This is a genomic window from Bacillus sp. SRB_8, from assembly GCF_003264205.1.
GTDB classification, from domain to species: domain Bacteria; phylum Bacillota; class Bacilli; order Bacillales; family Bacillaceae_G; genus Bacillus_A; species Bacillus_A mycoides.
The window spans coordinates 142,101-199,771 of record NZ_NADT01000004.1 but is presented as its reverse complement, the minus strand read 5'-3'; the positions used below and the strand labels follow the sequence as shown (position 1 = coordinate 199,771).

Below are 57,671 nucleotides of genomic sequence, written 5' to 3'. Positions count from 1 at the left end.
TCACATGTATATACGCGGTCAGATAGCTTTAAATCCACTTTCTTTTGACCGCAACATGAACATAACTTTGACGATGAATAGAACCTGTCTACCTGACGTAGTTCAATTCCATATTCCTCACATTTAGTCAATAGCCATATTTTAAATGTATAAAAACATTGCCCAGCAACTGCTTTAGATAGATGTTTATTCTTCATCATGCCTTTTACATTCAAATCTTCTACTGTAATAAACGTCGGCTTGGTTTTCACCACATCATTTACAATAGACTTTACATACTCTAGTCGAATATTTGCTAATCGAGCATGTAGTTTTTGCACCCTAAGAATGTTTTTATCTATATTCGCTCTTTTGTTAGTAACAGATTGTTCACCTCGCTTTTTTGTATTTTCAAATTTACGCGATAAAGAGCGTTGTACACGTTTTAACCGTTTTTCTATCTTTTTTACTTTTATTGTTTTGTTGATGTTTTCATGAACGATACGATCGCTACGTATAGCGAAATCCTTCACCCCTAAATCAATACCTAGACCTGTTTGATTAAGTGTTGGCTTTGTTGCTCTTTCTTCCAATTCACAAAGCACAGATACAAAATATCTCCCTGCTCGGGTAAATATAGTTCCACTTTTTACAATCCCTTTTTTGGGGATATAACCATATTCTTTTACTCTCATCCAACCAATCGTTGGAATCTTTACTCTATGTCTTTCTATTGTCCAATCTGTTTTGTTGTTTTTAGGAAAATAGCACTTCACATCTTGATTCTTCTTTTTCTTGTAACGAGGAAATCCAGATAAGCCCTTAAAAAATCTCTTAAAAGCCTTATCTCCATTCATAATTGCCTGTTTTACCGCTTTACTAGATACCTCTTTAATCCATTGATCACATTCTTTTGTATAGACATTGTTTAACCATTTAGAAAAGTCATATCCACTTAGAAAATTTCCCTCAGATTCATACATCTCTTTGTTTTTAGAGAGATACAGATTGTAAACATACCTACACACTCCAATCATTTGATTGATCTTGGTTATTTGTTCATTTGTCGGTTTCATCTCTATCAAATAGGCTCTTCTCATACCTCTTTATCCTCCGACATTTGCTTTTTGTATTTTCTCAATCCATATATCCTACAACTACATACATGAATGATAGATAGCAAATCTTGAACAAGTTCTTCTTGTGAAGATAATTTTTCATTATGAACAACAAGGATTTCCATTCCCATTTTATTAAGAAACTGTTCAAACCAATCTTATTCAAAATGAACAAATCTATCTTTGTGTACGATGATAATAGTCGAAATTTTTCCTTCTATTAGTATAGCACGTCCCTACTGCAATTCATCTTTTGTAATATAGCGATAAAAATGTGCTGTCGTAGTACCTACATATGGACTAAGCCAAAGAAACCCTATTCCAAGAGTAAAAATCGCTAAAATAGCCCATCCTATGAAGCTAAGCCATAGAAGAAATAAGTCTAATTTATGTCCCTTCATAAGGTTTTTACTTTCCTTCATCACCTGTGAAACTCTATAATCTGGATTTTCAATCATAACATAATACGTCATCGCATAAGAAAAATACATCACAATCATTACAACAATCGAAATAGCTAATAGTACAAAGAAAGCAATCGTTAATGATACATTCCCTTCCTCACCAAAAAACGCGAATACACCTAGTAACAACATCGGAATCCACGTACCTGTATATAACAAAATCGCAAGCATAGCCCACATTGTTTTCATCATTCTTTTAAAGCCACGAAATCCTTCAAATAAATAATCTACTCTAGCATCTTCTCGTTTACTAATTTGTAGCAACACATTCGTATAACCGTATGATGTAATACCATAAGATGCATTACTCAAAATGATCATTATGCAATAAAAAATTCCAAATGTAATACCTGCCCCGACTGATATTGCTTCCTCTTCAATTGAACCCGCTAAACCAACAACTAAGAAAAATATAATAATTCCTGGAATTAAAAGTATAAGCATTGCAGCCATTGAAACAACATAACTTAAAATAATATGTAAAATCGTTGATCCAACACCTAGTCCCCATTTTCCCTTTAAAGAGTACAATGCTTCTCGTTTCATTTCACCGATCATTTGTTCATCTCCTTTATGAAATATAAATTGTTATATATTCTCTACTTATACAAACAACAATATAATTATACCAATTTTGTTAGTCTATTCCATCTATTAAATTGAGTTTCAGTTTCGACATTTAAATAAAACACAGCTATGCATGGCTAGATGCTCTCTACTATCTAAAAAGAGGCGTTTTTTTCCCCATCTAAATTTATAGCTATATAACAGAGAGATAACCTGCAGTTCTTTTTATTTCTCGATTTTCACTTGGCATGGGGCAGAAAAAGGCTCTGACCGCTTCTATGCATGGCTGGATGCTCTCTCCTACCTAAAAAAGAGGCGTTTTTTTTCCTCTTTTAATTTATATCCATAACAAAAAATCCGTAAGGGTCAGAGCCCTTACGGATTTTTTTACTTCATATCAGAAACGTTTAAACGGTTCACAGCACGCTGCAAGGCCATTTCTGCACGTCTAAAGTCAACATGTGCTTGTTTATCTTGCATACGTTGCTCAGCGCGACGTTTCGATTCATTTGCACGATGGATATCGATATGGTTTGCTTCTTCAGCAGATGATGATAATACAGTTACTTTATCTGGACGAACTTCGATAAAGCCACCGCTTACTGCTACATAATCAGTGTGCCCACCATTTTTCAGACGAACTGCACTAATTTTTAACGGTGCAACAGTTGGAATGTGACCTGGTAAGATCCCCATTTCCCCACTCTCTGCTTTTACGCTTACCATTTCTACTTCTTTTTCGTAAACCGGTCCATCAGGAGTTACAATACTGACTGGAAATGTCTTCATAATTCGTCCCTCCTAAGGCCTTACGCCATCATTTTCTTCGCGTTTTCAATAACTTCTTCAATGCTACCAACAAGACGGAATGCATCTTCTGGAAGGTCATCATATTTTCCTTCTAGAATTTCTTTGAAGCCACTAACTGTATTTTTCACAGGTACGTAAGAACCTTTTTGACCTGTGAACTGCTCAGCTACGTGGAAGTTTTGAGATAAGAAGAATTGAATACGACGAGCACGATGCACAACTAACTTATCTTCTTCAGATAACTCATCCATACCTAAGATAGCGATGATATCTTGAAGCTCTTTATAACGCTGTAAAGTTTGCTGTACTTGACGAGCTACTTCATAATGCTCTTCTCCTACGATTTCTGGAGAAAGTGCACGAGACGTAGATGCTAATGGATCTACGGCTGGGTAAATACCCATTTGTGTTAAACGACGCTCTAAGTTTGTTGTTGCATCTAAGTGAGCGAACGTTGTAGCTGGTGCTGGGTCAGTATAGTCATCGGCTGGTACGTATACCGCTTGGATAGACGTGATAGACCCTTTATTTGTAGATGTAATACGCTCTTGTAATTGACCCATTTCTGTTGCAAGTGTTGGTTGGTAACCTACCGCAGATGGCATACGACCAAGAAGGGCAGATACTTCAGAACCTGCTTGCGTGAAACGGAAGATGTTATCGATGAACAATAGTACGTCTTGTCCTTGCTCATCACGGAAATGTTCAGCCATTGTTAAACCTGTTAATGCAACACGTTGACGTGCTCCAGGTGGCTCGTTCATTTGTCCAAATACCATCGCAGTTTTCTTAATTACGCCAGAATCGCTCATTTCGTGGTATAAGTCATTACCCTCACGAGTACGCTCACCTACACCAGCGAATACAGAGATACCACCGTGCTCTTGTGCGATGTTGTTAATTAATTCCTGAATTAATACCGTTTTACCTACACCGGCACCACCGAATAGACCGATCTTACCACCCTTAATGTAAGGAGCAAGTAAATCTACTACTTTAATACCAGTTTCAAGAATTTCTATTCTTGTAGATAGTTCTTCGAATGCAGGTGCTTGACGGTGAATTGGATCACGACGTACATCCGCAGGAACATCACCATCTAAGTCAATTGCATCACCTAATACGTTGAATACGCGACCAAGTGTTACATCACCAACTGGTACAGAGATTGCTTTACCAGTATCTTCTACTTCTGTGCCACGAACAAGTCCATCTGTGGAAGACATCGCAACTGTACGAACTGTGTCATCACCTAAATGAAGTGCAACTTCAAATGTTAAGTTGATGCTTGCTCCGTTTTCGTTGCTTTGTTTTACCGTAAGGGCGTTGTAGATTGCTGGTAGCTTTCCGCCATCAAACTTAACGTCTACAACCGGACCCATGATTTGCGTAACGCGCCCTTTATTCATCGGGTTCCCTCCTAGCTTTCTTTTAATTAGCCAGCTTTCTAAGAGAAGTCGGCTTTTAATTTTTTATTACTATTCTAACGCTGCTGCTCCACCAACGATTTCCGTAATTTCTTGCGTAATCGCTGCTTGACGCGCACGGTTGAATGAAAGTGTAAGTGAATCGATAACTTCCATTGCGTTGTCTGTAGCACTCTTCATTGCTGTCATACGCGCCGCGTGCTCACTTGCTTTACCGTCTAGTAATGCACCGTACACTAAGCTTTCTGCGTATTGTGGCAATAATACTTTTAAAATTTCTTCTTCAGAAGGTTCGAATTCATAAGCTGTCGTCGGTTTATTAGACGCCACATCCGTAAGCGGTAAAATTTTATTTTCCGTTACTTCTTGTGAAATTTTACTTACATAATGATTGTAGTAAATGTACAGCTCATCATAAGCACCGTCTGCGAACATCGCAATTGCTCGAGAAGCAAGATCTTTAATATCAGTAAATGATGGGTGGTCAGATAATCCAACTACTTCATCAATGATGTTAAAGCCGCGACGTTTTAAATAATCACGTCCTAGTCGTCCAAGCACAATAATTGAATATTGGTTTGAATCCATATTATGACGTTCACGAACTACGTTACTTACTGTACGTAATACGTTACTGTTATAACCACCTGCTAGTCCGCGATCAGATGTAATAACGATGTATCCTGTACGCTTTACAGGACGCGCATTTAGCATTGGATGATTAATTCCTTTACTTCCTTGCGCAATGCTCGCTACTACTTCTTGAATCTTTTCCATATACGGAACGAAAGATTTAGCATTTTGCTCTGCACGGTTTAACTTAGATGCAGATACCATCTCCATCGCTTTCGTAATTTGACTCGTTTTCTTTGTCGAGGTAATCTTCGCTTTTATATCGCGTAAAGATGCCACAGGTTTTCACCACCTTTTTTCCGGAAGTTGGCACGATTAGTAAGAATCCTCTTTCTAATCTACGTTGCAAGATATTCTTGCTCATGATTGAAGGAAAAGAATAGGTGCACCTACTCTTTTCCTTTACATAACCGTCAGCAATCTCAAAAGCTGAGATGCCTTTATATGATCTAGCTAAGCCACAGTCGGCTTCACTTTTTATTTATCTAGCTCCAGCGGCTTGAATGCTCGGTGGTTTCACTTCTTCCTACGAGGCAAAGACCGCCTCTTCGTCAGAAGCTCCATCCCCCTCACATTCAGAACGAGCCGCTTCCGCTTTTATTTATTATTCAGAAGCTACGAATACTTTTTTAAATCCGTTAATTGCTGCTGCAAACTTGTCGTCATCCGCAAGTTTCTTAGTTGTGCGGATTTCTTCTAATAAGTCAGTTGCATTTGAATCTAACCAAGCGTGGAATTCTTCTTCGAAACGAGTGATATCTACTACTGGGATATCATCTAGGAATCCACGTGTTAAAGCGTAAAGAATGATAACTTGTTTCTCTACACGTAACGGTTTGTGTAATCCTTGTTTTAATACCTCAACTGTACGAGCACCACGGTTTAATTTCGCTTGTGTTGCTTTATCAAGGTCAGAACCGAACTGAGCGAACGCTTCTAACTCACGGTAAGATGCAAGGTCAAGACGAAGTGTACCTGATACTTTACTCATTGCTTTAATCTGAGCAGATCCACCAACACGAGATACAGAAGTACCCGCATCGATCGCTGGACGTACGCCAGAGAAGAATAGGTCAGATTGTAAGAAGATTTGTCCATCCGTAATCGAAATTACGTTTGTTGGGATGTAAGCTGATACGTCCCCTGCTTGTGTTTCGATGAAAGGTAGTGCAGTTAAAGAACCGCCGCCTCTTGCATCACTTAATTTTGCTGCACGCTCTAATAAGCGAGAATGTAAGTAGAATACATCCCCTGGATATGCTTCACGACCTGGAGGACGACGTAATAGTAATGAAAGCTCACGGTAAGCCGCTGCTTGTTTTGATAAGTCATCATATACTACTAATACGTGTTTACCATTGTACATGAACTCTTCACCCATTGTTACACCAGCATAAGCAGCTAGGTATAATAATGGAGCTGGTTGAGAAGCTGATGCAGTTACAACGATTGTGTAATCTAATGCACCGTGCTTACGTAGTGTTTCTACTACGTTACGTACTGTTGATTCTTTTTGTCCGATAGCTACATAGATACAAATCATATCTTCATCTTTTTGGTTAATGATTGTATCAAGTGCAACTGCTGTTTTACCTGTTTGGCGGTCACCGATGATTAACTCACGTTGACCACGGCCAATTGGTACAAGAGCATCGATCGCTTTAATACCTGTTTGAAGTGGTTCATGAACAGATTTACGATCCATTACACCTGGTGCTGGACTTTCGATTGGACGAGTGTTTGTTGTATTGATTGGGCCTAAACCATCAACTGGTTGCCCTAATGGGTTTACAACACGACCGATTAGTTCTTTTCCTACTGGTACTTGCATGATGCGACCAGTACGACGAACTTCGTCACCTTCACGGATTTCTGTGTAAGGTCCTAAAATAATGATACCTACGTTGTTTTCCTCTAAGTTTTGTGCTAGTCCCATAACGCCGTTAGAGAACTCTACAAGTTCACCAGCCATAACGTTATCAAGACCATGAGCACGCGCAATACCGTCACCGACTTGGATAACTGTACCAACATCACTAACTTCGATTTCAGACTGATAGTTCTCGATTTGTTGCTTTATCAGTGCGCTAATTTCTTCAGCTCTGATGCTCATGTGCTTCACCCCTATCTATTCTTCATTAATTCACGCTGAATACGTGCTAATTTTCCTTGTAAGCTTCCGTCGTAAATGCGATTTCCAATACGTACTTTAATGCCGCCTAGTAAATCTTCATCCACAACATTTTTCACGCGAATTGCATCTTTTCCTGTTTTTTTTGCAAATGCTTCTGCAATGTTAAGTTTTTCTTCTTCCGATAGAAGACGAATAGAATATACAGTTGCATCCGCTACGTTACGTTCTTCATTAGCAAGAACAACATATTCATTTGCAATTTCAGGTAGGATATCAATACGCTTGTTATCAATTAAAATATATAACGTATTTAAAATAGATTCAGAAACAGATGCGAATACGTTTGCAAGAAACGTTTTCTTCTGCTCTTTTGAAATGTTCGGTTGCGTTAAAAAGCTATGTAGTTCTCCGTTCTTTGTAAAAACGTTTTGTACAAGGCGTAATTCCTCTTCAAACATTTCTAATACGTGTTTTTCTTTTGCAATTTTAAAAAGAGCGACAGCATAACGTTTTGCTACAATCCCATTGCTCATCGCGCTTCTCCTACTTCTTTAATATAATCGCGAATTAACTTCACTTGATCTTCTTCTTTTAATTCTTTTTCAATTACTTTAGAAGCAATATGAACAGATAAAGAAGCAACTTGTTCTTGTAAAGCAGCAATCGCTTGCTCTTTTTCGCGTTGAATTTCTTGTACAGCAGATGTTTTAATTGATTCTGCTTCTTCTTTCGCAGCAGCAACAATAACATCCTTTTGATCTACAGCTTGTTTCTTCGCTCTTTCGATTAACTCTTGTGCTTCAACACGCGATTGTTTTAACATTTCACGTTGTTCTTCTACTAATTTCTTCGCTTCAGCATTACTTCTTTCTGCAGCGTCGATTTCATTAGTAACATGCTCTTCACGTTCTTTCATAATTCCCATTAAAGGACCCCACGCGAATTTGCGTAGCATTACTAATAGAAGTAAGAAAATGAACAATGTATAAGCAATCGTTCCAAATGGAATGGAAGCCCCTAATAATAAAGTTGGCACAAGGATTCACTCCCTTCAAAATATCTAAATTGATCATATGAAAAAAAAAGACATACGTTTCGTTCATAAAGCAATGGCGAAGAAAGTTCGGAAAAACACTCTTCGCCATCTATGTAAGGGGAGTCTCCCTTATTTGTTCATTACGATGAAAGCAATAACTACACCGATAATTGGAAGTGCCTCAACTAATGCAACCCCGATGAACATAATTGTTTGAAGTGCGCCTTTTAATTCTGGTTGACGAGCAACACCTTCGATTGTACGTGATACGATAAGACCGTTACCAATACCTGCACCTAATGCTGATAAACCAATTGCAATTGCAGCTGCGATTACACCTAAACTCATTTAATTTGTCCTCCTTTGTATTATAAAAAAATAAATTTTTTCTTACTTAAATTATATTAATGGTCATGGCTTACTTTATGAGCCATATAAACCATCGTTAACATTACGAAAATAAATGACTGGATTGAACCAACGAATACGCTGAATCCCATCCATGCTAACATCGGTACAAGTGCACCTAATGCTCCTAAGAATGATGCCCCGCCTAACTTAGCAAGTAATCCTAATAAGATTTCACCTGCGTAAATGTTACCAAATAAACGAAGACCTAACGTTAATGTGTTAGCAAACTCCTCAATAACCTTTAATGGGAATAAGAATTTCATAGGTTGGAAATAACCTTTAACATATTCTTTCGTACCCTTCATCTTAATTCCATAATAATGGGTGAGGGTAACTACCATCACGGCTAATGTTAATGCAACTGCTGGATCAGACGTTGGTGATCTCCACCATGCAATATGTTCGCCAGCCTCAACTGTTGAATACATGAATGGTAAACCAAGGAAGTTCGATACGATGATAAACATGATAAGCGTAACGCCAAGCGTTAAGAAACGTCCACCTGTTTTCCAATCCATCGTACTATTGATAATCCCTTTCACGAAGTCAAACACCCATTCCATGAAATTTTGCATCCCGGTTGGGCGAAGCGCTAAGCTGCGAGTTCCGATAACAGCGATTAAGAAAACAATAACTCCTGCTACAGTAACCATCATAACTGATGACAAATCGAACGTTAAACCTAGAAATTCAACTAATTTACCGTGTTCCACTAGTAATTCACCTCTCTTCCCTGCTCGTATACTCTAAATAAAGAAAATCTATGATCATGACAAGGTATCCTGTCAGCAATCCTACACCTAAGCCCCACATCGCAATTAACTCTTGATATTTGGCTGCAAATAAAATTAGTAACCCAATCGTGGCGAATCTTGAATATGTACTTACCGCTGTCGCCTTAAACTTCACGTTTTCTCCATTTGTTACGCGATCTAATAGCTTGTCTGTTCTACGTGCAATGATGCGCAAACTAAGAAAACTGAAAATCGTTCCGATAATCAGCCCAAGAAATACATCCTTGTAAGAGGTAATTCCCCATCCTAGCACTAGAAGCGCAAGCAAGTAGTACATATATTTCTTTTGTCGTTGGACAAGTCCATGTACGTCTATCATCATTGCTCTCCCGAATAGTAATGTTGAATGAGTCGAATCATTGCGTATACCCCTGTTCCTAACCCGAGTAATAACCCTATAATAAGAAACAACGGAAACGTTCCAACCTTATTATCAATCCATTGCCCACCAAAGATTCCGATAAGAATAGAACCAACTAACTGAGCAAGTATTCCTGACATTAAAGCATACGCTTTTATATGGCTGCGATCGTTTTTTTGCAAGGATTCATCCCTCCAATATGTAACCCTCATTCACGATGTGTTAATAATAACTCATTTTTCTGCATAAATTCTATACAAAATAAAAAGTTTACATTTTCGTCACGGAATAGATGCATTTTTGTCACTGAAAGCCCTACCATCTATCCCCGTTGTTAGCATACAATAGGGTATTAACAGTGTCAACGAGAAATCGTAAAAAATCAAAAAATTTGAGTATTAGGCATTTCCTCCCAAAAATGAAAACGTTCCCCTTCTAAATACTGGTTAGAGATATGCAATTTCTAACAGTTTTCTCTTTATAATAGAAGAAAATGTTCACAAGTTTGTCACTATTATATTTTTAAGATATAGCGCTTTCCTTCCATAATATAGTGTCCCCGAGACGTAAGACTTCTATATTATATGTGATGTGTATATAACTTATGTTGTATATACCCTGTATATTTATCTCCCCCTCCCCCGTGCGCTGAGGGCGAAAAAAAACGAGAGGGGAATCCCCCTCTCGTTTGTTGTCTTACTTCGTTCCGAATAAACGGTCACCAGCATCACCAAGACCTGGAACTACATAACCATGGTCATTTAACTTCTCATCTAATGCTGCTACATAAATATCAACATCAGGATGCTCTTCCTGCACTACTTTTACTCCTTCTGGAGCAGCTACGATACACATTAATTTAATTTGCTTTGCACCGCGCTTTTTCAGAGAATTAATTGCTTCAGCCGCAGAACCACCTGTTGCTAGCATCGGATCTAGTACGATAAAATCACGCTCTTCTACATCCGTTGGAAGTTTCACATAGTATTCTACCGGTTGCAATGTTTCAGGGTCACGGTATAAACCAACGTGTCCTACTTTTGCTGCTGGAATTAATTTCAGAATTCCATCAACCATTCCTAAACCTGCACGTAAAATCGGAATTAAACCAAGTTTTTTACCAGCGATCACTTTTGTTGTCGCTTTGCTTACAGGTGTTTCAATTTCAATGTCTTCAAGTGGAAGGTCACGAGTAATCTCGAAAGCCATTAAGCTTGCTACTTCGTCCACTAATTCACGAAAATCTTTCGTACCTGTATTCTTATCGCGAATATATGTAATCTTATGTTGAATTAACGGGTGATCAAATACATACAGTTTTCCCATGTGAATCTCTCCTTTAGATGATATTCATGCGTTTACACGCTTCTTTACACTATTTACGATTGTAAAGAAAACGCTACTAATATTCAAGGGCAAATTTGGTAAAATCATGATTTTACGATGAATCTATCTAGTATCTTTACCAATTATGGGAGCTGTATCCTTCATTATATCGCCAAAATTTATTCATCATTTGTATACATACTTTAAAAACAATATATGTCCACAAAAAAAGACTACTAAAACAATTACGTTTCAGCAGTCTTTTTTAATCTATTATAGATTTGTATACATTGGGAATTTGCTCGTTAACGCTTCTACACGTTTGCGCGCTTCTTCTAGTTCAGCTTCATTCTCATGATTTTTTAATGTATGAGCAATAATTGCTGCAATCTCATCCATTTCTTCTAAACCGAAATCACGTGATGTTACCGCCGCTGTACCGATACGTACACCGCTTGTTACAAATGGGCTTGCTGTTTCAAATGGAATCGTATTTTTATTCACTGTAATACCAACTTCATCTAATACGTGCTCTGCTACTTTACCTGTAATTTCCAAGTTACGAACATCAATTAAGATTAAATGATTGTCTGTTCCACCAGAAACAAGTGTAAGTCCTTCCTTTTGAAGGCCTTCAGCTAAACGATTCGCATTATTAATGATATTTTGTGCATATGTTTTAAACTCATCTTGTAGTGTCTCACCAAATGCAACAGCTTTTGCAGCAATTACATGCATAAGTGGGCCACCTTGAATACCAGGGAAGATTGATTTATCAATTTGTTTTGCAAATTGCTCTTCACATAAAATCATACCGCCACGTGGGCCACGTAATGTTTTATGTGTTGTTGTTGTAACAAAATGTGCATGTGGTACTGGATTTGGATGTAAACCAGCTGCTACTAAACCGGCGATATGTGCCATATCAACCATTAAGTACGCACCCACTTCATCTGCAATCTCACGGAATCGTTTGAAATCGATAACACGAGGATATGCACTTGCACCTGCAACGATTAATTTTGGTTTATGTTCTTTCGCTTTTGCTAATACATCATCGTAATTAATACGGTGAGATTCAGCATCCACGCCATATTCTACGAAATTATATTGTACTCCACTGAAGTTAACAGGGCTTCCGTGTGTTAAGTGACCACCATGAGATAAATTCATGCCAAGTACTGTATCGCCTTGCTCTAAAATCGTGAAGTATACTGCCATGTTCGCTTGTGCACCAGAATGTGGTTGAACATTTACATGCTCTGCGCCAAAAATTTCTTTCGCGCGATCACGTGCGATATCTTCTACTACGTCTACGTGTTCACAACCACCATAGTAACGTTTTCCAGGATATCCTTCAGCATACTTATTCGTTAGAACAGAACCTTGCGCCTCCATTACTGCTTCACTTACGAAGTTTTCCGAAGCAATTAACTCGATCTTTGAACGCTGTCTTCCTAGTTCTGCCTCAATTGCAGCAAATACCTTTTCATCTTGACGTTTTAAATGATTCACCAAAATCCCCCTTTTCTGAACGAATTACATCAATTCCCAATAGTTTTTTCTCATTTATTCAGAAAAAACGAAAATTCAGGTTGTAATTCTTTCGAACCTTCATGTTTTCAACTACATTCTAACATGACTTTCTATATCATAAAAGAAAAAAAAAGACCAAAATTGGTCTTTTCTTTCTTCTATTATAAAGTCAGACTACATACCTTTTACCTTTCGATATACAGCTGTTATAAGACTTTATAATTTTTCATGTTTAACGGCAAGGAATAGCTTCTTCATTTGCCGCATAAACGGCACGTGCTCCACCTATTAGTTTCCCACGTGTTTTCGCCATCGTTACATGCGCACTTCCTATTTCCTTCACACTTGTACGAACCGGTACAGCTACATGCTTTAAATGCATACCTATAAATGTATCGCCGATATCCATTCCTGCATCTGCTTTAATAAACTCAATTACTACCGGATCTTTAAAATTGTGATACGCATACGTCGCTAATGCACCACCTGCTGATCTAACAGGCGTAACTGTTACAATTTCAAATTGATATTTCATCGCTACATCTCTCTCAACTACTAAAGCACGATTTAAATGCTCACAACATTGAAACGCCAATTCAATACCTGTTCTCTCTTGAAATTGTTTTAATTCAGAAAAAATCGCCTCTGCCACTTCCATCGTTCCTGATGTTCCAATTCTTTCACCTAGCACTTCGCTCGTGCTACACCCCACTACAAAAATTTGGCCTCTTTGCAGCGTGGCTTGTTCTTGGAAATCAGAAAGCAACATTTGTAGCTGTTCTCTTACCTTTACGATTTCTGTCATTACGCCTCTTCCTTTCACAGGTTGGTTCACCAAATTATATTTCATACTACTTATAGTTAGAATCTATTACTTTGTTTCGTACGTTTTAATTTTTCCTACGCGGTTTTCGTGACGGCCACCTTCATAGTCAGTTGTTAGCCAAATTTTCGCGATATCACGCGCTAGACCAGCTCCAATTACACGCTCGCCCATCGCTAACATGTTAGTGTCATTATGCTCTCTCGTCGCTTTCGCACTGAAAGTATCATGAACTAATGCACAACGAATACCATTTACTTTGTTTGCTGCGATTGACATACCAATGCCTGTCCCGCAAACTAAAATACCACGATCCACTTCACCATTCGCGACCATTTCTGCTGCTGGAAACGCAAAATCAGGGTAATCAACAGAACCAGCTTCACATTCACAACCTAAATCAATATATTCAATATTTAGCTCTTCTAATAAACTTACAAGTTCTTTACGGATATTCATACCGCCGTGATCAGATGCTACTACTACTTTCATTTTTACCCCTCCGAAGTTTCAATCAATTATCTTCATTTCACACTCGCTACCTAAATGGAACAAAGTGATCTCCAATATCGTATTATACACGAAACATCAACCTTCTGAATGTTTTTTCAGTAAAGTTTGTACAAGTTTTTCCATCTCTTCTAACGTTTCTTTATAAATAGAAAGCGATCCGCCAAATGGATCTGAAATATCCTTACTTACACCCTCAGTTAATCCATATAATGTATCCAATTTCTTTTCCACGCTCGGATAATACCCAAGTACAATTTGCTTATGGTTTTCCGTCATTGTTACTACAATGTCCGCCCAATCAACCAAAGTATCGTTTACCTGCTGCGCGGCATGATCGATTACAATTCCTTTTTCAGCTAAAGCTTCCTTTGCATGTATCGACACATCGCTTCCAGGATAGGCGAAGACACCAGCAGATTGCACTTCAAATTTACCTTCTCCATAATGACGAAGCAAAGCCTCAGCCATCGGACTACGGCATGTATTTCCTGTGCAAACAAATAACACCCGTTTCATCTAAACCCACCCCTTTTTTTCTGTTTCCTACATTTATCCCGATTGGTGAAGGCTAATAATCAGCGGGGGATGAACACCCTCCACTCATTAAAGTTTCACTTTATCATAGCGTACATTAGAATAGAACAAAAGAAATGTGAATATACGAAAGGCGCATTTCTCTTATATTTTTTCTAAGAAAAATGCGCCTTATTCACATATATGAAACCCTATTTCCAAGTGCCCAAAGTATTTTACCATACATAATGAACACACTACGAAACAAAATAAGGAATCCATTTCATATGAAACGGATTCCTTCTATCAAATAATTATTTCATTGTAACTTTCATTACTTCTGTTGAACCTTTTGTAGCTGTTACACCTACAGTTGTCTTAATAGACTCAGCTGCATCTGTGTTTGTAATAACGATTGGAGTAATTGTGCTTTTCGCTTTTTCACGAATTAATTCTAAGTCAAATGAGATTAATTTATCTCCAGCTTTTACAGCTTGTCTTTCAGAAACGTGAGCTTCGAAACCTTCACCTTCCATTTTTACAGTTTCTAATCCAACGTGGATTAAAATTTCTGTACCGTTTTTCGCTTTAATTCCAATAGCATGTTTCGTGTGGAATAATTGTACGATTTCACCATCAACTGGAGATACAACTACACCTTCAGTAGGATCGATCGCAACACCGTCACCCATCATACGACCAGCGAATACTGGATCTGGTACTTCTTCAATATTTTTCACTGCTCCAGTTAATGGAGCTACGATTGTTTCTTCATTTGTTTTTGAACCAAAACCGAATAATTTTTTAAACATAGGATAGTCCTCCTTATAATTTACCTAAAAGTTTATAGGGCAATCTCTATTCAAGATCGAAATACACGTAAGACTTCATACTTCGAATGTTATACTGTAAAAACTCTTTCGAAATAAATCATGTCATTACTACTAGACTCTTATTGTAGCGCTTCACAAAATTCCAGTCAATTCTGATTGTCTGAATAACAATGAGAAGTTAACTTCTACTTATATTTTCTCTTTTTTTCACTTACTTGTCTAGAGGTCTTTACTACATTTTATTTTTTGTTGTTAATTTGTAAAATTCCTTTCAAATTTTTGTTAAAATCCACTTGACTAAAGTAAGTAACTATTTTATCATTACTTACATAAGATAAGTTAATAACTTTTAGGAGGTTTTTTTAAAATGATGGATATCGGTCTTCTTATTATTCGTCTTATTATAGGAATTACATTCATGGGTCATGGTGCTCAAAAATTATTTGGTTGGTTCGGCGGTTACGGCTTAAAGGGAACTGGCGGCTGGATGGAGTCAATCGGCTTACGTCCTGGTGTATTTATGGCATTTATGGCTGGCGCAACTGAACTATTAGGTGGTTTCTTATTCGCAGCAGGTATTTTCACTGTAGTTGGTTCATTATTTATCGTAGGAACAATGTTAGTAGCAATTTTCACAGTTCACGGAAAAAATGGTTACTGGGTAACACAAAACGGATTCGAATATAATTTAATGTTAATCGCTGTCGCTATCGGTGTAGCTTTAATTGGACCTGGCGCTTACGTTTTACTTTAATATTTATCTCTATTTCAAGATATTTACCAAAAAAGAGATTACTTCAGTACAATCGAGGTAATCTCTTTTTTTTACATCATCAAAAAAATATTATTTTCAGCAGGAGATTCCCATTGATATCTTGTAAAGGAACAATAAGTATTCATATTTAGAAAGGGGATTACAACATGTTATCCATTAATCCAAACGAACAAACTGAAAAAGATAATTACAAATTACTAACAGGAAGTATCATTCCACGTCCTGTTGCATTCGTTACTTCTGTAACTAAAGATGGCGTATTGAACGGTGCGCCATATAGTTATTTCAATATCGTCGCTGCCAATCCACCACTTATTTCAGTTTCAGTACAACGCAAAGAAGAAAAACAGAAAGACACTTCCAGAAACGCAATAGAAAAAGGGGAATTTGTCGTACATATTTCTGATGAATCTTACGTAGAAGCGATCAATGAAACAGCAGCGAACCTACCTCCTAATGAAAGTGAAATCGAATTAGCAAAACTAACACCGATTGACAGTGATGTCATTTCAGTACCAGGGGTTAAAGAAGCAAACATTCGAATGGAGTGCATATTAGAACGCGCTATCCCACTCGGCGGAACCGAAGACTCGCCAGCTTGTGACCTACTAATCGGCCGCGTCGTTCGCTTTCACGTCGCTGAACACTTATACGAAAACGGCCGAATTCACGCCGAAGAACTAAAACCAATAAGCCGCCTAGCAGGACACAACTACGCAAAACTAGGAGAACAATTTGAATTAGTGAGGCCCATTTAAAGGCGGAAGCGGCTCGCTCAGAATGAGAGGGGGATGGAGCTCCTGACGTAGAGGCGCTTTTTGCCTCGCAGGAAGGCGCGAAGCCACCGACCATTCTAGCCGCTGAAGCTGGATACATTTAAAAGTGGAAGGGGCCCGCTTAGCTCTGACCAGCTAAGGTTCTCTCGCACAAAAGGTGCTTTATACCTTTAGTGCGGGAGGTTCTTAGACGCGAAGAGCTGGCCACTGGAACTGGATACCACCGAAAAGCTCCAGCTTCATCACTCAAACATAACCCCCCGCTGAAAGCGGGGGTTTTTTATCGTAATTCTTCGTTCTTCTCCTCTAATGCCGGGATTTTCTCTTTTTTAGATCTACCAAGCTTTATTACAAAGAAATATAAGGAAAGTAACGTAATAAGGAAAACAATTAAAAACGGGTACGGAGAATAAAAAGTACGCGCCGCCTCCGATTTTCCTGCAACAAACTTCAATGACTCAATATCTAAAAACTCAGCAAACATTTGTACACCGAGCATACTGAACCAAAAAACAAAAAAACTAATAATAATACCAAAAACTTGCTTCAATCTCGTCATTCATCTCATCCTTTCTATATTTGTAATTTTTTAGTGTGATCAATATAGTACAAACGAAACTATGCACAGAAAGGAACTATCTCACCATTCACGAATTAACTTAATCCAACCTAACATCGAAATTTGCAAAATAACACCCAATATTATAAGTCTTCTTAGCCATCGAGGAAAGAAGGTTAAAAGCTTAACATACCATTCCAATAGCTTGTTCATAATTCCCTCCTACATAAAATTATATAGGAAAAAGGAGATACAATCCAAACCCAACAAGAATAATACCACCTACTATTTCACCGTATGTGCCAAGTATATTTTTGGCATGGCTACCAAGCAATAAACCCATCCAAGCCAGTAACATACTTATTAGTCCGAACAATAATATCGTAATAATTGTCTCTGCTCCGTAAATTCCAAGACTAAGACCTACTGAAAAACTATCTATACTGACACCAAATGCAAATACAAATAAACTAATTCCAATTGGAGCAGTTCTAGTCTCTTCCCCTTCTAAAATAGACGAATATACGATATAGAACCCTAGCCCAATTAATAAAATAGCTCCTGCAAAGTTTGCGACATCCCCATACCTCTCTGATAGAAAACGCCCTAGTACCATTCCGATAAATGGCATAATAATATGAAATATCCCAATCGTCATACCTATATAAAGGATTTGTCTTAACTTTAATGTTACCATCCCCATACCGAGGCTCACTGAAAATGCATCCATCCCCAGGGCAAATGCCATAATTATTAAAGGTATTAATTGTTCAAGTGTCATTCATATCCCCCCTCGGACGTGCTACTTCACAATATGCTTATCCGAGGAGAAATATTCTGTTTGCTAAAGGTACATTATCATTCAATAATAATCTGATGCCCCGCAGCTTTTGTTAAACGATTCATAATTGCATTTCCTATGCCTTCATTCGGGAATGATTCACTAAAAATAACATCTACTTCACTTGCATCAAACGTTCTAAGTACATCATATAACTTAGTCGCAACGCTGGCTAAATCACTTCGCACACCACAAGACAATACAACATCTGCACTATACACATGCTGATACTCTTCTGTCGTTAATACACCTACTTTAAATCCTTCTTTCTTTTTCTCATCCACAATACGTTGAATAAACTCACGGGACCCTTCAACAATACTAAGTGGCGCTTTCGGTGCATAATGTGTATATTTCATTCCAGGTGATTTCGGTTTTTCTTTCTCATCCTTTAAAGCTGGATCTAAAGAAACATTTCCTATCACGGCCTCTAATTGCTCCTTCGTAATCCCACCTGGACGTAAAATCGTCGGAACTTCGCTCGTACAATCAATTACAGTTGATTCAACGCCTACTCCTGTTGCCCCGCCATCAACAATACCAGCAATTTTCCCATTTAAATCTTCATACACATGAGAAGCTAACGTTGGACTTGGGCGTCCTGAACGATTCGCACTCGGTGCCGCAACAGGCACGTTTGCCTCTTCAATAAGGGCGAGCGCTACTGGATGATCCGGCATCCTCACTCCGACTGTATTAAGTCCTGCCGTAACTCTCTCTGAAATCCCTTTTTTTCTCGGTAAAATGATTGTTAATGGTCCTGGCCAAAAATGCTCCATTAACTTTTCTGCAACCGGCGGAATTTCTCTTACGATACCATCTAACTGAGATTTTGTTCCTATGTGAACAATCAGTGGATTATCGCTCGGTCTCCCTTTCGCTTCAAAAATTTTCGCTATCGCTTCATCATCCATTGCGTTTGCTCCTAACCCATATACCGTTTCCGTTGGGAAGGCTACCGCTTCATTTTCTCTTAATAATCTTGCTGCTTCTTTTAATTGTGGATAATATTTTTTTCTTTCCACAACATTATCCACAACCCACATATTTGTATGCATTTTTTCCCACGTCCTTTTCTACCATGAAATACTTGTCTATTTTTAGTTTACTATGAGATTTATCCAAAAGACAAACAAGGTTTATCCACAAAATGTGGATAAACCTTGTTAATCCGTGGATAACTTTGTGAATAGCTGACAATTTAGTATTATTGCATTTAGCTCTTTTATATTTTTACAAAAGTGCTCTAACTGTCGAATTTCCTCTGGCACTTCCTCTTTCTCTATAATGACAAAGTTAAAAAACTGAAAGATGGTCACAGATTGTGGATGATTTGTGAGTAAGTACAATTGTCGAATATCTTTTTCTTTCATATACTGCAAAAACATCTCGAAAAAATATAAGAAAGTCTGTTTATCCACATTAGGTGTGAATAAACAAGAACGGATAAGTGCATTTTCTCCACTTTGTTCATATCCAATTACCGCTCGTATTTCTCCCGCCTCTTCCAAGATCATAAATTGTGCGTACAACTCATTTATTTTATCATCTTTTTTATTAGCTTGTCCGAAAAAAGAATGTAATCTTTCTACATCTGCTTTCGTAGCAAAATACACGTTCTTCATAGTAAATCCCTCCTCATTGATATATATGAGGAAGGATTTATTAATAGCACTATTTAGAGAATAAAGATGTAAAAGCTTCGACGATAAATAATTTAACCTCTGGTTTCTCTTCCTCTTCTACTGTTACATATTCATTTTGCTTTTCTTGTTTTTGCTCCACAGGTTTCTCCACTTTCTCCACAGTTTTTGTTTCTACTTTTTTTACAGGCTGTTCTTCTACTTGTGTTTCGTGTTTTACTACTTTCTTTTCTTTCACCTTATCCTCTTTCTTCTCCGGTACATCCACCACTTCTTCATCTGATTGTCTCACCTGCTCCTCTTCAGGAGATTCAGCTTTCACAACATGTTCTTCTTTCCTTACAGCTGTACCACTTGAAAAATCTAAGAAACACATCGGTGGAAATAATACACACCACCAGTTTGCACCTTCACCTTTTCCAATTGTAATAAGTACCGCTTCATATTCTCCTGCCGGATAAATAAAATTCCCATATACCTTTGTAGGAAACTTCACATTCTTACCGAATTTCACTTGAAACGCCTCTTTACTTCCTTCTCTTTTCAGCGTATTCGCCACTGTCTTTTCAATTTCAGGAATATGATTTTGAATTACTTTTCGAGCTTCTTCAAATGACGTTAACTCCGCTACCCATCCATCAATTTGCGCTTTCACTTCATCACGTACTTTACGTTTTAATGCCTGATCTTTATCGGAATCACTATTAGCTAAAATACGTAATCGAACGGCCTCTTTCGGAATAACAGTAGGCCCTTTTGCATCAGCTTTCATATATCCAAACTGCACAAGTAACTGTGCACCAATTAATAATAAAAGAAAGTAAGCAATAACTTGTTTTTTCATTTCCTCCACCGTCCCCTCTAGAAACAGTGTGGACAGACTTTCATCTTTCTAAACTATTAAATTCGAAATCTATATAAAAAACCGATAGAAAAGCATTTTTTTAATTGGCGATAGGGACTGGCTATGTATAGGAGCGGTCAGGGCCTTTTCCTGCCACGCGCAAAGTTTTAAAACAAAGACAGGCAACAAGGTGTATGTCCATTTTTATCTTTATGACAGCAATCTATAGGTAATAAGGTGCTTATTTTCACTGAAATAATACCCCTTACCAAAATTCTAAATAAAATGTATGGCTGAGTAGTTACGAATTTTTCATACAAAAAATAGAGTAAGGCTTATGCCTTACTCCATCTCTGCAAATACCATGCGATCTTTTCCATTAATATCAAATACAACTTCAACTTGAGCGCGCGGGAAAGTTTGCTGTAATAATGCTTTCACATCTTCACCTTGCCCTACACCAATTTCAAACGCAACAATCGCCTTGTTATGTAATACATTCGGCAATTCCTCCATAAAACGACGATAGAAATCTAGTCCATCTTCCCCACCAACAAGCGCACGCTTCGGCTCATGCTCCTTCACAACAGTAGAAAGACCACGCCAATCTTCCTCTGGTATGTACGGAGGATTGGAAACAACAACATCTAACTTCTGACCTGTTTCATAAAACGGAGACAGTAAATCGCCGTGATAGAAAGTTACATCCGCCCCTAAAGTTTTTGCATTTTCTTTTGCAACTTCAATCGACTCCTGTGCGATATCTACTGTATACACATGAAGGTTTTTATTTTCTAAAGCGAGCGTAATAGAAATCGCTCCACTACCTGTTCCAATATCCGCTATGTGAAGCTCCTCATTACCGAAATGGCGCTCAATTCTCTCTAGCACTCCAACTATAAGTTCCTCTGTTTCCGGTCTTGGTATCAATACCTCTTCATTTACAAAGAATGATCGGCCATAAAACATTTCATAACCGAGCATATATTGGATCGGAATACCTTCTACATGCTTGTGGATAAATTGTGCAAAACTTTTCTCTTGTTCCGCAGTTATTTCTTCACGCATATTCATGAGCATTCCGGTTCTGTTCGTCTTTAATACATGACAAAGGACAATTTCTCCCGCATTTTCATCTCGTCCATTTTTCTGTAAAAAAGAAGAAGCCCATTTCAGGGCTTCATAGACACGCATTACTCAGCTGCCTCCATCTTTTGCGCCTGATCTTCCATCACTAAGGCATTGATGAAATCATCTAACTTACCTTGTAGGATTTGATCTAGCTTTTGAATCGTTAAACCGATTCGATGGTCTGTAACACGGTTTTGCGGGAAGTTATACGTACGAATACGCTCTGAACGATCTCCCGTACCAACAGCTTGTTTACGGTTTTGATCATACTCAGCTTGCGCTTCTTGTCTAAATTTATCATAAACACGTGCGCGTAATACTTTCATCGCTTTTTCTTTATTCTTAATTTGTGATTTCTCATCCTGACAAGATACAACTACACCAGTCGGTAAATGCGTTAAACGTACCGCTGACATCGTTGTATTAACGCTTTGTCCACCAGGACCACTAGAAGCAAACGTATCAACACGAACATCTTTTTCATGAATATTAATTTCTACTTCTTCTGCCTCTGGTAGTACAGCTACAGTTGCTGTAGATGTATGAATACGTCCGCCAGATTCCGTTTCAGGAACACGTTGTACACGGTGAGCACCATTCTCGAATTTCAGCTTCGCGAAAGCACCTTTACCGTTAATCATAAAGATAATCTCTTTATATCCACCTAACTCTGTATAGCTCGCTTCGATAATTTCAGTTTTCCAACCTTGCACCTCAGCATAACGGCTATACATACGATATAAATCACCAGCAAATAAAGCTGCCTCGTCACCACCAGCAGCGCCACGAACCTCAACGATAACGTTTTTATCATCATTAGGGTCTTTTGGAACAAGTAAAATTTTCAGACGTTCTGATAATGTTTTCTCTTGTCCTTCTAATTCAGAAACCTCTTCTTTTACCATATCACGCATATCAGCGTCTAACTTATCTTCTAACATTGCCTTTGCATCTCGTAATTGCTCACGAACATCTTTATACTCACGGTACACCTCTACCGTGTCCTGAATATCAGATTGCTCTTTTGAATACTCACGAAGCTTATTTGTATCGCTAATAACCTCTGGGTCACTTAACAACTCATTCAACTTCTCATAACGATCTTCTACAGCTTGCAAACGATCTAACACACCATTCACCTCTACATCCTAGTATCTAATACAAATAGTATATGGTACTTAATCAAAAAAACGCAAATTATATTTAAAAGCGTAAGCGGCTTGCTCAGGATCGCAGGACATTGGAACTCTCGACCTTGAAGCGCTTTTTGCTTCGAGCGAGAGAGTGAAATGGCCGGAGATTCTAGCCGCTGGAGCTAGATAATATATTTAAAAGTGTAGGTGGCTTGTCCAGCTCTGATCAGCTAAGGTTCTTTCGCCCTAAAGGTACTTTTTACCTTTAGGGCGGAAGATTCTTAGATGCGAAAAGCTAGCCACTGGAGCTAGATAATATTTAAAAGCGCAAGCGGCTCGCTCAGCTCTGACTGGCTAAGGTTCTCTCGCACAAAATGTGCTTTTCACCTTGAGTAGCGGCGGTTCTTAGACACGAAGAGCTGGCCACCAATCTTCATCTATTTTCGAAAAAAACCCGCTCTACATAGCGAGTTTCACTTATCTTTGTTTTGTAGGTACTGCATGACAATGACGACAACGTGGTTCATACGATTCTGAAGCCCCAACTAAAATAATTGGATCATCAAATGCCGCTGGTTCTCCATCGATTAAACGTTGCGTACGACTTGCAGGAGATCCACATTCAGAACAAACTGCCTGCAATTTAGTTACATGTTCAGCAATCGCCATCAGCTGAGGAACTTGTCCAAATGGTAGACCACGGAAATCTTGGTCTAATCCAGCTACAATGACACGATAGCCACGATTTGCCAATACTTGCACCACTTCCACAATGTCCCCATCAAAAAATTGTACCTCATCGATTGCAATAACATCCATTTCTTCTGTTACATGGTTAAATATATCTTTTGAAGCTGAAACAGGAACTGCTTTAACCTTTAATCCATTATGTGATACAACATCTTCTTCACTATAACGATTATCAATACATGGTTTAAATACAATTGCATGTTGTTTCGCAAATTGTGTACGGCGTATACGGCGGATGAGCTCTTCTGATTTTCCAGAAAACATACTCCCGCAAATCACTTCAATCCAACCATTTTGATTCATTAAGTACATTGAGCTCTCCTTTCATCTACTTTCCTAATCCAAAGTAGGGTAAAGGTTTAATATTTTCGCAAAAAAAACAGACAAGCGAATACATACACTTGCCTGTTTTATGTTCTTTATTACTTGATGCCGTATTTCTTATTGAAGCGATCAACACGTCCGTCTGCAGTAGCAAACTTCTGACGTCCAGTGTAGAATGGGTGAGAATCAGAACTGATCTCAATTTTTAGTAATGGATAAGTGTTACCATCTTCCCACTCAACAGTTTCGCTAGAGCCTTTTGTAGACCCGCTTAAGAATTTGAAGCCAGTGTTCGTGTCCATAAATACAACTTTATTGTAATTTGGATGGATTCCTGCTTTCATTCTTTTCATCTCCTTCCGCCCTGAATCATTTTCGAAACAGAGTTTTTCATCTTCAGCTGCTTACACAACTATATTGATGAAACACATATGATGAAATTATAACAAGGCTAACTCCATTTTGCAACTACCTGTTTTTGTCTTTTTAAAAATTAAAAGCACAAGCGGCTCGTTCAGAATCGCAGGACATTGGAGCTCTCGACCAAGAAGCGCTTTTTGCTTCGACCGAGAGAGCGAAATGGCCGGAGATTCTTGCCGCTGGAGCTGGATATACCTAAAAGCGCAAGCGGCTCGTTCAGAATCGCAGGTCACTTCAAGCTCTCGACCAAGAAGCGCTTTTTGCCTCGTAGGAAGAAGCGAAGCCACCGACCATTCTAGCCGCTGGAGGTGGAACTAGATACACCTAAAAGCGCAAGCGGCTCGCCCAGAATCGTAGGGCACTTCAAGCTCTCAATCCAAATATGATTTCCATCTCAAAAAACAAATTTTTTCCATATATTACTCTCTAATATTCCCTTAAAAACATAAAAAACTCGCTTACTACGAAATAAGGGAGTCCCCATCTTTTCCCTTTACTTAGTGGTTACATACCTTTTTGAGTCTGCAACAATGTTTTGTAAAAATTCTTCATTTGTCTTTGTTTGACGAAGTTTACGTAAGAAGCCTTCAACAAAGTCTGGTGTATCACGCATTGTTTTACGAATACCCCACAGCTTGTCTAAATGTTCTTTCGGAATTAATAGGTCTTCTTTACGCGTACCAGAGCGACGAATATCAATCGCTGGGAAGATACGGCGCTCAGCTAATGAGCGATCTAAGTGAAGTTCCATATTTCCAGTTCCTTTAAACTCCTCGTAAATTACATCATCCATACGAGACCCTGTATCAACAAGCGCTGTTGCTAAAATCGTTAGGCTACCGCCCTCTTCGATATTACGCGCAGCCCCAAAGAAACGCTTCGGTCTATGAAAAGCAGCAGGATCAATACCACCCGATAAGGTTCTACCACTTGGCGGAATAACAAGGTTGTAAGCACGCGCTAAACGGGTAATACTATCCATTAAAATGACAACGTCCCTTTTATGTTCTACAAGACGCATTGCACGCTCTAATACAAGCTCCGCTACTTTAATATGATTCTCTGGCACTTCATCAAAAGTAGAACTTACAACATCACCTTTAACAGAACGTTCAATATCTGTTACTTCCTCTGGACGCTCATCAATTAAAAGTACAATTAATTCTGCTTCCGGATGATTTGTTGTGACACTGTGTGCAATTTCTTTTAACAGACTTGTTTTACCAGCCTTTGGAGGCGCAACAATTAAACCACGTTGTCCAAATCCAACTGGTGCGATTAAATCCATGATGCGTGTCGGTAACTTTTTCGTTTCCGTCTCCAATTTCATTTGGCGATCTGGGTATAACGGTGTTAATGCAGGGAAATGTACACGCTCTTTTGCTGAGTCTGGATCATCTCCATTTACAGCTTCAACTTGTAGCAATCCAAAATAGCGCTCATTTTCTTTCGGAGGTCGTACTTTACCAGAAACCTTATCTCCATTACGTAAATCGAAACGACGAATTTGCGAAGCCGAGATATAAATATCTTCTGAGCTTGGAGAATAATTGATAGGACGTAAGAATCCAAATCCTTCTGATTGAATAATTTCTAATACGCCTTCCATGAAAAAGAAACCTTCTTTTTCTGCTCGAGCTTTTAAGATAGAGAAGATTAGCTCTTTTTTCGTTAACTTGCTGTAATACGAAATCTTAAATTCCTTCGCAAGCTCGTATAACTCTTTTAATTTCATGTTTTCTAATGCTGCAATTGACAAATTCATTCAGACACCACACTTTAACTTTATTCTCTTTTCACATGGGTAAAGGGAAAAATACGGAAGGCAAATAAATAATAATGAAAGGCAATAAGTTCAAGTAGGATAATATTCACTATTGTAACCCTTTTATCTAGTTTTAATCAATACGTTGAAACACAAATACAAGAAGCGAAGACAAGAAAATTTGTCTTCGCCTTTTCATATTTCTTTCTTTTTTCTACTCACCTGATTTTAAGGCAGAATAGATAAGGCATTTCTGCTTTTATTTAATCCAGCTTCAGCGGCTAGAATCTCCGGTCATTTCGCTCTCTCACTCGAAACAAAGAGCGCTTCAAGGTCGAGAGCTTAAAGTGCCCTGCGATTCTAAACGAGCCGCTTACGCTTTTTATTTAATAACCAAATTCGGTTTTTTATTTAAGCTATGGCGGCCGTCTACGAAGCGTACTGTGCCTGATTTTGCACGCATAACAAGGGATTGTGTTGTTCCGACGCTACCTTTAAATTGAACGCCTCGTAATAGTTCTCCGTCTGTTACACCTGTTGCTGCAAAGATTGCATCGTCACCTTTTACTAAGTCTTCCATACGAAGGATACGATTGATATCTTCAATACCCATTCTCTTACAACGAGCTAGTTCAGCTTCGTTTTGAGGTAAGAGCTTCCCATGAATTTCTCCACCTAAGCATTTTAATGCGACCGCAGCTAATACACCTTCAGGTGCTCCACCAGAACCGAATAGAATATCTACACCAGTACGGTCAAATGCTGTATTGATTGCTCCAGCTACATCTCCATCGTTAATTAATTTAATACGAGCACCAGCTTTACGAATTTCTTCGATAATTGCTTGATGACGTGGACGGTTTAAAACTGTCGCTACAACATCTTCGATATCTTTATTTTTCGCTTTCGCAACTGCACGTAAGTTGTCGATAATAGGTGCGTCAATATCAACTGCACCAACTGCTTCTGGACCAACCGCTATTTTATCCATGTACATGTCAGGAGCATGTAACAAATTGCCGTGATCTGCAATTGCAATAACAGCAAGCGCATTCCAGCCGCCAGCCGCTACGATATTTGTCCCTTCTAAAGGATCAACTGCAACGTCTACGCGTGGTCCATATCCTGTACCCAATTTTTCTCCGATATATAGCATTGGCGCTTCATCCATTTCACCTTCGCCAATTACAACTGTACCTTTCATCGGAATTGTATCAAATACATCACGCATAGCTGATGTTGCTGCACCATCTGCCTCATCTTTTTTTCCGCGCCCCATCCAACGCGCTGATGATAATGCTGCAGCCTCTGTTACACGTACTAACTCCATAGATAAACTTCTTTCCACGATAATCCCTCTCCTTTAAGTCTTTATATTTCTGCCGTATTTTGTGAACCTTGTTTTTCTATAAAGTGTACTTCCGTTAGTAGTGATTCTTCGCTCCCCATTAACGGAAGTATCACCACCTTATCCCGATTGGTGAGGGTTAATAATCAGCGTGGGATATCCCATACTGATTAAAGTTTCACTTTATGCATTCTTCATTTCTTCAATTTCTTGCTTTGTCATTTGTTCTCGCCAAATGTTTGCACCAAGCCCTTTAAGCTTGTCTACTATATTTTCGTAACCTCGATCAATATGATCAAGTCCCGTCACTTCTGTAATGCCATCCGCCATTAAACCCGCAATAACAAGGGACGCACCAGCTCGTAGGTCACTCGCTTTCACCTTCGCACCTTGCAATAAAACCGGTCCAGTCACAATTGCTGAACGGCCTTCTACTTTAATTTGCGCGTTCATACGGCGCAATTCATCAATATGCTTGAAACGTGCGCTGTAAATTGTATCAGTTACAACTCCTGTTCCATGCGCTTTTGTTAAAAGCGTTGTAAACGGCTGTTGTAAATCCGTTGGAAACCCTGGATATACAAGCGTTTTTACATCAACTACTTTTAACCTTCTATTGCCGTTCACTGTAATTTGGTCATCGTTCGTTTCAATTTGAACACCAGCTTCTCTTAGCTTCGCAGTAACGGATTCTAAATGCTGAGGAATAACATTATCAACTGTTACTTCTCCTCCTGATGCTGCTCCTAAAATCATATACGTACCCGCTTCAATACGGTCTGGAATAATAGTGTGGTGACAACCGTGCAGTGAATCCACACCATCAATTCGGATTACGTCTGTACCAGCACCTTTAATACGTGCTCCCATACTCGTTAACAATGTAGCTACATCAATAATCTCGGGTTCTTTCGCTGCATTTTCAATAACAGTTCTACCTTTCGCTCGTACAGCCGCTAGCATAATATTAATCGTAGCTCCTACACTAACAACATCTAAATAAATACGTGCCCCACGTAGTTCGTCTGCTCTTAAATAAATGGCACCTTGTTCATTTGTAACATATGCCCCTAACGCTTCAAACCCTTTAATATGCTGATCAATCGGTCGTGGCCCTAAATGACATCCACCTGGAAGCCCAATAACAGCTTTTTTAAAACGGCCAAGCATTGCACCCATTAAATAATAAGAGGCGCGCAATTTTTTCACTTTTCCATTTGGTAAAGGCATCGCAACCATGTTAGAAGGATCGACTACCATCTCTTCTTCCTGCCCATAAGTTACTTTCCCTCCAATTTCCTCTAGTAAGTCTCCTAACATTTTCACGTCCGAAATATTAGGAACACCACCAATAGTTACTGGAGTATCCGCTAAAATTGTCGCTGGAATTAGTGCAACAGCACTGTTCTTTGCACCACTCACACGAATCGTTCCATTTAAAGCTCTTCCGCCTTCAATTAGCAACTTTTCCATATTGAGCTCCCTTCTTGTGAATGTATTTATCTTCTACTTCTTTATAAGAAGTAGAAGATTCCCCCTTAAGAATCTCAATCACTCTTTCCATCCTGAAACTCAATAAGTAGAAAACCATCACCTGTAGCTCCCCTGCTGTACAAATAGATGAAGATTAACTATTCATCGAATCAAATTACTCAATTCAGATACTTACCACATTTATTAATAGGACTATGCACATTATTTTCTATATTTGCAAACCAAAAATTCACTTTATAAAATCTTTAGACTTGTTCGCGCTTTCATTATACAACGAAAGGAAACCGTCTAAAAGACTAGACGGTTTCCAAAACGGAATTTTATTCTTACGCTTTACCGTTAGAACCGAACTCACGCATTTTACCAGCAACAGTTGCTTTGATAGCGTCGCGGCCAGGTCCAATATATTTACGAGGATCGTAAACTTCTTGGTCTTTGTTTAATGCTTCACGAACAGCTTTTGTAAACTCAATTTGGTTCTCAGTGTTTACGTTAATTTTTGAAGTACCTAAAGAAATAGCTTTTACGATATCAGCAGTTGGGATACCAGTACCACCGTGTAATACTAAAGGTACGCCAGTGAAGTCGCGAACTTGTTCCATTTCAGCGAATCCTAAGTTAGGCTCACCTTTGTAAGGACCGTGTACAGAACCTAAAGCTGGAGCTAGGCAATCGATACCTGTTGCTTCAACAAGGTGCTTACACTCTGCTGGATCAGCGTAAATTACGCCTTCAGCGATGATGTCGTCTTCTTGTCCGCCAACTGTTCCAAGCTCAGCTTCAACAGATACGTTACGAGCGTGTGCGTATTCTACCACTTTTTTAGTAGTTTCAACGTTTTCATCGAATGGGTGGTGAGAAGCGTCGATCATTACAGATGTGAAACCTGCATCAATTGCTTCTTTACATTTTTCGAAGCTTGAACCATGGTCAAGGTGAATCGCTACAGGAACAGAAATGTTCATTTCTTCGATTAAAGCTTTAACCATAGCTACAACTGTTTTGAAACCAGTCATATGACGAGCTGCACCCTCAGATACACCTAAGATTACAGGAGATTTTTCTTCTTCCGCAGCAGCTAAGATAGCTTGAGTCCACTCTAAGTTGTTCATGTTGAATTGACCAACTGCGTATTTTCCTTCTAGTGCTGTGTTTAGCATTTCTTTCATAGAAACTAAAGGCATGGTGAATCCTCCTAAAAAACGTTTTTTGTATCCGATAAATTCTTATCGCTGGTAGTATGACCAGAATAAGGTAAAATATGTATATTTACATACCGGACTTCTTTCTACACTCAATAGGATAACAACTTGTACTCAAAAACTCAACTGTATTCACCTGCTCAATAGTCCATGTAAACGCTTTTTTCCATATTTTTTATAAAAAATTCATTTTTTACGCCTCTACAGCAAGCTGATCTCTCACTGCTTGACGAATCTCATCAATATCAAACGGTTTAGCAAAGTGCATTAAAGCTCCTAAATCTTTCGCTTCTTGAATCATATCCAATTCTCCATAAGCAGTCATTAAAATCACTTTAATACTCTCATCAATTTCTTTTACATGTTTTAAAATCTCTATACCATCCATACCTGGGATTTTCATATCTAACACTACTAAATCCGGATTATCTTTTTTCACGATATCTAAAGCTTGAAATCCATTCGCTGCTTGGAACGTCTGATAACCTTCTTTTTGGAACACTTCATGCAATAAAACACGAATGCCATATTGATCATCAACGATTAAAATTTTCCCTTCCATAACTCCCAACCTTTCTGTGTAAGTACAAGATTTAAAGCTTCTTATATCTTATCGGTTTATTTTCGTTACTCTTTGCCAAATCCCTTCCTATTCTTTCTTATTTTACCGTTTCCTATTTTGTTATGCCACCCTACTATTTCCCCTTTCCAAAAAAAATAAGCTATAATGAGAACCAGCTAACACGAAAGAAAGGAGCAACAGCATGTTAAAAATTTTCTCGACTCAATTAAGTGGATATTTCTCCCGAATTTCTCAAAAAGAGGAAATGAATATAGAAGATAGCGCTCGTCTACTTGCCCAGGCGTTAGTTGGCGATGGCTTCATTTACTTGCATGGTACAAACGAAATGGAAGGTATTGTTTCAGAAGCATTATTTGGCGCCGAACCAATGAAACAAGCAAAACGTTTAATAGAAAACGGTGAACCGGCGGCAGTGACTTCTGCGGACCGCGTACTTCTTATTAGTCGTTTTTCGACAGATGAAGAAATTATAAAAACCGCGAAAAAACTTCATGAAGAAGGCCAATCTATCGTTGGAATCTCGGCTATTCAAGAAGGTGTTGAATCACTGGAACAATATACAGATGTACATATTGATACAAAGCTGTTAAAAGGTCTTATTCCAGATGATGAAGGTAACCGCTATGGGTTCCCAAGTTTAATTATAGCTTTATTTGCTTATCACGGATTGAAATTTACAATTGATGAAATGTTAAACGAATATTAAAAAAAGCGCCCTATTTCAGGCGCTTTTTTTTATTACTTGCTCTCTTTATTCGTAATAGAAGCACTTACGAAGTCATGGAACAATGGTTGTGGACGGTTTGGACGAGATACAAGTTCTGGATGGAACTGTGCTGCCACGAACCAAGGGTGATCTTGTAATTCAATAATTTCCACTAGACGACCGTCTGGGCTTGTACCAGAGAATACAAATCCTGCTTTTTCCATATCTGGACGGAATTGATTGTTGAACTCATAACGATGACGATGACGCTCATATACAACCGGCTCATTGTAAGCATTGTAAGCATTTGTTTCTTCAGCAAGCTTACATGGGTATAGACCAAGGCGAAGTGTACCACCTAAATCTTCTACATCTTTTTGTTCTGGTAATAAATCGATAATTGCATAAGGTGTGTCAGGATTAATTTCAGAAGAGTTAGCTCCTTCTAATCCTAATACGTTACGTGCAAATTCGATTGATGCAAGTTGCATACCTAGGCAAATTCCTAAGAATGGAACTTTGTTTTCACGAGCATATTGAATTGCAACGATTTTACCTTCTACACCACGATCGCCGAAGCCACCTGGTACAAGGATACCATCTGTATCGCCAACTAATTCTTTTACGTTCTCTGCTGTTACGTGCTCAGCATTTACCCATTTCACTTCTACATCTGTGTCGAATGAATAACCTGCATGACGAAGCGCTTCTACAACAGAAATGTATGCATCTTGAAGCTCTACGTATTTACCAACAAGAGCGATTTTTGTTTTCTTAGAAAGGTTACGTACTTTATTAACTAGCGCAGTCCAATCTGTCATATCTGCAGCTGGATTGTCTAACTTCAAGTGATCACAAACGATTTGGTCCATGTTTTGTTCTTGAAGAGATAATGGAACCGCATATAAAGTATCTGCATCGCGTGCTTCGATAACTGCTTTTGTATCGATGTCACAGAATAATGCAAGCTTGTCTTTCATGTCCTGAGAAACAGGTAGTTCTGTACGAACAACGATAATATTTGGTTGAATACCTAAGCTGCGAAGCTCTTTAACGCTATGTTGCGTTGGTTTTGTTTTCATTTCACCCGCTGCTTTTAAGTACGGGATTAACGTACAGTGGATGTACATTACATTGTCACGACCGATGTCGCTCTTAATTTGACGAATTGCTTCTAAGAATGGTAGAGACTCGATATCACCAACAGTTCCACCGATTTCTGTAATAACAACGTCGGCATTTGTTTCGCGACCAGAACGATATACACGTTCTTTAATTTCGTTAGTAATGTGAGGAATAACTTGAACTGTTCCTCCTAAATATTCACCACGACGCTCTTTTTGAAGAACTGAAGAGTAAATTTTACCTGTTGTTACGTTGCTGTATTTATTTAAGTTGATGTCGATAAAACGCTCATAGTGACCTAGGTCTAAGTCCGTTTCTGCACCATCATCTGTTACGAATACCTCACCGTGTTGGTAGGGGCTCATAGTCCCTGGGTCTACGTTAATGTATGGATCAAACTTTTGAATAGTTACGTTTAAACCACGATTCTTTAAAAGTCTTCCAAGAGATGCTGCTGTAATACCTTTACCTAAAGACGATACTACACCGCCTGTTACAAAAATATACTTAGTCATGAAAATACTCCCTTCTACTTCGTTGTTATATAATCACCGTTGCAAAGCGCAACGTATGTAGATAACACTGTATCTATCTTATTGTTAGGCTCTTTTTATTTTCTAAACAAAAAACAAAAAAGAAAATTGCTCCCCTCATCACATAAAGTAATAAGTAGGGAGCAATTTTCTTTTATATTTACACTTTAAAAGTATTATCGTCTTTTTTTAAAGAGCCCAAAAATGATTCTACATGGACGATAATGAAAAGTCAAGAACTACCGCTCTTCCTCTTCTTCAGTTTCATCATACTCAAGTTCTTCTTCTGCGAAGTCTTCATTATCTTCTTCTAAATCATCAAGATCATCATCTTCATCATCTGCGTCTTCGTCTTCAAGAACTTTGTCCAAATCTACTACATCTTCTTCTACATCTTCTTCTACTTCTTCTTCTACTTCTTCTACATCATCTTCTTCAATGTAGTCGTCAAAACCGTCTTCTTCAACTTTGCGTTTCTTCTTCGGTTTTGGCTGAGGCAGAATTTCTTCATCAATTTGCTCATATGGGTACCAGCTACGTAGCCCCCAACGATTTTCTCCTAAATTAATGAAACGTCCATCGATGTTTAAATCTGTATAAAATTGTGCGAGTTTCGTATTAACTTGCCCTTGAGATAGTCCCAGCACTTGAGCGATTTCTTGAACCAACTCGTTGAATGTCGTTGCTTGTCTTTTATTCCCTAAAACACTATGTACAACTTCAATCATTGAACATTCTTTTAGCTCTTCTGGTGAATATTGCTTAAAACCCACTTATGCGGCACTTCCTTTCTTCAAATATAAGCTTATATATAACGGTCTGCTTAAAAAAATCCATACTATTCATTATAAACAAAAGTCGCACAAATATGCTACAAAAAAAACGGGAAACTTTTATCGCGCTATTTACGGGCAATAAAATTATAATTTGTCCATTCTTTATTTCGGAGACATATGTGCTCCTTGCAGTACATACCTAATTTGCATTTCTGTATATTCTTCGAGAGTATACAGTTTTTGCAGGGCCCAACGTCTAAATCCCCACATTTGTCCTTGTATGAAAATATTATGTGCAAGAAGCTGTATTTCCTTTTTATTTAGTGTAAATGTCCCATTTTCCGTACACTGCTCTAAAATATCCTCAAACATCCCGACCATTTGAAACTCTTTTTCTAATACATATGGGAGTGATTCTTTCGGTAAAAAACGTACCTCTTGATACATAATTAATACTTCTTCTTGCAATTCATCCATCACTTTAAAATAATTCATTATCGCTATCTTTAAGCTTTCTATACTTCCCTTCTCTGTACACACTACTTCCTCTAACCGCTCTTTTACATGTTCATAAATACTATCACAAACTAAATATAATACATCATCTTTTGTGCGAATATACTCATAAAGTGTTCCGATACTAAATCCAGCCGCTTTCGCAATTTCTCTCGTTGTTGTACGCGGGAATCCTTTTTGCTTAAACAGCTGTACCGCACCTTTAATCATTTGTTCACGTCTTAACGCAACTAATTTTTCATCTTTCACTGACGCATGTACATTATGTTTAACCATCCCTTCACCTCTCTCTATTATTTTTGGAAGTAAAAAGCGTAGGAAAATACCTACGCTTTTGTTCCTACTTCGTTAACATACGAGAAATTACAAGCCTTTGAATCTCTTGTGTTCCCTCATATATTTGTGTAATCTTTGCATCGCGCATATAACGCTCTACTGGATAATCTTTCGTATAACCATAACCACCAAATACTTGTACCGCTTCAGTCGTTACCTTCATCGCTGTATCACCTGCAAATACTTTTGACATCGCTGACTCTTTCCCATACGGAAGCCCTTCAGATTCAAGCCAAGCCGCTTGATATGTTAAAAGACGCGCTGCCTCTACATCCGTTGCCATATCCGCAAGTTTAAAGCCAATTCCTTGTTGCGCCGCAATTGGCTTCCCAAACTGATGACGTTCTCTTGCATATTCTACAGAAGCATCTAAAGCGGATTGTGCAATACCGACTGCTTGTGCCGCAATACCATTACGGCCGCCATCTAATGTCTGCATCGCAACTTTAAATCCTTGGCCCTCTTCCCCTAGTAAATTCTCTACAGGAATACGGCAGTCTTCAAATATAATTTCAGTTGTTGGCGAAGAACGAATCCCTAGCTTACTTTCCTTCTTCCCAACCGAAAATCCTAGCGTATCACTCTCCACAATAAATGCACTCGTGCCGCGCTGCTTCGAATCAGGATCTGTTAATGCAAAAACAACATAAATATCAGCAATACCGCCATTTGTAATAAAAATTTTCGAACCATTTAAAATGTAATGGTCTCCATCTCGTTTTGCAGTCGTCCTCATTCCACCAGCATCTGATCCAGAGCTTGGTTCTGTTAAGCCATATGCACCAATTTTCTTCCCTTCAGCCATTGGGCGCAAAAACTTTTGTTTTTGCTCTTCCGTTCCAAATTTAAAAATTGGCCATCCAGCAAGTGAAGTATGTGCAGACAACGTTACACCTGTAGAAGCACAAACGCGGGATAATTCTTCAACGGCAATTACATACGCCAAGTAATCGCTTCCAATTCCGCCGTATTCTTCAGGCCACGGAATACCGGTTAAACCAAGATCTGCCATTTGATCAAATAAAGCGCGATCAAATCGCTCTTCCTCATCACGCTCTGCTGCTGTCGGTGCTACTTCATTCCTCGCAAAATCCCGAACCATTTTTCTTATCATTTCATGTTCTTCTGATAATTTAAAATGCATTCCCGTCTCCCCCTCTGCCTTTTTATAAAGCTCGACTAATTACAAGCTTTTGTATTTCGCTCGTTCCTTCATATATTTGTGTGATCTTCGCATCACGGAAAAATCTTTCTACTGGATAATCTTTCGTATAACCATAACCACCAAATACTTGCACCGCTTCAATCGCAACTTCAACAGCCGTCTTAGAAGCAAATAATTTCGCAATAGAAGCTTCTTTACCGCATGGTAATCCTTGTGCTCTTAGCGATGCTGCTCTGTATACAAGTAATCGCGATGCTTCTACACTTGTTGCCATATCTGCAAGTTTGAATCCGAGTCCTTGCTGCGCCGCAATTGGCTTTCCGAATTGCTCACGCTCTTTCGCATAATCAATCGCACATGCAAGCGCCGCTTCCGCGATTCCTAATGCTTGCGCTCCGATTCCAATTCGCCCAACATCTAAATTCGCCATTGCCACCTTAAATCCTTGTCCTTCTTCACCAAGTAAATTCTCGGCCGGCACTTTCATATCTTCAAACGTAAGTTGCACTGTACGAGAACCAAGAAGACCCATCTTATGCTCATCTTTTCCAATGATTAAGCCTGGTGTATCTTTCTCTACTATAAATGCTGAAATCCCGCTTTTCCCCGCATCTGGATTTGTAGACGCGAAGACGATATATGTACTTGCTTCACCACCATTTGTAATAAAGACTTTCGATCCATTAATGATGTAGTGATCGTCTTTCTTTACAGCTCTTGATTTCAAACTACCTGCATCTGATCCTGCATTCGGTTCTGTTAGAGCAAATGCGCCTAAATATTCACCAGTCGCCAGTTTAAAAACATATTTCTGCTTCTGTTCTTCTGTTCCGAAGTATAAAATCGGATTCATTCCAACTGACGTATGTACAGCCAAAATTACACCAACCGTTGCACTTACCTTTGAAATTTCCTCAATTGCTAGAATGTAAGAAATAAAATCCATTTCTGCCCCGCCATATTTTGCAGGCGCTGGAATACCCATTAGTCCAAGCTCACCCATCTTTTGCAAAATCTCTTTCGGGAACACCCCTTGTTCCATACTAGGAACAAAGGGAGCTATTTCCTTCTGCGCAAAATCTCGAACCATTTTCCTCATCATTTGTTGCTCTTCAGTAAAATGAAAATTCATGTACTTCGCCTCCGTTTGCTATATATCTTCTTAACAATTTGGTCAGACCACTACTTTAATAAAGGGAGGAATTTATTCGTAAACGTAGAAACCACGACCCGTTTTACGTCCTAACCATCCTGCATTCACATACTTACGTAATAATGGACATGGGCGATATTTACTATCTCCTAATCCTTCATGCAACACTTCCATAATGTATAAACACGTATCTAAACCGATAAAGTCAGCTAACGTAAGTGGTCCCATCGGATGATTCATACCGAGTTTCATTACTTCATCAATCGCTTCTTTCGTCGCCACTCCTTCGTATAACGTATAAATCGCTTCGTTAATCATCGGTAATAAAATACGGTTCGATACAAACCCTGGGAAATCATTTACTTCAACTGGCACTTTCCCGATTTTTTTCGTAATATCCTCAATCGTTTCGTACACTGCATCACCTGTAGCTAAACCACGAATAATTTCAACGAGTTTCATAACTGGAACTGGATTCATAAAGTGCATGCCGATTACTTTCTCAGGACGTTTCGTTACCGCTGCAATTTCCGTAATTGGTAACGATGACGTATTCGTCGCTAAAATTGCGTGTTCTGGAGCGATTTCATCTAAATTCGCAAAAATTTTCTTTTTAATATCCATTTTTTCAACAGCTGCTTCAATAATAAGATCAGCTTCTTTGACACTATTTAAATCGAGCGTCCATGTAAGACGATTTAAAGTCGCATCTTTCTCTTCTTCCTTCATACGGCCTTTTTCTACTTGGCGGGCTAAATTTTTCGAAATAACAGCTAGCCCTCTATCTAATTGCTCTTGCTTTAAATCTTGCACTTTCACATCATAGCCTGCCATTGCACACACTTGTGCGATACCTGAACCCATTTGCCCTGCACCAATTACAACAATCTTTTGTACACTCATTTTTTCTTCCCCCTTAATTGTTAATAAACTATATATCTTCTAATCTTAATTAGTGAACCTCAATCATCACTGCATCACCTTGACCGCCACCGCTACAAATAGAAGCAATTCCAATTCCGCCGCCGCGCTGCTTCAGTGCATGGATAAGTGTAACGATAATACGTGCTCCGCCCGCTCCAATTGGATGCCCCATTGCTACAGCACCGCCATTCACATTCAATTTTTCCGGATCGATCCCTGCGATTTCTGTACTTGCAATTGCTACAGCCGCAAATGCCTCATTGATTTCAAATAGATCTATGTCTTCAATTGTCTTACCTGTCTTTTTCAGCAATTCATTAATTGCATAACCTGGCGTTCTTGGGAAATCCTTCGATTCTACCGCAATCGCTGTATGCGCCAAAATTGTCGCTAATGGTTTTCTTCCTTCTTGCTTCGCTCTGTCCTCGCTCATTAATACAAGTGCAGCACCGCCATCATTTAGTCCCGGAGCATTACCTGCTGTCACCGCTGACGTCTTATCAAATACAGGCTTTAATTCCGCTAATTTTTCAATCGTTGTATCCGCGCGTGGCGCCTCATCCTTAGCCACGACGATAGGATCGCCTTTTCTTTGCTGAATTGTTACTGGTACAATCTCCTCTTCAAAACGCCCTTCTTTATGTGCCGAAACCGCACGTTGATGGCTACGATATGCCCATTCATCTTGTGCTTCGCGAGAGATTCCATCTTCCTTCGCAACTTCTCCGCCATAAACACCCATGTGTATACCTGAAAATGCGCATGTTAAACCGTCTGCAACGTTTAAATCGATAACTTCGTTGTTACCCATTCTGTATCCCCATCTTGCCCCTCGTAAAATGTAAGGGCTGTTACTCATCGATTCCATTCCACCAGCTACAATCAGTGATTGATCACCAGTACGAATAATTTGATCTGCTAACGTAACTGCGCGAAGCCCTGATGCACAAACTTTATTTATTGTTTCTGTCTGCACTTCCCAAGGAATGCCGGCCGCTCTTGCTGCTTGGCGTGATGGAATTTGTCCTTGCCCTCCTTGGATAACCGTTCCAAATATAACTTCTTCAACATCACTAGCGGAAACATTCGCCCTTTCAAGCGCTGCCTTAATTGCGATTCCTCCAAGCTCTGTTGCTTTCACGTCTTTTAAAGTTCCTCCAAATTTTCCAACCGGTGTTCTTGCAGCACTTAAAATAACTGTTTTACTCATGTTTCTTTCCCCCATTTCTTTTTTTAGCACCGAGCGCTCGCTCGGTATCCTTGCGCCTAGAAGAGGTGCAATTATTGCACCTCTTTCTAAATTTGAATGCATTCCTACAAACTACATTGCTTCTTTCTTCTGTCCGATAACTGAGCGTTCTAAAATCTCTGTTACGTCCAAAGTTTGAACTGTTTCTTCAACTTCTTTCGCTTTCGTGCCGTCACTAATCATCGTTAAGCAATACGGGCATCCTGTACCGATAATTGACGGCTGTACAGCTAGCGCTTGTTCTGTACGAGCAACGTTAATACGAGAACCTGTCGTTTCTTCCATCCACATTAGGCCGCCACCCGCACCACAGCACATTCCCGTTTCACGGTTACGCGCCATTTCTACAAGGTTTACACCTGGAATTGCTTTTAGAATATCGCGCGGCGCTTCGTATACCTCGTTGTATCTTCCTAAGTAACAGGAATCATGGTACGTAACTGTCTCTTCAATAGAATGGACAGGTTTTAAACGACCTTCCTTCACCCACTGGGCTAGTAATTCTGTATGATGATAGACTTCTGCTTGTAAGCCAAAGTCCGGGTACTCATTTTTAAAAGTGTTATAAGCATGAGGGTCAATCGTAACGATTTTCTTCACTCCTGCTTTTTCAAATTCTTCAATATTTTTAGTCGCCATTTCCTGGAATACAAATTCATTTCCAAGGCGGCGCGGTGTATCACCAGAGTTCTTTTCCTTGTTACCAAGAATTGCGAATGAAATGCCTGCTTCGTTCATTAGCTTCGCAAATGATATCGCAATCTTCTGACTGCGATTGTCATACGAACCCATTGATCCAACCCAGAATAAGTATTCAAACTCTTCGCCAGCTTTTGATTTCTCCTTTACAGTTGGAACTGTTACTTCATCGTCACCTTGGCGCCATGTTTCACGCTCTTTACGGTTCAGTCCCCACGGATTACCTTGACGCTCAATGTTTGTCATTGCACGCTGCGCTTCCGCGTCCATTTTTCCTTCTGTTAAAACGAGATAGCGGCGTAAATCAATAATTTTGTCAACATGCTCATTCATAACTGGGCACTGGTCCTCACAGTTACGACACGTTGTACATGCCCAAATCTCTTCTTCTGTAATAACGTCCCCGATTAAACTTGGGTCGTACGCTAGCGCTGTAGCCGCTGATTCTTGTTGTCCTTTTCCAGCTGCCATCATCGCTAACTGATTTCCTTGTGTATTATTAAAAGCAACAACTGGAACCCACGGTGCTTTTGATGTTACCGCTGCTCCTTTATCAGTTAAATGATCACGAAGTTTTAAAATTAAATCCATCGGTGATAACATTTTCCCTGTTCCTGTTGCCGGACACATATTTGTACAACGACCACATTCGACGCAGGAATATAAGTCGATAAGTTGATTTTGTCTAAAGTCTTCAATTTTACCAACACCGAATGTTTCTTGCGTTTCATCTTCAAAATCGATTTTTTCAAGTTTTCCTGGATTTGAAAGACGACCAAAAAACACGTTAACTGGTCCAGCAATTAAATGCGCATGTTTTGATTGTGGAACATAAACTAAAAACGTTAACAAAATTAGTAAATGCACCCACCAAGAGAAATAGAACACTGAAATGGCTACGGTTTCATTTAATCCCGAGAAAACGTAAGCGATTGCAGAAGCGATAGGTTCACTCCATGAAAGCTCCTCGCCGTGCCATATAATTCCCATCCCATTACCAAGTAGCACAGAAATCATTAAGCCACCAATAAAGATAAGAACAAGGCCTGATTTAAAATTACGTTTCAAACGAACAAGCTTTTCAATATAGCGTCTATGAAAAGCCCAAAAGACTGCAATTAAAATAACGAGTGTGACAATTTCCTGGAAGAATGTAAATGCAGGGTATAGTGGTCCAAGTGGAAGATGCGATCCTGGTGCAAGTCCTTTCCAAACGAAGTCAATTGCTCCAAATTGGACAAGAATAAATCCGTAAAAGAACATAACGTGAATGATGCCGCTCTTTTTATCTTTCAGCAGCTTTTTCTGACCGAAAACATTGACCTTAAGAAGATCCCAACGCTCTTTAAAACGACGGTCAAATTCGATCTTTTTTCCTAATTGTATGTAGGCCATCCTTGTTCGTATAAGATATACAAACAAATACCCCGCATAAGCAATAACAGCAATGGCAGCCAGCCAATTAATGATTAGTAAGCTATTCATTTTATGCTACCCCTCTCTTTGTAAGCTCTCTTTCTTTTTTAGAATCTTCGAAAATATATAATTTTCTGAATTATATCCCCTATTCCCATTATATAATGAGTGAGCATTCAGTCAACAGTTTTTTGTTATACAACAACACATTTTTTAATAAAGCTGTTTATTTCGGTGAAACTATAAAGTGAAACTTTAATCAGTAGGGAGCTGTTTATTCCCTACTGATTATTAGCCCTCACCAATCTGGCTTTTACGGGGCGGCCCGAATCCCAACCAACTTCTTTGCTTTAACCCAATTTTGAGGTGGGAGTCTTACTGCCCGCAAATAGCGGGATACAGTGAAATTTTGATTTGTAAAAAATTGATGGTGAAAAGACCGTGAAGGAGGGAATTTACTTATGTTTTTCTTATCTCTCTTGTTATTAGGCAGCGCTCTCTGGATTACAATCGACCTTTCATATGGGAGAATTGTTCATTTAAAGCGTGTACGTTCTCGTTCTTTCCCTTTACGTCAAAGTGATTTTCGCCTTTATACATACGGAAATGATCTATACGATGCTCTCTTTACTGATATAAAACAAGCTAAACACCATGTGCACGTTTTATTTTTTATTGTAAAAAACGATGATATAAGTCGTACGTTTTTAAAGTTACTTATCGATAAAGCACAAGAAGGAATTGAAGTAAGACTTTTACTCGACCGGTTTGGAAGTCATTATTTATCAAAAGAAGCGATTTACTCGCTACAAAAGCATGGTGTCTCTTTTTCATTTTGTCATAAAGTGAAATTTCCTTTTCCTTTCTTTTCTGCAAATCAAAGAAACCATAGAAAAATTACAGTTATTGACGGGAAAATTGGTTATATTGGTGGATTTAACATTGGCGAAGAATATTTAGGGCATAATCAAAGGTTAGGGTTATGGCGAGATTATCATTTACGTCTTACAGGAGAAGGGATACAAGATTTACAAAAACAATTTTTACATGATTGGCTCGACGATACAGACCAAAATTTATTAGATTCATCTCTTTATTTTCCTATGCAACAACCAGGGACCATTCTACATCGTTTCATCCCTACTGATGGTGCCTATTTACAAAATACATTTTTACATTTAATCGAAAGCGCGAAAAAAGAACTCTTTATCGGTACACCATATTTTATCCCTGGAAAAAAAATTATGAATGCATTATTAAAAGCGCGAAAACGTGGGGTTCAAATAACTATTCTCGTTCCACAAAAAGCTGATCACGCCCTCGTTCGAGAAGCAAAATTCCCATATTGCCGAAAGTTAATACAAGCTGGTTGTAATATTTACGCTTTTCAGCAAGGATTTTTCCACGCAAAAATTATTATAGTAGACGATCATACTTGTGATATCGGAACTGCTAATTTCGATATGAGAAGTATATATATTAACCATGAAATCAATTGCCTTTTATACGATAAACATTTCATACAAGAAGTAAAACGTAAATTCGAGGAAGATTTGGAACGCTCCTTATTACTTTCCTTCGAAGATGTCAATCCTCTCTCCATTATCGATAGAGGAAAGGAATGGATAGGAACGATACTCGCGTTCTTTTTATAGAGAAATTTCAAGGGCCAAGGAGGTGCATCACATATGATAATTCGATTTGGATATGTCTCACATGCTACGGCATTATGGGACTGTTCGCCTGCCAAAACAATGACATTTACAAGCTGGAAAAAGCTAAAAAAACAAGAGCGTGAAGATAAATTATATAATGTTACACTGCAAAATCTAGAACATACAATACGCATCCTTCATTACAATATTGCACACGAAATTCCATTATATCGTTTATCATCTTCTATCGTTCCGCTTGCAACACATCCTGAAGTTGAATTTGATTACATTCAAATATTTGCTCCACTATGGCGTAAAATAGGAGCATTAATTCAAGAACACAATTTACGCGTAAGTTTTCATCCCAACCAATTCACACTATTTACAAGCGACAAACCACATATTACAACTAATGCTATTACAGATATGACCTATCATTATAATGTGTTAAATGCTATGGGAATTGCAGATTCTTCCTACATTAATATCCATGTAGGTGGCGCGTATGGAAATAAGGAAAAGGCAATCGAACGTTTTCATGAAAACATACAAAAACTTCCATTCCATGTGAAAAGACAAATGACTCTTGAAAATGACGATAAAACATATACAACTTCTGAAACTTTGGCTATTTGTCAAAAAGAGCAAATCCCTTTCGTGTTCGATTATCATCACCACATAGCGAACCTTTGTAATGAACCGCTAGAAGAATTACTTCCTATGATATTTAAAACTTGGTCACATACAAATGTCCTTCCTAAAGTTCATATTTCTTCTCCTAAATCCGAAAAAGAATTTAGAGCTCACGCAAATTATATTGATTTAGAGTTTATTAAACCTTTTTTACACATTACAAAAAAAATTGATCATGATTTCGATATTATGATTGAAAGTAAACAAAAGGATTTAGCACTTCTTCAGTTAATAGATGAAATCTCTTCTATAAGAGGGATAAAAAGAAAAAATGGCGCAACGTTACAATGGTAAATTGTAACGTTGCGCTATTTTTTTCAAAAAAAAGTAATTTTTATAGTAAAAAACATCCCCGTTTGTATGCTATTATTTAGATTAGCATTTTCCCCTGAGATTCAACCTTATTGAAACGGAGTCATAATATGATTAATCAAAAAAATATGTACAATTTGTCATGATGTATATAATTATATTTTCTCTTTGGATATTCCTTATCCCTAAGGATTTAAATATAAAAGAAATTGGAATTCTCTTCTTATTTTGTTTTGCTGCACTCTTTTCTTGCTATTGCTTATATAAAGCGATTAAAAAAATGAAGCGCGGTGACAAACTATTTTGGGTTTTAGTACTATGCACTTGCCTATGTGGATTGACAATGGAGATAACTTTATTTCTTCATTCACTTTCTATATATGATCAAGTCATATTCTCATATAAGGCGTTGCCCTTTTTCATCGTACAATATATTTTACTCTTCTCTGGCTTTGCTATAAAGTTCATAAAACATTACTCTATTAGAGGCCTTGCTCAATTTTCATTCGATAGCATATTCATTATTATTATGAATATTTATTTTACCTTAACCTTTATTTTAGATATTTCAAGCTTTCGTATGTTAACAAAGGACACGTGGATTTTGATTGGGTATTTTATCGCACAATCATTAGTAATTTACGCCGTTATTAGCCTATATAGAAGAGAACGGTATTCTTCTAGTAGAATCTCATTAATTATTGGCTTTACTATCATACTTGTGTACGGATATATACATCTATTCCAATTAAACACGGGAATGGGAACTTCTTCTGAAGTCTCTTATTTAATACATACTGCTTCGATTTTACTAATCGGTTTATCGTCCATACTGTACATTTTGGATAAACCAATGCAACATGAAACGAAAACGAAATATTATCGATTCGATTATGTACGCTTTATATTACCTTATTTTAGTATAATCATTACTTTTTCCTTTGTTGTTATTCAACCTTGGGATGATAAGTTCATGCTAATCGGTCTCGTATTATCACTAGTATTATTATTCCTACGACAACTTTACATGTGGAGAGATAATCAAGTATTAATCGATACGTATGAACAGTTGACTACACAACTAGAAGACAACGTTGAAGAAGGCGTATCTGCCCTATCAAAAAGTGAACAACGTTATAAATCTTTATTCGAAGATCATCCTGATGCTGTTTTTTCTTTAAATATGAACGGGATTTTTCAACAATCTAATAAGGCTTGTGAAAGTTTATTTACAGCCTATTATTGTGAAGTAACAAGCTATTCTCTTAAACACTTCATTGATCCACAAGATCATGAATTATTGAAGAAATCTTTACAAATTACAAAAGAAGGTAGACCACAAACTCTAGAAATTCGTACAAAAGAAAAAGAAGGTTATTATTATCACCTTCACATTACATTCATCCCTATTTTTATAAATAAAGAAGTTGTTGGGATGTTTGGTATCGCACGTGATATTACAACTTTATATGAAAAACAAAAGCAAGTAGAGCATATGGCTTTCCATGATGCACTTACAGGACTACCGAATCGACGGAAATTCGAAAAAGATTTAAAAACGATTTTAAATCTAGCTCAAAACAACACTAATGACGTTGCAGTTATGTTCCTCGACCTAGATCGATTTAAAAAAATTAACGATCGACTCGGCCATGATGTCGGGGATTTATTATTAATTGAAGTAGCAAAAAGATTACGTGGATGTTTACGTTCAAAAGATATCGTTGCCCGCCAAGGCGGAGATGAATTTACGATTCTATTACCAGATATGTACTCTGAAAAAAGTGCTTCTTTTATAGCTGAACAAATTTTAACTATTTTAAATAAGCCTTACTTTATTAAAGATGAAGAACTTTCTATTACACCGAGTATCGGAATTGCAATGTACCCTGACTATGGAACCGATGTAACCGAATTAATAAAAAATGCAGATATGGCTATGTATCGAGCAAAAGCTAATGGGAAAAATAGATTCATTTTCTTCTCAAAAGAAATGAGTATTGCACAAAATGAAATACACTTCCTAGAAGGTGAACTTTCAAAAGCTCTGCAACAAAATGAATTTTTCCTTGAATATCAACCGCAAGTAAATACAAAAACAAAACAAATTATCGGTTTTGAGGCATTAGTTCGCTGGAAACATCCAAAACTCGGGATTGTATCGCCTGCCCAATTCATTCCTCTAGCAGAGGAAACAGGATTTATTATTGAACTTGGCAATTGGATTTTACGTACCGCCTGCTTAGAAGCAAAAAAGTGGCATAACCAAGGATTTTCTCACTTAAAGGTTGGTGTAAACTTATCTGTTGTTCAATTTAATCACGCATATTTAATATCAACTATTTCAAAGGTCTTGGAAGAAACAGAACTAAAGCCGGAAGCGCTAGATATTGAGATTACAGAAAGTATCGCAATTAATCAAAATCATTCTGTAATTGCTAAACTAGAAGAACTGCAAAATCTCGGTATCCAAATTTCAATTGATGACTTTGGAACTGGTTATAGTTCTTTAGCTTATTTAACGAAATATCCAATCAATACATTAAAAATTGCTCGAGAATTTATTTGTGGAATTACAAATAGCCCTTTAGAAGAAGCGATTATCGCTTCCATTATTAAGCTATCGAAAGAATTAAATTTAGAGGTTATTGCGGAAGGTGTAGAAACAGAAGAACAATGGAAGTTTTTACATGAACAAAACTGTGACCATATTCAAGGATTCCTCTTTAGCAAACCTGTTTCTAGTAAAGATGTTTGGATGTTACTCCACAAAAAAACAACCGTCTAAGTAAGACGGTTGTTTTTTTAATGTTCAAATGGTAAATCTGAAGCTAATTGTACCTCTTGATCATTATAAGAAATTACTTGGCTTTTCTCTAAAGCTGTATCTCCTAATGAAATACCCCATGCCATTGCTAACGTTAATAGACTACCAATAAGTAGTTTTTTCATATTCCATCACCCACATTGTTTTCTTATAATATATCATGAAAATTTATCCACAATTTATGCAATTATGCATACCCATTTTTTGGGATACCATTACTTTTGGCGGATGTAACTTACGAAATATAGCATTATACATATTTCAAATCATTTTAATTTAAATACTTCTTCTTTTTTAATAAAGTTTCTTTGTACGAATGTAAATCTAATAAATCAAAGAAGAAAGACGCTTTTTTATACACTTCTTTAATATCATCTGATGAACACTCTAATTTCTCAAGGCACTCGCCCTTTTGATAATACAATTGACCGATTAATTCCATACTTCCCATATAACGAGAAGCTTCGATCGCTTCATTTACTTGGTACAATGCTTCTTCAAACTGATCACTCAAATATAAAGCTTTTGCATAATTGTATCGAACTTTAACTGTGAATGCCTCATTATTATGTAGCGATTCTAACTGTTCTAAAATAGCTCGAAATGAAGTTATTGCCCTATCTAATTGATTATTTTCTGCACAAATACTTGCAATAGAATTTTCAATATATAAATTTTGAAATACATCTATCCCTCCGTATGATTGATGTACAATTTTTTTTAACTCTAAAATGCAATATTCAAAATTAATTTTCTGTAAAACATATGCAGATAAGTAATAGTACCAAAGAAGAAACTGATTAAATTCTGGATGAAACTTTTCTTTTTTTAATTCATTTGAAACAACGCTATAAATTTCAGCATATTGTTTCTTCTTACTCAACATTTGAATTCTATCTTTAAATAACTTTTTTCTTTCAATATCAGAATAAATAAGTACCTCATAAAAGTGAATAATAGGAACTTGTAATTTCGCTGCAATACCTTGCAATATATCCATACTTGGGTATACCGCGCCTGATTCAATTCGGCTCACTTCCGATTGATGACATATATTATCGGATAACTGTTTTTGTGTTAATCCCCTCATCGCCCTAATTTTCTTTATTTCACTTCCTAATTTTTCTGCGTGCATACTTACTCACCATCCCATTATAACAATCTAATTTTTTCAAGTTGTCATACCACTACAATAATGTGCATTCGACAATTTTTGATATGAAATAATGCATAATATATATAAAATTCGGCAAATTCCTCATACAATTCATCTCGCATAATATAATAGACTAGTAATTTTATAGATAAATTATAGAAAATTTGCCCGTGCTTTCGTTACATTCGGTCTTCTTTATCCTTTATCAGCAGAAGCTATTCACACCCAAGAACTAGATAGAAATGAAGTAAACGTTGAAATTGCTCAGCCTAGTTTAACGATTTAAAAATTAACACAACCTCAAAATGATACAAAAATATATGCCGAAAAAGTATTTAAAGGGTGAGATAAATGAGGCTAAAGCTCAACAAGAGTGAGTGACAACTGAAATGAATGTAGATTCCCAACCTACAAATAAAGAAACAAAAGAAAGTCAAACCGAAGTTCGCCTTGCACAAACTTACGAAAATTATAAAGTATATGGCCAAGATCTTATTGTAAAAGTAGATAAAAATGGAGTAATTACAACTGTTAGTGGTAAAGTTGTCCAAAATTTAGACCAACAACCTAATCTTACTATAACAAATTTTTTGTCGAAAAATGAAGTAAAATCTAAATTACGCGATATACTTCAAATTCTGAGCGATGCGACTGCGACGAAACTCTCTATTGAAATACTTGTTTATAAGAAAAAAGAAGTTTACCACTCGTAGGTAAACTTCTTTTCATATCCATCCCTTTTCTTCTGCAATTGTAATTGCCTCAATTCTATTTTTCGCTTCCAGTTTTGCTAATACTTCCGAAATATAATTACGCACTGTACCAGGCGAAAGATAGAGCATCTTAGCAATTTCATTTGTAGTCTTTCCTTCTTTCGCAAGTACCAGCACTTCTTTTTCACGATCTGATAGCGGATTTTGTTCCTGCCATAAGCCAAACATTAGCTCCTGCGAAATTTCTCGCTTCCCTTTCATGACATTTCGAATTGCTGAAGCTAAGTCCTCGCTTGGGCTATCCTTTAATAAATACCCGTGAACACCAGTTTTCATTGCCCGTTCAAAATAACCTGGTCGTGCAAATGTTGTTAAAATCATTACTTTACAAGGTGACTTTTCCTTCTTCAGCGCTTCAGCAACATCTAAACCACTTTGAATCGGCATTTCAATATCCATAATACTTATATCAGGCCTTAGCGATTCGATTAATTTTAACGCCTCTTCCCCATTCGCAGCCTGACCAACTACTTCAATATCATCCTCTAGATCAAGCAGGGCTCCTAACGCACCACGAAGCATTCGCTGATCTTCTGCAATAATAATTCGAATCATGCCCTCACCTCATCTTTTCCTGTTCTAATAACAACTGGTACTTTTACTATTAATAGTGTCCCTGGATTTATCGTATTTAGTTCAACAAACCCATCAATAAGGGCGATCCGCTCCTTCATACCGCGAATACCGTTTCCATCATGATTTTGATTTTCCAAACCTACGCCATTATCCTCTACTTTCAAAATCAGTTCACCTTGCGATTCTAATACAGATACAATGCACTCCGTCGCCTTACTATGCTTTACAATATTCGTAACTGCCTCACGTAAACACATTCCTAAAATATTTTGTTCAATTGGTGATAACGAACTAGAATTAGCTTCTTGCTTTACCTCTAATTCAATATTAGCCGCTTGTAAAATTGCTTTTATTTGCTCAAGTTCTTCTTCCACTGTAATCATACGCATATCAGAAATTAACTCGCGCAGTTGTTTTAAAGCAGTACGAGATGTTTGTGTAATCTCCTTCGCCTCTATACTTGCGCGTTCTGGATTCATCACAATCAATTTCTCCACAAGCTGACTCTTTAAAGTAATAAGAGATAACGTATGCCCTAACGTATCATGAAGATCTCTTGCGATTCGCTGACGTTCTTCACGTTTTACTAAGTCTTTAATTTGTTCGTTTGCTTCGTTTAGTTGATTTTTTAACATCTTTTTTTGATTAAAATTACGCATTCCAAATGGCGTAAGAAGCATTAAAATAAACATTGGAACTATATTCACTAAATTTGTAGTTGTTAAATGCTTAAAATATACGAATATAAAGGCCCCAAGCATTGTAATCAACAGTCCTAACAACACTCGAAATACTTTCTTACTTGGCGCAAAGCCCATCGCACTTGCCGTGAAAAAACCAAAAAATATCATAAAAGCATTATAAAATAAGGCAAATAAAAAGATGAGTACCATTTGAATACATGCCCATAAAATGAACGTCTTATTAACAAAATAAAGTTGACGGTATGTGATAATAAAAAGCACCAACATACCGCTCCCTATCCCAAGTTTCCACCCTGATACCTGCGTTAGATGGTAAATCGGAAATAACAGATACACTAACCACATATACGGGAAGAAACCCATCTGTTTCGGAAAAACTTCAAACCTCTTCTTCTCTATCATTTATACCGCTTCCTGTCTTTTTCTTATATATATTGATACTACAACAAATATAAGGAAATAACCTCCTAGTACCGCGATATTTTCCCAACCAACTGATTTCCCAGCTACAATGTCCCATGCACCGCTTCCAAAGTGGTATGTTGGTGTCCATTCACCAATAGATCTTAATATTTTCGGGAACACTTCAATTGGCATCCATAATCCACCGATTACAGCCAGACTCATATTTAAAATATTGGCTAAACCAGCTGCTGCATCCGCCTTCTTAATTGAACCTATTACTGTTCCAAGGGCTAAAAATGGTGTCACGCCTAGTAATAGCCATAATCCTGCACCAATCCATTGGCCTATCGTTAACTCAACATTATTAATTAATATTCCTGCCATAAAAATAACTAAGATTGAAAAAGCATTCACTACTGTTTGAGCAATAATTTTAGCTGCTAAATATGCTCCCTCTGGAAGCGGTGTAATTTTTAACAAATGTGTCCATCCTTGCCCTTTTTCCTGAGAAAGTCTCACACCGAAACTAAAAAGGGCAGTCCCTACAATACTGAAAGTCGCCATTGAAATTAAATAATGTGCTTTCCATGCATCTCCGTTTTGCGGGACTTGAACAACATTTGTAAAGATGTAATAAAACATAACTGGCATTAATAATGAGAAAAAGATGAATAATTTATTGCGGAACGTACGTAAAACCTCTATTTTACATTGCATCCATAATGCTCTCATGCGATTCCCTCCTTCTGATTTGCAACAAACTGTTCAAATGCTTCATCGAGGCTTCCACGTTCAACTGAAACGTCTGTTACAGGTAGATTCCTCTGATAAATTGCTTGTAAAGTGGCATCTGTATCTTCCGTCGTTAAAGTGAAGCGCCCTTCATTTGACTGTACTTCTGTTACATGCGGTAAGTCCTTTAGTAAACTCTTAGGAATTTTCTCTTTCGAATAAAACGAGATTGTTTTTCGAGAAATAGTCGCTTTCATCTCATCTGGTGTGCCATCTGCGATAATCTTTCCGTTCGCAAATAATAAAATTCGATCTGCTAGCGCATCCGCTTCTTCTAAATAATGTGTTGTTAAAATAATCGTTTTCCCTTCACTTGCTAATTTTCTAATCGTTTCCCAAAACGTTTTTCGAGATGTTATGTCCATCCCTACAGTTGGTTCATCTAAAAATAACAACTCTGGATTCCCTGCAAGTGCCAGCGCAAAATTTAACCTTCTTTTTTGACCGCCCGATAATTTCTCACATCTTTGCTTTCTTTCTGGTTCTAAGTTTGACAACTGCAGTAATATTTCTTTCTCTACAGGATTCGTATAATAACTACGGAATAACTCAATTGCCTCTTCTACCGTGATACTATCAATCACACTTACTTCTTGTAGCATCGCACCAAGGCTATTACGAACATCTCTATGCTTCGGACTCTTTCCAAATATAGAGACATTCCCCTCTGTCGGATCTTTTAATCCGAGCATCATTGAAATTGTCGTTGTTTTCCCCGCACCATTTGGACCGAGTAATGCTACTATTTGCCCTTTATTTACATGAAATGAAACGTTATTTACTGCTTTTTTATGTTTAAATGTTTTAGAAACACCATTTACTTCAATAATCTTTTCCATCTCTCCACCCCCGCCGTTTCTTATATTTACATTGTATGTGTTGGAAAAGTTAGGAAACAGTATGATGCGTCATGACATCCATATGACAATTGTCATGTATTCTTTGTGAGAGGAATCAACCCGCATACTGCAAGCGAGTAGCAGGAGCAAAATAAACATGATACAATCGGATAAGATATATATTCGAGGAAGGACAGTGGTTTTCATGATTATTCGTAATGAACAAGATTTAGAAGGTTTACGAAAAATCGGCCGCATCGTTGCACTTGCACGCGAAGAAATGAAACAACAAGCGAAGCCAGGTATGACAACGAAAGAGCTTGATTTAATTGGTAAAAAAGTATTAGATGAGCACGGTGCTATATCAGCACCTGAAAAAGAATATAAATTCCCAGGTGTAACTTGCATTAGTATAAACGAAGAAGTTGCTCACGGTATTCCAGGAGATCGTGTATTAAAAGAAGGCGACTTAGTAAACGTAGACGTATCAGCAGCACTTGACGGTTATTATGCAGATACAGGTATTTCATTTGTTCTTGGTGAAGACGAAAAAAAAGAAAAGCTATGCCAAGCTGCGGTAGATGCGTTTTGGGAAGCAATGAAAAAAATAAAAGCTGGATCAAAACAAAACCAAATTGGTCGTGCTGTTTCTAACTTTGCACATAAAAATGGATACAACGTTATTCAAAACTTAACTGGTCACGGCATTGGGCTTAGCTTACACGAGGCTCCAAATCATATCTTAAGCTACTATGATCCAATGGATAATGCACTTCTAAAAGATGGTCTTGTTATCGCTGTAGAGCCATTCATATCTATGAAAGCAGATCATATTATTGAGCGCGGGGATGATGGTTGGACATTCGTTACACCTGATAAAAGTCTTGTTGCACAATGTGAGCATACAATCGTTGTAACACGTGGCGAACCGATTATCTTAACCGAAATATAATAAAAAGCAGCTGTTTTGTAGATTCCTGTTACTGAAACGGCTGTTTTTTATTATTTTTATGCATGTAAAAGCTTATATAAATAAAAAGGTGGTGCATCAAAGCATCACCTTCTTAACGGGGTGAGGCTGTCCAAAAGTACGGAAAACTCTTGAACAGCCTCGTATTTTCATATGGATGCCTTACATATATCACTGATGATAATTATGAAATGCGGAAACATAGTTACCATCACATGATTCAAACATGAGAAAAGAAACCCTATAACGGATTCCTTTTCCCTACATAATCTAAAGTTTGGGTACACTAGATTCATGCAATGTAGGAGCCTTCAGAACAGAAAGCAAACCTTCATTTAGAATGATAGCATACATATACTCACTAAAAATATGCAAATATACATATAGCGTTTCTTATCCCACTCATTAACGTTTTACTTTATTTCTCAATGTTAATAGATTGAAATTTCAGAAATCCAAGAGTAAAATAAAGTCGTTATCCGTCTTCTTTTGTCAGTCAGAGAGAATAGAAGAATGGGAGAGGAAAAAATGAGAAAATCACTGAAACAAAAAATAGTAAGCTCCTTGCTTACTGTATCACTCGCCTTTAGCTTAGCTCCAATTGTTCAAGCAAAAGCTGATTCTACATCAGAAATTACACAGGCCCCATCTATTACAAAACAAGTTGATGCAAGCCGCGCCATCGAACATATCCGTTTCTTATCCGAGACAATCGGTCCCCGCCCTGGTGGTACAAAATCAGAAGAATGGGCTTCTCGCTACGTTGGTATGCAGCTTAAATCAATGGGATATGAAGTAGAATATCAGCCCTTTCAAGTACCGGATCAATACGTTGGATTTATCGAATCACCATTATCCACAAAACGTAATTGGCAAGCTGGCGCTGCTCCCAATGCACTAATTTCTACAGCAGCTATCACAGCACCACTTATCTTCGTTAAAAATGGAACAAAATTAGATGAAATTCCGAATGAGGTTAGCGGAAAAATTGTTTTATTCGAACGAGGTGCAACAGTAGCGGATTATAATAAGCAAGTTGAAAATGCTGTTAGTAAAGGGGCAAAAGGGGTTCTTTTATACAGTTTAATTGGAGGACGCGGAAACTATGGACAAACTTTCAATCCTCGCTTAACGAAAAAACAATCCGTACCTGTATTTGGCCTTGCTTACGCTCAAGGGAATGCATTTAAAGAAGAAATTGCGAAAAAAGGAACAACAATCCTTTCTTTAAAAGCTAGACACGAATCTAATTTAACATCACTAAATGTCATTGCAAAAAAGAAACCAAAAAATAGTACAGGTAATGAAAAAGCAGTCGTTGTAAGTTCGCACTATGATAGCGTCGGTGGCGCACCTGGTGCCAATGATAATGCTTCTGGGACTGGATTAGTATTAGAATTAGCTCGTGCTTTTCAAAATGTAGAAACTGATAAAGAAATTCGCTTTATTGCTTTCGGTTCCGAGGAAATGGGTTTACTCGGTTCGGGTTATTATGTGAATAGTCTATCTCAAAAAGAACGTGACCGTATTTTAGGTGTCTTTAATGCTGATATGGTGGCAACAAATTATGATAAAGCAAAGAATTTATACGCTATGACTCCTGATGGTTCTACAAACCTTGTAACGGATGCCGCTTTACAAGCAGGTAAACAATTAAATAATGATCTCGTTCTTCAAGGAAAATTCGGTTCTAGTGATCACGTGCCATTTGCTGAAGTGGGTATTCCCTCCGCTCTATTTATTTGGATGGGTGTCGATAGCTGGAATCCATTAATCTATCATATCGAAAAGGTATACCATACACCTCAAGATAATGTATTCGAAAACATTTCACCTAAACGTATGAAAATGGCATTAGAGGTCATTGGAACCGGTGTCTATGATATCCTTCAATCTAACGTGAAAGCAGGACAAAAAGCTGCTTAATACTATTTCCAAGCTACCGATTAATCGGTGGCTTTTTATTAAGGAAAAATAAATATGTATAAAAACATGTTTATTACATGGCATTATCATATAGAATAAAAAATTGCAAAATATGCATAATAGCATATTTATTACATGGTATTACCATGTAGAATAAAAATTGTAATAATAGTGATTACGTCTAATAAAGAGGCTTTTCCATTATGAAAAAATTATTCTTGCAGGTGCGTTAACTTTAACTTGAATTTCAGGAACTAATGCCTTTATTCCTGAAACAAACGCTGCTGCAGCTACTCAAGAACAAAGCTTTACAGAATACTATTTCTAAATTCGCCATAAAAATGGCCATACAGTCATCCAAAACTTAATGGAACATGGTCATTGATCTTAAATTACATGAGATACCACACCGCATTCTAAGCTTATGGTCCAATGGATAATAGACTTCTTAAAACCGGTTTTGTTATCGCTTTAGAGCCGCTTATCTCTATGAAAGCTGACCATATTATTGGGCTGCCGATTGAGTCCAACTTGAAACTGTTCTCTTTTTCTATAAAAAAACCCTTCAGGTTGCATTCTTCTCTTCACTTTATCGTGAAGTTTTTTGAATACTTACCTAAAGGGCGTAATATCAATAGTAATTTTTCAACTTGTCTGCTACTCAGATTACGGTTTAATCAATAATCTAAAGCTCTTTTATTATTTTATTAGCTGACGAGCAAATAGAATTCCACCTAAAAGGAACAATACCATACCGCCAAGAATTGAAATCGTTTCTGCTGATGTTCCTCCTGTGTTAGGAAGTAATGTTGGCTTATCATTTTCTGTAGTAGGTGGAACTTTTGAATCGCTATTTTTGTCTGTATTTGTGTTTGGATCTGTGCTCGGATCTTTTGGATCTGTGCTTGGATCTTTCGGATCTGTGCTTGGATCTTTTGGATCTACACCTGGTTCGTCCTTGATTTTTGTATTCGTGATGTCATAACCATTTACTTCGGATTTGTATCCCGCTACTGGTTGTTCTTTCACTTCATACTTGTACGCTACTCCGTTTGCATCATATACTTGTAGTTTTTCAAACGTGTACTTCCAGTTTGTTGCCACGCTTACTTCTTTCGTGTCAATCACTTTTCCATTTTGTAATAAGTCTACTTTGATGGATACTGGACGATCTATTGCGTTATTATCATCCCAAACTTTCTTACCACTGATTTCTGTTGTTTCTGTATTTTTGTAAGTGTTCGTAATTGTTGTTCCGTCTACTTTTGTTTCATATCCATTTACTTTTACTTCACTTACTGTGTACTTGAACTCGTTTCCTTTTTCATCGTACTTTGGTAGATCTTTGAAGCTGAAATTCCAGTTGCCTTCTTTATCAGCTTTCACTTCTTGCTTGTTAAACTCTTTACCATTTTGAAGCAATTGAACCGTAATACTTTCTGGGCGTGTGTTGAACTTGTTGTTGTAGTCTTCCCAGACTTTCTTACCACTAACTTCAGTTGTTTCTGTATTTTTGTAAGTGTTCGTAATTGTTGTTCCGTCCACTTTTGTTTCATAGTCTTTCACTTTTACTTCACTTACTGTGTACTTGAACTCATTTCCTTGTCCATCGTACTTTGGTAGATCTTTGAAGCTGAAATTCCAGTTGCCTTCTTTATCAGCTTTCACTTCTTGTGTTTGGAACTCTGTTCCATTTTGAAGCAATTGAACCGTAATACTTTCTGGGCGTGTGTTGAACTTATTGTTGTAGTCTTCCCAGACTTTCTTACCACTAACTTCAGTCGTTTCCGTATTTTTGTAAGTGTTCGTAATCGTTGTTCCGTCTACTTTTGTTTCATATCCGTTTACTTTCACTTCACTTACTGTGTACGTGTATGCATTTCCTTGTCCATCATACTTTGGTAGGTCTTTGAAGCTAAAATTCCAGTTGCCTTCTTTATCAACTTTCACTTCTTGCTTGTTAAACTCTTTACCATTTTGAAGCAATTGAACCGTAATACTTTCTGGGCGTGTGTTGAACTTGTTGTTGTAGTCTTCCCAGACTTTCTTACCACTTAGTTCTGTTTTGTCCGTATTTTTATAAGTGTTCGTAATCGTTGTTTCGTCTACTTTTGTTTCATATCCGTTTACTTTTACTTCACTTACTGTGTACGTGTACGCATTTCCTTGTCCATCATACTTTGGTAGGTCTTTGAAGTTAAAATTCCAGTTGCCTTCTTTATCAGCTTTCACTTCTTGTGTTTGGAACTCTGTTCCATTTTGAAGCAATTGAACCGTAATACTTTCTGGGCGTGTATTGAACTTGTTGTTGTAGTCTTCCCAGACTTTCTTACCACTAACTTCTGTTTTGTCCGTATTTTTGTAAGTGTTCGTAATCGTTGTTCCGTCTACTTTTGTTTCATATCCGTTTACTTTTACTTCACTTACTGTGTACGTGTACTCGCTTCCTTGCTCATCGTACTTTGGAAGATCCGTGAAACTAAAGTTCCAGTTGCCTTCTTTATCAGCTTTCACTTCTTGTGTTTTAAATTCTGTTCCATTTTGAAGCAATTGAACTGTGATGCTTTCTGGGCGTTTAC

General features: G+C 37.8%; 57 protein-coding genes and 3 pseudogenes (1 of these 60 only partly in view). 10 read left to right on the top strand and 50 right to left on the bottom strand.

Annotation, left to right across the window (positions count from 1 at the left end; genetic code table 11):
- From B5P40_RS03165 to B5P40_RS03075, 20 genes and pseudogenes are all read right to left on the bottom strand, one after another.
- Positions 1-1,079 carry the 5' portion of an RNA-guided endonuclease InsQ/TnpB family protein gene (locus tag B5P40_RS03165; RefSeq protein WP_113708824.1) on the bottom strand. Its footprint begins 79 nt before the window's first position, so only the first 1,079 of its 1,158 coding nucleotides appear in the window; it begins with the start codon at positions 1,077-1,079; its stop codon lies off the left edge, out of view.
- Positions 1,076-1,312 (bottom strand): annotated as a pseudogene (locus B5P40_RS33295) (IS607 family transposase); the annotation flags it as partial. The gene B5P40_RS03165 and the pseudogene B5P40_RS33295, both read right to left, overlap by 4 nt.
- Before the next feature lie 21 nt (positions 1,313-1,333).
- Positions 1,334-2,119: a DUF975 family protein gene (locus tag B5P40_RS03160; RefSeq protein ID WP_113708823.1), complete on the bottom strand. Its 786-nt coding sequence runs from the start codon at positions 2,117-2,119 to the stop codon at positions 1,334-1,336.
- A 396-nt stretch (positions 2,120-2,515) separates the two neighbouring features.
- Positions 2,516-2,917 carry a F0F1 ATP synthase subunit epsilon gene (atpC, locus tag B5P40_RS03155; RefSeq protein ID WP_002016279.1) on the bottom strand — a complete coding sequence of 134 codons (402 nt, stop codon included), beginning with the start codon at positions 2,915-2,917 and terminating at the stop codon, positions 2,516-2,518.
- Positions 2,918-2,937: 20 nt separating this feature from the next.
- Positions 2,938-4,347 (bottom strand): F0F1 ATP synthase subunit beta, encoded by a 1,410-nt coding sequence (gene atpD, locus B5P40_RS03150; RefSeq protein WP_002034913.1) that lies wholly within the window; start codon positions 4,345-4,347, stop codon positions 2,938-2,940.
- A 69-nt stretch (positions 4,348-4,416) separates the two neighbouring features.
- On the bottom strand, positions 4,417-5,277 hold the full coding sequence (atpG, locus tag B5P40_RS03145; protein ID WP_002034912.1) for a F0F1 ATP synthase subunit gamma: 861 nt from the start codon (positions 5,275-5,277) through the stop codon (positions 4,417-4,419).
- A 325-nt stretch (positions 5,278-5,602) separates the two neighbouring features.
- The gene (atpA, locus tag B5P40_RS03140) at positions 5,603-7,111 is read right to left on the bottom strand and encodes a F0F1 ATP synthase subunit alpha (protein WP_000027511.1); all 1,509 of its coding nucleotides are present in this window, start codon (positions 7,109-7,111) and stop codon (positions 5,603-5,605) included.
- An 11-nt stretch (positions 7,112-7,122) separates the two neighbouring features.
- Complete coding sequence (gene atpH, locus B5P40_RS03135; RefSeq protein WP_002130060.1) at positions 7,123-7,665, bottom strand: F0F1 ATP synthase subunit delta; 543 nt, start codon at positions 7,663-7,665, stop codon at positions 7,123-7,125.
- Positions 7,662-8,168 carry a F0F1 ATP synthase subunit B gene (gene atpF / locus B5P40_RS03130; RefSeq protein ID WP_002016287.1) on the bottom strand — a complete coding sequence of 169 codons (507 nt, stop codon included), beginning with the start codon at positions 8,166-8,168 and terminating at the stop codon, positions 7,662-7,664. The genes atpH and atpF overlap by 4 nt, the downstream gene beginning before the upstream one ends.
- Positions 8,169-8,297: 129 nt before the next feature.
- On the bottom strand, positions 8,298-8,516 hold the full coding sequence (atpE, locus tag B5P40_RS03125) for a F0F1 ATP synthase subunit C (protein ID WP_000052064.1): 219 nt from the start codon (positions 8,514-8,516) through the stop codon (positions 8,298-8,300).
- A 56-nt stretch (positions 8,517-8,572) separates the two neighbouring features.
- A complete protein-coding gene (gene atpB / locus B5P40_RS03120; protein WP_113708822.1) occupies positions 8,573-9,292 on the bottom strand; it encodes a F0F1 ATP synthase subunit A in 720 nt (239 codons plus the stop codon).
- Between the two features lie 7 nt (positions 9,293-9,299).
- Positions 9,300-9,692, bottom strand: coding sequence for an ATP synthase subunit I (locus B5P40_RS03115; protein WP_002016288.1), 393 nt, complete (start codon positions 9,690-9,692; stop codon positions 9,300-9,302).
- The gene (locus B5P40_RS03110) at positions 9,692-9,916 is read right to left on the bottom strand and encodes an AtpZ/AtpI family protein (RefSeq protein ID WP_002089742.1); all 225 of its coding nucleotides are present in this window, start codon (positions 9,914-9,916) and stop codon (positions 9,692-9,694) included. Before B5P40_RS03110 ends, B5P40_RS03115 begins: the two co-directional genes overlap by 1 nt.
- A gap of 26 nt (positions 9,917-9,942) precedes the next feature.
- Complete coding sequence (locus B5P40_RS03105) at positions 9,943-10,056, bottom strand: DUF4024 domain-containing protein (RefSeq protein WP_000232963.1); 114 nt, start codon at positions 10,054-10,056, stop codon at positions 9,943-9,945.
- Between the two features lie 374 nt (positions 10,057-10,430).
- Entirely contained in the window at positions 10,431-11,060 is a 630-nt protein-coding gene (gene upp, locus B5P40_RS03100) for a uracil phosphoribosyltransferase (RefSeq protein ID WP_002034907.1), read from the bottom strand.
- A gap of 273 nt (positions 11,061-11,333) precedes the next feature.
- Positions 11,334-12,575 carry a serine hydroxymethyltransferase gene (gene glyA, locus B5P40_RS03095; protein ID WP_002034906.1) on the bottom strand — a complete coding sequence of 414 codons (1,242 nt, stop codon included), beginning with the start codon at positions 12,573-12,575 and terminating at the stop codon, positions 11,334-11,336.
- 253 nt (positions 12,576-12,828) lie between these two features.
- Positions 12,829-13,401, bottom strand: a complete 573-nt coding sequence (locus B5P40_RS03090) for a TIGR01440 family protein (RefSeq protein ID WP_113708821.1) — start codon at positions 13,399-13,401, stop codon at positions 12,829-12,831.
- 66 nt (positions 13,402-13,467) lie between these two features.
- A complete protein-coding gene (gene rpiB, locus B5P40_RS03085) occupies positions 13,468-13,911 on the bottom strand; it encodes a ribose 5-phosphate isomerase B (RefSeq protein WP_000869917.1) in 444 nt (147 codons plus the stop codon).
- A 96-nt stretch (positions 13,912-14,007) separates the two neighbouring features.
- Entirely contained in the window at positions 14,008-14,448 is a 441-nt protein-coding gene (locus tag B5P40_RS03080) for a low molecular weight protein arginine phosphatase (RefSeq protein ID WP_002130066.1), read from the bottom strand.
- Between the two features lie 311 nt (positions 14,449-14,759).
- Positions 14,760-15,257 carry a PTS sugar transporter subunit IIA gene (locus tag B5P40_RS03075; protein ID WP_113708820.1) on the bottom strand — a complete coding sequence of 166 codons (498 nt, stop codon included), beginning with the start codon at positions 15,255-15,257 and terminating at the stop codon, positions 14,760-14,762.
- 388 nt (positions 15,258-15,645) lie between these two features.
- Here B5P40_RS03075 and B5P40_RS03070 point away from each other — a divergent pair, with 388 nt between their 5' ends.
- Together B5P40_RS03070 and B5P40_RS03065 are read left to right on the top strand one after the other, a co-directional pair.
- Positions 15,646-16,032: a DoxX family protein gene (locus B5P40_RS03070; protein WP_002068579.1), complete on the top strand. Its 387-nt coding sequence runs from the start codon at positions 15,646-15,648 to the stop codon at positions 16,030-16,032.
- A gap of 167 nt (positions 16,033-16,199) precedes the next feature.
- Positions 16,200-16,811, top strand: a complete 612-nt coding sequence (locus B5P40_RS03065) for a flavin reductase family protein (RefSeq protein WP_113708819.1) — start codon at positions 16,200-16,202, stop codon at positions 16,809-16,811.
- A 298-nt stretch (positions 16,812-17,109) separates the two neighbouring features.
- Here the strand turns inward: B5P40_RS03065 and B5P40_RS03060 are convergent, their stop codons facing one another.
- From B5P40_RS03060 to spo0F, 15 genes are all read right to left on the bottom strand, one after another.
- Complete coding sequence (locus B5P40_RS03060; RefSeq protein WP_113708818.1) at positions 17,110-17,388, bottom strand: DUF3935 domain-containing protein; 279 nt, start codon at positions 17,386-17,388, stop codon at positions 17,110-17,112.
- An 81-nt stretch (positions 17,389-17,469) separates the two neighbouring features.
- On the bottom strand, positions 17,470-17,601 hold the full coding sequence (locus B5P40_RS33290; protein ID WP_002139014.1) for a hypothetical protein: 132 nt from the start codon (positions 17,599-17,601) through the stop codon (positions 17,470-17,472).
- A 19-nt stretch (positions 17,602-17,620) separates the two neighbouring features.
- A complete protein-coding gene (locus tag B5P40_RS03055) occupies positions 17,621-18,169 on the bottom strand; it encodes a manganese efflux pump MntP (protein WP_002016298.1) in 549 nt (182 codons plus the stop codon).
- 77 nt (positions 18,170-18,246) lie between these two features.
- The gene (locus tag B5P40_RS03050; protein ID WP_002016299.1) at positions 18,247-19,287 is read right to left on the bottom strand and encodes an L-threonylcarbamoyladenylate synthase; all 1,041 of its coding nucleotides are present in this window, start codon (positions 19,285-19,287) and stop codon (positions 18,247-18,249) included.
- Between the two features lie 108 nt (positions 19,288-19,395).
- Positions 19,396-19,854 (bottom strand): GNAT family N-acetyltransferase, encoded by a 459-nt coding sequence (locus B5P40_RS03045; protein WP_002016300.1) that lies wholly within the window; start codon positions 19,852-19,854, stop codon positions 19,396-19,398.
- A gap of 49 nt (positions 19,855-19,903) precedes the next feature.
- Complete coding sequence (spoIIR, locus tag B5P40_RS03040) at positions 19,904-20,725, bottom strand: stage II sporulation protein R (RefSeq protein ID WP_113708817.1); 822 nt, start codon at positions 20,723-20,725, stop codon at positions 19,904-19,906.
- A 333-nt stretch (positions 20,726-21,058) separates the two neighbouring features.
- Entirely contained in the window at positions 21,059-21,910 is an 852-nt protein-coding gene (gene prmC / locus B5P40_RS03035) for a peptide chain release factor N(5)-glutamine methyltransferase (protein WP_113708816.1), read from the bottom strand.
- Entirely contained in the window at positions 21,910-22,977 is a 1,068-nt protein-coding gene (gene prfA, locus B5P40_RS03030) for a peptide chain release factor 1 (RefSeq protein ID WP_002113060.1), read from the bottom strand. Before prfA ends, prmC begins: the two co-directional genes overlap by 1 nt.
- 480 nt (positions 22,978-23,457) lie before the next feature.
- On the bottom strand, positions 23,458-24,042 hold the full coding sequence (locus B5P40_RS03025; protein ID WP_002016305.1) for a thymidine kinase: 585 nt from the start codon (positions 24,040-24,042) through the stop codon (positions 23,458-23,460).
- A 110-nt stretch (positions 24,043-24,152) separates the two neighbouring features.
- Entirely contained in the window at positions 24,153-24,398 is a 246-nt protein-coding gene (locus tag B5P40_RS03020; RefSeq protein WP_000643447.1) for a type B 50S ribosomal protein L31, read from the bottom strand.
- 569 nt (positions 24,399-24,967) lie between these two features.
- Positions 24,968-26,239: a transcription termination factor Rho gene (gene rho, locus B5P40_RS03015; protein ID WP_002016308.1), complete on the bottom strand. Its 1,272-nt coding sequence runs from the start codon at positions 26,237-26,239 to the stop codon at positions 24,968-24,970.
- 382 nt (positions 26,240-26,621) lie between these two features.
- Positions 26,622-27,587, bottom strand: coding sequence for a class II fructose-bisphosphatase (gene glpX, locus B5P40_RS03010; RefSeq protein ID WP_002016310.1), 966 nt, complete (start codon positions 27,585-27,587; stop codon positions 26,622-26,624).
- Positions 27,588-27,770: 183 nt separating this feature from the next.
- Positions 27,771-29,060 (bottom strand): UDP-N-acetylglucosamine 1-carboxyvinyltransferase, encoded by a 1,290-nt coding sequence (gene murA / locus B5P40_RS03005; protein ID WP_002034893.1) that lies wholly within the window; start codon positions 29,058-29,060, stop codon positions 27,771-27,773.
- A gap of 347 nt (positions 29,061-29,407) precedes the next feature.
- Positions 29,408-30,265, bottom strand: coding sequence for a class II fructose-bisphosphate aldolase (locus B5P40_RS03000; RefSeq protein ID WP_002016312.1), 858 nt, complete (start codon positions 30,263-30,265; stop codon positions 29,408-29,410).
- A 211-nt stretch (positions 30,266-30,476) separates the two neighbouring features.
- On the bottom strand, positions 30,477-30,845 hold the full coding sequence (gene spo0F, locus B5P40_RS02995; RefSeq protein WP_000398592.1) for a sporulation initiation phosphotransferase Spo0F: 369 nt from the start codon (positions 30,843-30,845) through the stop codon (positions 30,477-30,479).
- A gap of 202 nt (positions 30,846-31,047) precedes the next feature.
- Between spo0F and B5P40_RS02990 the strand changes: the two genes are divergently transcribed.
- Complete coding sequence (locus tag B5P40_RS02990) at positions 31,048-31,572, top strand: DUF2529 domain-containing protein (RefSeq protein WP_002143880.1); 525 nt, start codon at positions 31,048-31,050, stop codon at positions 31,570-31,572.
- A gap of 32 nt (positions 31,573-31,604) precedes the next feature.
- On the opposite strand, the gene pyrG is transcribed toward B5P40_RS02990, so the two are convergent.
- The 8 genes from pyrG to B5P40_RS02950 all read right to left on the bottom strand — a co-directional run bounded on the left by pyrG (position 31,605) and on the right by B5P40_RS02950 (position 41,533).
- On the bottom strand, positions 31,605-33,212 hold the full coding sequence (gene pyrG / locus B5P40_RS02985; protein ID WP_002016314.1) for a CTP synthase: 1,608 nt from the start codon (positions 33,210-33,212) through the stop codon (positions 31,605-31,607).
- Positions 33,213-33,469: 257 nt separating this feature from the next.
- Entirely contained in the window at positions 33,470-34,003 is a 534-nt protein-coding gene (rpoE, locus tag B5P40_RS02980; protein WP_113708815.1) for a DNA-directed RNA polymerase subunit delta, read from the bottom strand.
- A gap of 165 nt (positions 34,004-34,168) precedes the next feature.
- Positions 34,169-34,798 (bottom strand): TetR/AcrR family transcriptional regulator, encoded by a 630-nt coding sequence (locus B5P40_RS02975; protein WP_002034889.1) that lies wholly within the window; start codon positions 34,796-34,798, stop codon positions 34,169-34,171.
- Positions 34,799-34,862: 64 nt separating this feature from the next.
- Positions 34,863-36,002: an acyl-CoA dehydrogenase AcdA gene (gene acdA, locus B5P40_RS02970; RefSeq protein WP_113708814.1), complete on the bottom strand. Its 1,140-nt coding sequence runs from the start codon at positions 36,000-36,002 to the stop codon at positions 34,863-34,865.
- Positions 36,003-36,024: 22 nt separating this feature from the next.
- Positions 36,025-37,155: an acyl-CoA dehydrogenase gene (locus B5P40_RS02965; RefSeq protein WP_113708813.1), complete on the bottom strand. Its 1,131-nt coding sequence runs from the start codon at positions 37,153-37,155 to the stop codon at positions 36,025-36,027.
- A 72-nt stretch (positions 37,156-37,227) separates the two neighbouring features.
- Positions 37,228-38,079 carry a 3-hydroxybutyryl-CoA dehydrogenase gene (locus B5P40_RS02960; protein WP_113708812.1) on the bottom strand — a complete coding sequence of 284 codons (852 nt, stop codon included), beginning with the start codon at positions 38,077-38,079 and terminating at the stop codon, positions 37,228-37,230.
- A 49-nt stretch (positions 38,080-38,128) separates the two neighbouring features.
- Positions 38,129-39,412 (bottom strand): acetyl-CoA C-acetyltransferase, encoded by a 1,284-nt coding sequence (locus B5P40_RS02955; protein ID WP_113708811.1) that lies wholly within the window; start codon positions 39,410-39,412, stop codon positions 38,129-38,131.
- A gap of 9 nt (positions 39,413-39,421) precedes the next feature.
- Positions 39,422-41,533, bottom strand: a complete 2,112-nt coding sequence (locus B5P40_RS02950) for a (Fe-S)-binding protein (RefSeq protein WP_002130078.1) — start codon at positions 41,531-41,533, stop codon at positions 39,422-39,424.
- Between the two features lie 392 nt (positions 41,534-41,925).
- Between B5P40_RS02950 and cls the strand changes: the two genes are divergently transcribed.
- The 3 genes and pseudogenes from cls to B5P40_RS02935 all read left to right on the top strand — a co-directional run.
- Positions 41,926-43,119 carry a cardiolipin synthase gene (cls, locus tag B5P40_RS02945; protein WP_002089773.1) on the top strand — a complete coding sequence of 398 codons (1,194 nt, stop codon included), beginning with the start codon at positions 41,926-41,928 and terminating at the stop codon, positions 43,117-43,119.
- Between the two features lie 33 nt (positions 43,120-43,152).
- Positions 43,153-44,106: a UV DNA damage repair endonuclease UvsE gene (gene uvsE / locus B5P40_RS02940; RefSeq protein ID WP_078176160.1), complete on the top strand. Its 954-nt coding sequence runs from the start codon at positions 43,153-43,155 to the stop codon at positions 44,104-44,106.
- A 139-nt stretch (positions 44,107-44,245) separates the two neighbouring features.
- Positions 44,246-46,912: pseudogene (locus tag B5P40_RS02935) on the top strand (DUF4084 domain-containing protein); the annotation flags it as partial.
- A 17-nt stretch (positions 46,913-46,929) separates the two neighbouring features.
- Here B5P40_RS02935 and papR read toward each other — a convergent pair.
- Positions 46,930-47,076: a quorum-sensing peptide PapR gene (papR, locus tag B5P40_RS02930; protein WP_002191302.1), complete on the bottom strand. Its 147-nt coding sequence runs from the start codon at positions 47,074-47,076 to the stop codon at positions 46,930-46,932.
- Between the two features lie 146 nt (positions 47,077-47,222).
- Entirely contained in the window at positions 47,223-48,086 is an 864-nt protein-coding gene (locus tag B5P40_RS02925; RefSeq protein WP_002191303.1) for a helix-turn-helix domain-containing protein, read from the bottom strand.
- Between the two features lie 410 nt (positions 48,087-48,496).
- On the opposite strand from B5P40_RS02925, the gene B5P40_RS02915 reads away from it, so the two are divergent.
- Positions 48,497-48,820, top strand: coding sequence for a bacillolysin (locus B5P40_RS02915; RefSeq protein WP_002138995.1), 324 nt, complete (start codon positions 48,497-48,499; stop codon positions 48,818-48,820).
- Between the two features lie 12 nt (positions 48,821-48,832).
- Here the strand turns inward: B5P40_RS02915 and B5P40_RS02910 are convergent, their stop codons facing one another.
- Genes B5P40_RS02910 through B5P40_RS02895 form a run of 4 tightly spaced genes read right to left on the bottom strand, consistent with a single transcriptional unit; the run spans position 48,833 to position 52,196 of the window.
- The gene (locus tag B5P40_RS02910) at positions 48,833-49,435 is read right to left on the bottom strand and encodes a response regulator transcription factor (RefSeq protein WP_002089785.1); all 603 of its coding nucleotides are present in this window, start codon (positions 49,433-49,435) and stop codon (positions 48,833-48,835) included.
- Positions 49,432-50,562 carry a sensor histidine kinase gene (locus tag B5P40_RS02905; protein WP_002191304.1) on the bottom strand — a complete coding sequence of 377 codons (1,131 nt, stop codon included), beginning with the start codon at positions 50,560-50,562 and terminating at the stop codon, positions 49,432-49,434. The genes B5P40_RS02910 and B5P40_RS02905 overlap by 4 nt, the downstream gene beginning before the upstream one ends.
- Entirely contained in the window at positions 50,563-51,297 is a 735-nt protein-coding gene (locus B5P40_RS02900; protein WP_002184514.1) for an ABC transporter permease, read from the bottom strand.
- Positions 51,294-52,196, bottom strand: a complete 903-nt coding sequence (locus B5P40_RS02895) for an ABC transporter ATP-binding protein (protein WP_002184513.1) — start codon at positions 52,194-52,196, stop codon at positions 51,294-51,296. The genes B5P40_RS02900 and B5P40_RS02895 overlap by 4 nt, the downstream gene beginning before the upstream one ends.
- A 157-nt stretch (positions 52,197-52,353) precedes the next feature.
- Here B5P40_RS02895 and map point away from each other — a divergent pair, with 157 nt between their 5' ends.
- The 3 genes and pseudogenes from map to B5P40_RS02880 all read left to right on the top strand — a co-directional run.
- On the top strand, positions 52,354-53,148 hold the full coding sequence (map, locus tag B5P40_RS02890) for a type I methionyl aminopeptidase (protein ID WP_002184512.1): 795 nt from the start codon (positions 52,354-52,356) through the stop codon (positions 53,146-53,148).
- Between the two features lie 546 nt (positions 53,149-53,694).
- Positions 53,695-55,092, top strand: coding sequence for a M28 family metallopeptidase (locus B5P40_RS02885; protein ID WP_113708902.1), 1,398 nt, complete (start codon positions 53,695-53,697; stop codon positions 55,090-55,092).
- Positions 55,093-55,426: 334 nt separating this feature from the next.
- A pseudogene (locus tag B5P40_RS02880) lies at positions 55,427-55,602 on the top strand (type I methionyl aminopeptidase); the annotation flags it as partial.
- A 189-nt stretch (positions 55,603-55,791) separates the two neighbouring features.
- Here B5P40_RS02880 and B5P40_RS02875 read toward each other — a convergent pair.
- A partial coding sequence (locus tag B5P40_RS02875) for a Cna B-type domain-containing protein (RefSeq protein WP_181462928.1) occupies positions 55,792-57,671 on the bottom strand: 1,880 nt, incomplete at its 5' end.

Bases quoted from the DNA above. Each gene is read 5' to 3' on its own strand.
- B5P40_RS03160 (WP_113708823.1), bottom strand. From the start codon at position 2,119: ATGATCGGTGAAATGAAACGAGAAGCATTGTACTCTTTAAAGGGAAAA.
- atpC (WP_002016279.1), bottom strand. From the start codon at position 2,917: ATGAAGACATTTCCAGTCAGTATTGTAACTCCTGATGGACCGGTTTAC.
- atpD (WP_002034913.1), bottom strand. From the start codon at position 4,347: ATGAATAAAGGGCGCGTTACGCAAATCATGGGTCCGGTTGTAGACGTT.
- atpA (WP_000027511.1), bottom strand. From the start codon at position 7,111: ATGAGCATCAGAGCTGAAGAAATTAGCGCACTGATAAAGCAACAAATC.
- atpH (WP_002130060.1), bottom strand. From the start codon at position 7,665: ATGAGCAATGGGATTGTAGCAAAACGTTATGCTGTCGCTCTTTTTAAA.
- atpE (WP_000052064.1), bottom strand. From the start codon at position 8,516: ATGAGTTTAGGTGTAATCGCAGCTGCAATTGCAATTGGTTTATCAGCA.
- B5P40_RS03115 (WP_002016288.1), bottom strand. From the start codon at position 9,692: ATGATAGACGTACATGGACTTGTCCAACGACAAAAGAAATATATGTAC.
- B5P40_RS03105 (WP_000232963.1), bottom strand. From the start codon at position 10,056: ATGGTAGGGCTTTCAGTGACAAAAATGCATCTATTCCGTGACGAAAAT.
- upp (WP_002034907.1), bottom strand. From the start codon at position 11,060: ATGGGAAAACTGTATGTATTTGATCACCCGTTAATTCAACATAAGATT.
- B5P40_RS03090 (WP_113708821.1), bottom strand. From the start codon at position 13,401: ATGACAGAAATCGTAAAGGTAAGAGAACAGCTACAAATGTTGCTTTCT.
- rpiB (WP_000869917.1), bottom strand. From the start codon at position 13,911: ATGAAAGTAGTAGTAGCATCTGATCACGGCGGTATGAATATCCGTAAA.
- B5P40_RS03080 (WP_002130066.1), bottom strand. From the start codon at position 14,448: ATGAAACGGGTGTTATTTGTTTGCACAGGAAATACATGCCGTAGTCCG.
- B5P40_RS03075 (WP_113708820.1), bottom strand. From the start codon at position 15,257: ATGTTTAAAAAATTATTCGGTTTTGGTTCAAAAACAAATGAAGAAACA.
- B5P40_RS03070 (WP_002068579.1), top strand. From the start codon at position 15,646: ATGATGGATATCGGTCTTCTTATTATTCGTCTTATTATAGGAATTACA.
- B5P40_RS03065 (WP_113708819.1), top strand. From the start codon at position 16,200: ATGTTATCCATTAATCCAAACGAACAAACTGAAAAAGATAATTACAAA.
- B5P40_RS03060 (WP_113708818.1), bottom strand. From the start codon at position 17,388: ATGACGAGATTGAAGCAAGTTTTTGGTATTATTATTAGTTTTTTTGTT.
- B5P40_RS33290 (WP_002139014.1), bottom strand. From the start codon at position 17,601: ATGAACAAGCTATTGGAATGGTATGTTAAGCTTTTAACCTTCTTTCCT.
- B5P40_RS03055 (WP_002016298.1), bottom strand. From the start codon at position 18,169: ATGACACTTGAACAATTAATACCTTTAATAATTATGGCATTTGCCCTG.
- B5P40_RS03050 (WP_002016299.1), bottom strand. From the start codon at position 19,287: ATGCATACAAATATGTGGGTTGTGGATAATGTTGTGGAAAGAAAAAAA.
- B5P40_RS03045 (WP_002016300.1), bottom strand. From the start codon at position 19,854: ATGAAGAACGTGTATTTTGCTACGAAAGCAGATGTAGAAAGATTACAT.
- prmC (WP_113708816.1), bottom strand. From the start codon at position 21,910: ATGCGTGTCTATGAAGCCCTGAAATGGGCTTCTTCTTTTTTACAGAAA.
- B5P40_RS03025 (WP_002016305.1), bottom strand. From the start codon at position 24,042: ATGTACTTAATGAATCAAAATGGTTGGATTGAAGTGATTTGCGGGAGT.
- B5P40_RS03020 (WP_000643447.1), bottom strand. From the start codon at position 24,398: ATGAAAGCAGGAATCCATCCAAATTACAATAAAGTTGTATTTATGGAC.
- rho (WP_002016308.1), bottom strand. From the start codon at position 26,239: ATGAATTTGTCAATTGCAGCATTAGAAAACATGAAATTAAAAGAGTTA.
- murA (WP_002034893.1), bottom strand. From the start codon at position 29,060: ATGGAAAAGTTGCTAATTGAAGGCGGAAGAGCTTTAAATGGAACGATT.
- B5P40_RS03000 (WP_002016312.1), bottom strand. From the start codon at position 30,265: ATGCCTTTAGTTTCTATGAAAGAAATGCTAAACACAGCACTAGAAGGA.
- spo0F (WP_000398592.1), bottom strand. From the start codon at position 30,845: ATGGAAGGGAAAATTTTAATCGTTGATGATCAATATGGCATTCGTGTT.
- B5P40_RS02990 (WP_002143880.1), top strand. From the start codon at position 31,048: ATGTTAAAAATTTTCTCGACTCAATTAAGTGGATATTTCTCCCGAATT.
- pyrG (WP_002016314.1), bottom strand. From the start codon at position 33,212: ATGACTAAGTATATTTTTGTAACAGGCGGTGTAGTATCGTCTTTAGGT.
- B5P40_RS02975 (WP_002034889.1), bottom strand. From the start codon at position 34,798: ATGGTTAAACATAATGTACATGCGTCAGTGAAAGATGAAAAATTAGTT.
- acdA (WP_113708814.1), bottom strand. From the start codon at position 36,002: ATGCATTTTAAATTATCAGAAGAACATGAAATGATAAGAAAAATGGTT.
- B5P40_RS02965 (WP_113708813.1), bottom strand. From the start codon at position 37,155: ATGAATTTTCATTTTACTGAAGAGCAACAAATGATGAGGAAAATGGTT.
- B5P40_RS02960 (WP_113708812.1), bottom strand. From the start codon at position 38,079: ATGAGTGTACAAAAGATTGTTGTAATTGGTGCAGGGCAAATGGGTTCA.
- B5P40_RS02955 (WP_113708811.1), bottom strand. From the start codon at position 39,412: ATGCATTCAAATTTAGAAAGAGGTGCAATAATTGCACCTCTTCTAGGC.
- B5P40_RS02950 (WP_002130078.1), bottom strand. From the start codon at position 41,533: ATGAATAGCTTACTAATCATTAATTGGCTGGCTGCCATTGCTGTTATT.
- cls (WP_002089773.1), top strand. From the start codon at position 41,926: ATGTTTTTCTTATCTCTCTTGTTATTAGGCAGCGCTCTCTGGATTACA.
- uvsE (WP_078176160.1), top strand. From the start codon at position 43,153: ATGATAATTCGATTTGGATATGTCTCACATGCTACGGCATTATGGGAC.
- papR (WP_002191302.1), bottom strand. From the start codon at position 47,076: ATGAAAAAACTACTTATTGGTAGTCTATTAACGTTAGCAATGGCATGG.
- B5P40_RS02925 (WP_002191303.1), bottom strand. From the start codon at position 48,086: ATGCACGCAGAAAAATTAGGAAGTGAAATAAAGAAAATTAGGGCGATG.
- B5P40_RS02915 (WP_002138995.1), top strand. From the start codon at position 48,497: ATGAATGTAGATTCCCAACCTACAAATAAAGAAACAAAAGAAAGTCAA.
- B5P40_RS02910 (WP_002089785.1), bottom strand. From the start codon at position 49,435: ATGATTCGAATTATTATTGCAGAAGATCAGCGAATGCTTCGTGGTGCG.
- B5P40_RS02905 (WP_002191304.1), bottom strand. From the start codon at position 50,562: ATGATAGAGAAGAAGAGGTTTGAAGTTTTTCCGAAACAGATGGGTTTC.
- B5P40_RS02900 (WP_002184514.1), bottom strand. From the start codon at position 51,297: ATGAGAGCATTATGGATGCAATGTAAAATAGAGGTTTTACGTACGTTC.
- B5P40_RS02895 (WP_002184513.1), bottom strand. From the start codon at position 52,196: ATGGAAAAGATTATTGAAGTAAATGGTGTTTCTAAAACATTTAAACAT.
- map (WP_002184512.1), top strand. From the start codon at position 52,354: ATGATACAATCGGATAAGATATATATTCGAGGAAGGACAGTGGTTTTC.
- B5P40_RS02885 (WP_113708902.1), top strand. From the start codon at position 53,695: ATGAGAAAATCACTGAAACAAAAAATAGTAAGCTCCTTGCTTACTGTA.